Source organism: Mesorhizobium sp. WSM4850, from assembly GCF_055811735.1.
In genome coordinates this window covers 1-55,718 of the sequence record NZ_JBVVPV010000015.1, presented here as the reverse complement: position 1 = coordinate 55,718, position 55,718 = coordinate 1, and the positions used below count along the sequence as shown (strand labels likewise).

At 61.6% G+C, this 55,718-nt stretch carries 55 protein-coding genes and 3 pseudogenes (1 of these 58 running past the window's edge); 17 read left to right on the top strand and 41 right to left on the bottom strand.

Annotated features, from left to right (window positions below):
- The 6 genes from AC0L2Z_RS16640 to ccoN all read right to left on the bottom strand — a co-directional run.
- A protein-coding gene (locus AC0L2Z_RS16640; protein ID WP_473479532.1) for a FixH family protein crosses the window boundary here: on the bottom strand, positions 1 to 363 show its 5' portion. Its footprint begins 135 nt before the window's first position; 363 of the gene's 498 nt are visible here — the first part of the coding sequence; its start codon is at positions 361 to 363; the stop codon falls past the left edge of the window.
- Complete coding sequence (ccoG, locus tag AC0L2Z_RS16635; RefSeq protein WP_473628794.1) at positions 360 to 1,919, bottom strand: cytochrome c oxidase accessory protein CcoG; 1,560 nt, start codon at positions 1,917 to 1,919, stop codon at positions 360 to 362. Before ccoG ends, AC0L2Z_RS16640 begins: the two co-directional genes overlap by 4 nt.
- Positions 1,920 to 2,085: 166 nt before the next feature.
- The gene (gene ccoP / locus AC0L2Z_RS16630; RefSeq protein WP_473518580.1) at positions 2,086 to 2,949 is read right to left on the bottom strand and encodes a cytochrome-c oxidase, cbb3-type subunit III; all 864 of its coding nucleotides are present in this window, start codon (positions 2,947 to 2,949) and stop codon (positions 2,086 to 2,088) included.
- Positions 2,950 to 2,951: 2 nt separating this feature from the next.
- A complete protein-coding gene (locus AC0L2Z_RS16625; RefSeq protein ID WP_473518579.1) occupies positions 2,952 to 3,101 on the bottom strand; it encodes a cbb3-type cytochrome c oxidase subunit 3 in 150 nt (49 codons plus the stop codon).
- 12 nt (positions 3,102 to 3,113) lie between these two features.
- Complete coding sequence (gene ccoO, locus AC0L2Z_RS16620; RefSeq protein WP_473518578.1) at positions 3,114 to 3,845, bottom strand: cytochrome-c oxidase, cbb3-type subunit II; 732 nt, start codon at positions 3,843 to 3,845, stop codon at positions 3,114 to 3,116.
- Positions 3,846 to 3,848: 3 nt separating this feature from the next.
- Positions 3,849 to 5,468: a cytochrome-c oxidase, cbb3-type subunit I gene (gene ccoN, locus AC0L2Z_RS16615; RefSeq protein ID WP_473518577.1), complete on the bottom strand. Its 1,620-nt coding sequence runs from the start codon at positions 5,466 to 5,468 to the stop codon at positions 3,849 to 3,851.
- A gap of 123 nt (positions 5,469 to 5,591) precedes the next feature.
- Between ccoN and AC0L2Z_RS16610 the strand changes: the two are divergent.
- Both AC0L2Z_RS16610 and AC0L2Z_RS16605 read left to right on the top strand, forming a co-directional pair.
- Positions 5,592 to 5,762 (top strand): annotated as a pseudogene (locus tag AC0L2Z_RS16610) (IS481 family transposase); the annotation flags it as partial.
- A gap of 62 nt (positions 5,763 to 5,824) precedes the next feature.
- Positions 5,825 to 6,115, top strand: a pseudogene (locus AC0L2Z_RS16605) (DDE-type integrase/transposase/recombinase); the annotation flags it as partial.
- Here the strand turns inward: AC0L2Z_RS16605 and AC0L2Z_RS16600 are convergent.
- Positions 6,052 to 6,816, bottom strand: coding sequence for a Crp/Fnr family transcriptional regulator (locus AC0L2Z_RS16600; RefSeq protein ID WP_473518589.1), 765 nt, complete (start codon positions 6,814 to 6,816; stop codon positions 6,052 to 6,054). The pseudogene AC0L2Z_RS16605 and the gene AC0L2Z_RS16600 overlap by 64 nt on opposite strands.
- A gap of 157 nt (positions 6,817 to 6,973) precedes the next feature.
- Between AC0L2Z_RS16600 and hemN the strand changes: the two genes are divergently transcribed.
- Positions 6,974 to 8,323, top strand: a complete 1,350-nt coding sequence (gene hemN, locus AC0L2Z_RS16595) for an oxygen-independent coproporphyrinogen III oxidase (protein WP_473518576.1) — start codon at positions 6,974 to 6,976, stop codon at positions 8,321 to 8,323.
- Positions 8,324 to 8,475: 152 nt separating this feature from the next.
- On the opposite strand, the gene AC0L2Z_RS16590 is transcribed toward hemN, so the two are convergent.
- The 13 genes from AC0L2Z_RS16590 to glmS all read right to left on the bottom strand — a co-directional run bounded on the left by AC0L2Z_RS16590 (position 8,476) and on the right by glmS (position 22,446).
- The gene (locus tag AC0L2Z_RS16590) at positions 8,476 to 8,748 is read right to left on the bottom strand and encodes a DUF2274 domain-containing protein (RefSeq protein ID WP_473479515.1); all 273 of its coding nucleotides are present in this window, start codon (positions 8,746 to 8,748) and stop codon (positions 8,476 to 8,478) included.
- 12 nt (positions 8,749 to 8,760) lie between these two features.
- Complete coding sequence (locus AC0L2Z_RS16585; protein ID WP_473518575.1) at positions 8,761 to 9,975, bottom strand: TraB/TrbI/VirB10 family type IV secretion system protein; 1,215 nt, start codon at positions 9,973 to 9,975, stop codon at positions 8,761 to 8,763.
- A 13-nt stretch (positions 9,976 to 9,988) separates the two neighbouring features.
- A complete protein-coding gene (gene trbG, locus AC0L2Z_RS16580) occupies positions 9,989 to 11,014 on the bottom strand; it encodes a P-type conjugative transfer protein TrbG (protein ID WP_473518574.1) in 1,026 nt (341 codons plus the stop codon).
- On the bottom strand, positions 11,004 to 11,735 hold the full coding sequence (trbF, locus tag AC0L2Z_RS16575) for a conjugal transfer protein TrbF (protein WP_473518573.1): 732 nt from the start codon (positions 11,733 to 11,735) through the stop codon (positions 11,004 to 11,006). The genes trbG and trbF overlap by 11 nt, the downstream gene beginning before the upstream one ends.
- The gene (trbL, locus tag AC0L2Z_RS16570; protein WP_473518572.1) at positions 11,736 to 13,058 is read right to left on the bottom strand and encodes a P-type conjugative transfer protein TrbL; all 1,323 of its coding nucleotides are present in this window, start codon (positions 13,056 to 13,058) and stop codon (positions 11,736 to 11,738) included.
- 29 nt (positions 13,059 to 13,087) lie between these two features.
- On the bottom strand, positions 13,088 to 13,813 hold the full coding sequence (gene trbJ, locus AC0L2Z_RS16565; RefSeq protein ID WP_008871925.1) for a P-type conjugative transfer protein TrbJ: 726 nt from the start codon (positions 13,811 to 13,813) through the stop codon (positions 13,088 to 13,090).
- A complete protein-coding gene (gene trbE, locus AC0L2Z_RS16560) occupies positions 13,810 to 16,260 on the bottom strand; it encodes a conjugal transfer protein TrbE (protein WP_473628792.1) in 2,451 nt (816 codons plus the stop codon). The genes trbJ and trbE overlap by 4 nt, the downstream gene beginning before the upstream one ends.
- Positions 16,254 to 16,526, bottom strand: a complete 273-nt coding sequence (locus AC0L2Z_RS16555; protein ID WP_473479500.1) for a VirB3 family type IV secretion system protein — start codon at positions 16,524 to 16,526, stop codon at positions 16,254 to 16,256. The genes trbE and AC0L2Z_RS16555 overlap by 7 nt, the downstream gene beginning before the upstream one ends.
- Positions 16,526 to 16,834 (bottom strand): TrbC/VirB2 family type IV secretion system protein, encoded by a 309-nt coding sequence (locus AC0L2Z_RS16550; protein WP_008871922.1) that lies wholly within the window; start codon positions 16,832 to 16,834, stop codon positions 16,526 to 16,528. The genes AC0L2Z_RS16555 and AC0L2Z_RS16550 overlap by 1 nt, the downstream gene beginning before the upstream one ends.
- 11 nt (positions 16,835 to 16,845) lie before the next feature.
- Positions 16,846 to 17,814, bottom strand: coding sequence for a P-type conjugative transfer ATPase TrbB (gene trbB / locus AC0L2Z_RS16545; RefSeq protein WP_473479497.1), 969 nt, complete (start codon positions 17,812 to 17,814; stop codon positions 16,846 to 16,848).
- Positions 17,811 to 18,224, bottom strand: coding sequence for a CopG family transcriptional regulator (locus tag AC0L2Z_RS16540; protein WP_065010491.1), 414 nt, complete (start codon positions 18,222 to 18,224; stop codon positions 17,811 to 17,813). The genes trbB and AC0L2Z_RS16540 overlap by 4 nt, the downstream gene beginning before the upstream one ends.
- 120 nt (positions 18,225 to 18,344) lie before the next feature.
- Positions 18,345 to 20,375 (bottom strand): conjugal transfer protein TraG, encoded by a 2,031-nt coding sequence (locus AC0L2Z_RS16535; protein WP_473479495.1) that lies wholly within the window; start codon positions 20,373 to 20,375, stop codon positions 18,345 to 18,347.
- Between the two features lie 247 nt (positions 20,376 to 20,622).
- Positions 20,623 to 22,446 carry a glutamine--fructose-6-phosphate transaminase (isomerizing) gene (gene glmS / locus AC0L2Z_RS16530; protein WP_473518570.1) on the bottom strand — a complete coding sequence of 608 codons (1,824 nt, stop codon included), beginning with the start codon at positions 22,444 to 22,446 and terminating at the stop codon, positions 20,623 to 20,625.
- A gap of 326 nt (positions 22,447 to 22,772) precedes the next feature.
- Here glmS and AC0L2Z_RS16525 point away from each other — a divergent pair, with 326 nt between their 5' ends.
- Positions 22,773 to 22,973: a hypothetical protein gene (locus AC0L2Z_RS16525; protein WP_473628791.1), complete on the top strand. Its 201-nt coding sequence runs from the start codon at positions 22,773 to 22,775 to the stop codon at positions 22,971 to 22,973.
- Between the two features lie 434 nt (positions 22,974 to 23,407).
- Here the strand turns inward: AC0L2Z_RS16525 and AC0L2Z_RS16520 are convergent, their stop codons facing one another.
- Positions 23,408 to 23,659, bottom strand: a complete 252-nt coding sequence (locus AC0L2Z_RS16520) for a hypothetical protein (protein WP_473628789.1) — start codon at positions 23,657 to 23,659, stop codon at positions 23,408 to 23,410.
- A 160-nt stretch (positions 23,660 to 23,819) separates the two neighbouring features.
- Here AC0L2Z_RS16520 and AC0L2Z_RS16515 point away from each other — a divergent pair, with 160 nt between their 5' ends.
- Positions 23,820 to 24,194 carry a hypothetical protein gene (locus AC0L2Z_RS16515; protein ID WP_473628787.1) on the top strand — a complete coding sequence of 125 codons (375 nt, stop codon included), beginning with the start codon at positions 23,820 to 23,822 and terminating at the stop codon, positions 24,192 to 24,194.
- Positions 24,195 to 24,342: 148 nt separating this feature from the next.
- Here the strand turns inward: AC0L2Z_RS16515 and rlxS are convergent, their stop codons facing one another.
- The 5 genes from rlxS to AC0L2Z_RS16490 form a co-directional block, all read right to left on the bottom strand.
- Complete coding sequence (rlxS, locus tag AC0L2Z_RS16510; protein ID WP_473628786.1) at positions 24,343 to 26,313, bottom strand: relaxase/mobilization nuclease RlxS; 1,971 nt, start codon at positions 26,311 to 26,313, stop codon at positions 24,343 to 24,345.
- Between the two features lie 207 nt (positions 26,314 to 26,520).
- The gene (locus AC0L2Z_RS16505; RefSeq protein ID WP_473628784.1) at positions 26,521 to 27,204 is read right to left on the bottom strand and encodes a lytic transglycosylase domain-containing protein; all 684 of its coding nucleotides are present in this window, start codon (positions 27,202 to 27,204) and stop codon (positions 26,521 to 26,523) included.
- Positions 27,192 to 27,740, bottom strand: coding sequence for a signal peptidase I (gene lepB / locus AC0L2Z_RS16500; protein ID WP_473628782.1), 549 nt, complete (start codon positions 27,738 to 27,740; stop codon positions 27,192 to 27,194). Before lepB ends, AC0L2Z_RS16505 begins: the two co-directional genes overlap by 13 nt.
- Positions 27,737 to 28,006, bottom strand: a complete 270-nt coding sequence (locus AC0L2Z_RS16495) for a helix-turn-helix transcriptional regulator (RefSeq protein ID WP_473479475.1) — start codon at positions 28,004 to 28,006, stop codon at positions 27,737 to 27,739. Before AC0L2Z_RS16495 ends, lepB begins: the two co-directional genes overlap by 4 nt.
- 176 nt (positions 28,007 to 28,182) lie before the next feature.
- Positions 28,183 to 28,506 (bottom strand): DUF736 domain-containing protein, encoded by a 324-nt coding sequence (locus AC0L2Z_RS16490; protein ID WP_065010508.1) that lies wholly within the window; start codon positions 28,504 to 28,506, stop codon positions 28,183 to 28,185.
- Between the two features lie 262 nt (positions 28,507 to 28,768).
- Between AC0L2Z_RS16490 and AC0L2Z_RS16485 the strand changes: the two genes are divergently transcribed.
- Complete coding sequence (locus tag AC0L2Z_RS16485; RefSeq protein ID WP_473628780.1) at positions 28,769 to 29,077, top strand: hypothetical protein; 309 nt, start codon at positions 28,769 to 28,771, stop codon at positions 29,075 to 29,077.
- Between the two features lie 132 nt (positions 29,078 to 29,209).
- On the opposite strand, the gene AC0L2Z_RS16480 is transcribed toward AC0L2Z_RS16485, so the two are convergent.
- The 11 genes and pseudogenes from AC0L2Z_RS16480 to queC form a co-directional block, all read right to left on the bottom strand.
- Positions 29,210 to 29,599: a hypothetical protein gene (locus AC0L2Z_RS16480; RefSeq protein WP_473628779.1), complete on the bottom strand. Its 390-nt coding sequence runs from the start codon at positions 29,597 to 29,599 to the stop codon at positions 29,210 to 29,212.
- A gap of 8 nt (positions 29,600 to 29,607) precedes the next feature.
- Positions 29,608 to 29,742, bottom strand: a complete 135-nt coding sequence (locus AC0L2Z_RS16475; protein WP_473628777.1) for a hypothetical protein — start codon at positions 29,740 to 29,742, stop codon at positions 29,608 to 29,610.
- Positions 29,743 to 29,781: 39 nt separating this feature from the next.
- A complete protein-coding gene (locus tag AC0L2Z_RS16470) occupies positions 29,782 to 30,021 on the bottom strand; it encodes a hypothetical protein (protein ID WP_473628775.1) in 240 nt (79 codons plus the stop codon).
- Positions 30,022 to 30,149: 128 nt separating this feature from the next.
- Positions 30,150 to 30,570: pseudogene (locus tag AC0L2Z_RS16465) on the bottom strand (DUF2958 domain-containing protein).
- A 144-nt stretch (positions 30,571 to 30,714) separates the two neighbouring features.
- On the bottom strand, positions 30,715 to 31,701 hold the full coding sequence (locus AC0L2Z_RS16460) for an ArdC family protein (protein ID WP_473628773.1): 987 nt from the start codon (positions 31,699 to 31,701) through the stop codon (positions 30,715 to 30,717).
- Between the two features lie 399 nt (positions 31,702 to 32,100).
- Positions 32,101 to 32,817, bottom strand: coding sequence for a DsbA family protein (locus tag AC0L2Z_RS16455; protein WP_473479462.1), 717 nt, complete (start codon positions 32,815 to 32,817; stop codon positions 32,101 to 32,103).
- Positions 32,818 to 33,131: 314 nt separating this feature from the next.
- Positions 33,132 to 34,127, bottom strand: a complete 996-nt coding sequence (locus tag AC0L2Z_RS16450; protein ID WP_473479460.1) for a cation:dicarboxylate symporter family transporter — start codon at positions 34,125 to 34,127, stop codon at positions 33,132 to 33,134.
- 420 nt (positions 34,128 to 34,547) lie between these two features.
- Positions 34,548 to 35,807: a glycosyltransferase family 9 protein gene (locus tag AC0L2Z_RS16445; RefSeq protein ID WP_473628771.1), complete on the bottom strand. Its 1,260-nt coding sequence runs from the start codon at positions 35,805 to 35,807 to the stop codon at positions 34,548 to 34,550.
- 714 nt (positions 35,808 to 36,521) lie between these two features.
- Complete coding sequence (gene queE, locus AC0L2Z_RS16440) at positions 36,522 to 37,256, bottom strand: 7-carboxy-7-deazaguanine synthase QueE (protein ID WP_473628770.1); 735 nt, start codon at positions 37,254 to 37,256, stop codon at positions 36,522 to 36,524.
- The gene (gene queD, locus AC0L2Z_RS16435; RefSeq protein WP_065010611.1) at positions 37,253 to 37,609 is read right to left on the bottom strand and encodes a 6-carboxytetrahydropterin synthase QueD; all 357 of its coding nucleotides are present in this window, start codon (positions 37,607 to 37,609) and stop codon (positions 37,253 to 37,255) included. Before queD ends, queE begins: the two co-directional genes overlap by 4 nt.
- A complete protein-coding gene (gene queC, locus AC0L2Z_RS16430) occupies positions 37,609 to 38,307 on the bottom strand; it encodes a 7-cyano-7-deazaguanine synthase QueC (protein WP_473628768.1) in 699 nt (232 codons plus the stop codon). The genes queD and queC overlap by 1 nt, the downstream gene beginning before the upstream one ends.
- Positions 38,308 to 38,800: 493 nt before the next feature.
- Here queC and AC0L2Z_RS16425 point away from each other — a divergent pair, with 493 nt between their 5' ends.
- On the top strand, positions 38,801 to 39,190 hold the full coding sequence (locus tag AC0L2Z_RS16425) for a hypothetical protein (RefSeq protein WP_473628766.1): 390 nt from the start codon (positions 38,801 to 38,803) through the stop codon (positions 39,188 to 39,190).
- Between the two features lie 977 nt (positions 39,191 to 40,167).
- Here AC0L2Z_RS16425 and AC0L2Z_RS16420 read toward each other — a convergent pair.
- From AC0L2Z_RS16420 to panB, 4 genes are all read right to left on the bottom strand, one after another.
- Positions 40,168 to 40,797 carry an acyl-homoserine-lactone synthase gene (locus AC0L2Z_RS16420; RefSeq protein ID WP_473479450.1) on the bottom strand — a complete coding sequence of 210 codons (630 nt, stop codon included), beginning with the start codon at positions 40,795 to 40,797 and terminating at the stop codon, positions 40,168 to 40,170.
- A 95-nt stretch (positions 40,798 to 40,892) separates the two neighbouring features.
- A complete protein-coding gene (locus tag AC0L2Z_RS16415) occupies positions 40,893 to 41,618 on the bottom strand; it encodes a LuxR family transcriptional regulator (RefSeq protein ID WP_473628764.1) in 726 nt (241 codons plus the stop codon).
- Positions 41,619 to 41,728: 110 nt separating this feature from the next.
- Positions 41,729 to 42,628 (bottom strand): pantoate--beta-alanine ligase, encoded by a 900-nt coding sequence (panC, locus tag AC0L2Z_RS16410; protein ID WP_473628762.1) that lies wholly within the window; start codon positions 42,626 to 42,628, stop codon positions 41,729 to 41,731.
- Entirely contained in the window at positions 42,625 to 43,461 is an 837-nt protein-coding gene (gene panB / locus AC0L2Z_RS16405; protein WP_473628760.1) for a 3-methyl-2-oxobutanoate hydroxymethyltransferase, read from the bottom strand. Before panB ends, panC begins: the two co-directional genes overlap by 4 nt.
- A gap of 173 nt (positions 43,462 to 43,634) precedes the next feature.
- Between panB and AC0L2Z_RS16400 the strand changes: the two genes are divergently transcribed.
- From AC0L2Z_RS16400 to AC0L2Z_RS16355, 10 genes are all read left to right on the top strand, one after another.
- Complete coding sequence (locus AC0L2Z_RS16400; RefSeq protein ID WP_473628758.1) at positions 43,635 to 44,594, top strand: NUDIX hydrolase; 960 nt, start codon at positions 43,635 to 43,637, stop codon at positions 44,592 to 44,594.
- A gap of 65 nt (positions 44,595 to 44,659) precedes the next feature.
- On the top strand, positions 44,660 to 45,634 hold the full coding sequence (gene nadA, locus AC0L2Z_RS16395) for a quinolinate synthase NadA (RefSeq protein ID WP_473491930.1): 975 nt from the start codon (positions 44,660 to 44,662) through the stop codon (positions 45,632 to 45,634).
- Positions 45,631 to 47,178: an L-aspartate oxidase gene (locus tag AC0L2Z_RS16390; RefSeq protein WP_065010604.1), complete on the top strand. Its 1,548-nt coding sequence runs from the start codon at positions 45,631 to 45,633 to the stop codon at positions 47,176 to 47,178. Before nadA ends, AC0L2Z_RS16390 begins: the two co-directional genes overlap by 4 nt.
- Complete coding sequence (gene nadC / locus AC0L2Z_RS16385) at positions 47,175 to 48,062, top strand: carboxylating nicotinate-nucleotide diphosphorylase (protein WP_473628756.1); 888 nt, start codon at positions 47,175 to 47,177, stop codon at positions 48,060 to 48,062. Before AC0L2Z_RS16390 ends, nadC begins: the two co-directional genes overlap by 4 nt.
- Before the next feature lie 183 nt (positions 48,063 to 48,245).
- On the top strand, positions 48,246 to 49,256 hold the full coding sequence (gene bioB, locus AC0L2Z_RS16380; protein ID WP_473479587.1) for a biotin synthase BioB: 1,011 nt from the start codon (positions 48,246 to 48,248) through the stop codon (positions 49,254 to 49,256).
- Positions 49,253 to 50,392: an 8-amino-7-oxononanoate synthase gene (locus AC0L2Z_RS16375; RefSeq protein ID WP_473628754.1), complete on the top strand. Its 1,140-nt coding sequence runs from the start codon at positions 49,253 to 49,255 to the stop codon at positions 50,390 to 50,392. Before bioB ends, AC0L2Z_RS16375 begins: the two co-directional genes overlap by 4 nt.
- Positions 50,389 to 51,024, top strand: coding sequence for a dethiobiotin synthase (gene bioD / locus AC0L2Z_RS16370; RefSeq protein WP_473628752.1), 636 nt, complete (start codon positions 50,389 to 50,391; stop codon positions 51,022 to 51,024). Before AC0L2Z_RS16375 ends, bioD begins: the two co-directional genes overlap by 4 nt.
- Complete coding sequence (locus AC0L2Z_RS16365; RefSeq protein ID WP_473628750.1) at positions 51,024 to 52,289, top strand: adenosylmethionine--8-amino-7-oxononanoate transaminase; 1,266 nt, start codon at positions 51,024 to 51,026, stop codon at positions 52,287 to 52,289. The genes bioD and AC0L2Z_RS16365 overlap by 1 nt, the downstream gene beginning before the upstream one ends.
- Complete coding sequence (locus AC0L2Z_RS16360) at positions 52,286 to 53,269, top strand: beta-ketoacyl-ACP synthase III (protein ID WP_473628749.1); 984 nt, start codon at positions 52,286 to 52,288, stop codon at positions 53,267 to 53,269. Before AC0L2Z_RS16365 ends, AC0L2Z_RS16360 begins: the two co-directional genes overlap by 4 nt.
- A gap of 327 nt (positions 53,270 to 53,596) precedes the next feature.
- Positions 53,597 to 55,243, top strand: coding sequence for an MFS transporter (locus AC0L2Z_RS16355; RefSeq protein WP_473628747.1), 1,647 nt, complete (start codon positions 53,597 to 53,599; stop codon positions 55,241 to 55,243).
- Positions 55,244 to 55,718: the final 475 nt, after the last annotated feature.

The window sequence follows — 55,718 nt, the reverse complement described above, 5'->3', positions numbered from 1 at the left end:
GGCAGTGGCGAGAGTGACGGCTTTGTCCGCGCCCGCGTAGGCGGGATGACGAAACAGCACCTTGACACTGCGCAACGGAACCGGTTTGCCGGCGGCATCGCTGAGACTGTAGCGGACTTCACCCCAAGAGATCGTCAATTTGCCTGTCCAGCCGAGCGCCGCCTGAGCGCGGCCTTCCTCGGCCTTTCGATTGAATTGCTGGCTGGCCACATAGGTGTTTTCGACGACAAGACCGGTCCAGCTCGTGCTGGCGAGCGTTGCCATGGTCAGATTCACACCAACGATCACGCCGAAAAAACTGAGAATGATGAGCAACATATGCCTGCCGGTGAATTCGCGGGTTTTTTGCGTATTGGCGCTCATCTGGCGATCTCCGGGGCGTTGAAGGTGGCGGTGTATTCGTCCGTTTCGAAACTCGCCTTGTCCTCGACTAGGAATTTGAACGTTTGTGTTGCGCTTCCGACCTGGTCCGCCGGCTGACGCACGAAAACCTTCAGCATCTTCAGGCGGTCGGGTTCGACCGCGACGGCGAAGGACCGGTCTGCGGGAAGGTCGATACCAACGACGCTCATTTCGGCTCCCCGCAGGCCCTGCATCGTGACAACGATCGTCCTTGGCTCGGGGATCATGTTGAGCAGCTTGACGGAGTAGCCGTTGCGGATTGAACCGTCGGACAGCGTGACGAACTGCGGGTTGCGGTCGTGCAGAACGTTGACCTCGAGCCGGTCGCGCGTCAGCAGCGAATAGAGCAGCGCAATGCCGACCGCCGACCATGCACCCATGTAGATGAAGGTGCGCGGCCGAAAGATCTTGCGGATATGGAAATGGGCTAACCTGTCGGAGAAAGCGCCGCCGTCGGTCCGGACGAGCGACGGGTTCACCGAGCAGGAGCCGCCTGCAGTCGCTACCGTCATGTTGGCGTTGTAATCGGACAGCGTCGCATAGGAGATCAGCCCGCGCTCCTTGCCGAGCTTGTCCATGACGCTATCGCAGGCATCGATGCACAGCGCGCAAGTGATGCATTCGAGCTGCTGGCCATCGCGAATGTCGATCCCCATCGGGCAGACGGCGACACAGGCATTGCAATCGACGCAGTCTCCGACCGGCTGCCCCGCGGCCTGGACCTTTTTGGCGTGCCGCGAGCGAGGTTCGCCGCGCCAGTCATTGTAGGTCACGGTGAGCGAATTTTCATCGAGCATGGCCGCCTGAATGCGCGGCCACGGGCACATATAGGTGCAGACCTGCTCGCGCATCAGCCCGCCGAATGTGTAGGTGGTTGCCGTCAGCACGCCGATGGTGATGTAGGCGACCGGCGCCGCGGTGCCAACGAAGACCTCGCCAATCAGCATTGGCGCCTCGGCGAAATAGAAGATCCAGGCGCCGCCGGTCGCTGACGCTATGGCCAGCCAGATCGCGTGTTTCGATCCACGCAGCACAAGCTTGCGCGCGGTCCACGGTCCGGCGTCAAGTTTCATGCGGGCATTGCGATCTCCCTCGATCGCGCGCTCCACAACCAGAAACAGATCGACCCATACGGTCTGCGGACAGGTATAGCCGCACCAGGCTCTGCCGACTGTGGATGTGATTAGGAAAAGGCCGATGCCGGCCATCACGAGAAGGCCGGCCACATAGAAGAATTCCTGCGGCCAAATCTCGATGAAGAAGAAATAGAAGCGGCGGTTGGCAAGATCGATCAGCACGGCCTGATCGGGAGCAAACGGACCTCGATCCCAGCGCAGCCAGGGCGTCAGGTAGTAGATGCCCAGGGTGATCGCCATCACTAGCCACTTGAAGCGGCGAAAGCTGCCCGAGATTCGCTTCGGGAAAACCTTCTTGCGTGGGGCATAAAGCGGCTCACGGGTGTTGGGGGAGTCGATCGCTTCTGCTTCGGGCGGTTCTGTCTGCGTTTTATCACGCACTTAGCATCTCCAGTCCCGCTGCCGATGTCAGGGCCGCCCATCGAACAGCCTCGCCGTGGGCGGTCCGCCCCGTGTTGATGCAGGTCGCAGCCGGAATGGTGTCGAGGCCCGGCTCGCGCCGGGCCTCGTCGCTTGGCAGGGGGAGGCCGAGAATAGGCTTCCGTTCCTATTCTCCGCCGCCAAGCGAATGGACATAGACCGCAAGTTCCTTGACCTTGACCTCGCCGAGACGCCCACCCCAGGCCGGCATGACGCCTTGCTTTGGCGCGCGAACCTGCGCGGCAATAGCCGTCTCGCCCGCCCCGTAGAGCCAGATCGCGTCGGTCAGGTCGGGTGCGCCAAGCTCCGTGTTTCCCTTTGCATTATCACCATGACAGGCGGCACAATTCTCGGCGAAAACATTGCCGCCGGGTATGACCATTGCTTGATCGCCAACAGCGCCCGAGAGACTCGAGACATAAGCGCTGACCTGTGTAATCTGCTCGGGCGTAATGATGTCACCAAAGGGCGGCATTTCCGACAGGCGCGTGTCGGGGTCTGAGGCTACGCGGATGCCGTGCGTGATTGTCTGCTGGATCTGCTCGGCCTTGCCGCCCCACAGCCAATCGTCATCATTCAGGTTGGGAAAGCCCTTCGAACCCTGGGCGCCGGAGCCATGGCACTGAACGCAATTGACCTTGAAGGCGGCGCCACCGGCCGCGATAGCGAATCCGCGCAAAACTTCGTCGGCGGCAATCTCGGAGACAGTCTTCGCTTGAAGGGCGGCAACATACTTGCCCTTGGCGACCTCGGCCGCTGCCAGCTCATTCTTGACATCGTTGCGGCTTGAATAGACGAGCACGCCTCGGGTGGCGGAGCTTAGCATAGGCCATGCGGGATAGGCTATGGTGTAGCCGATCGCCCAGACTATGGTGACGTAGAAGGTGATCACCCACCAGCGCGGGAGCGGATTGTTGAGCTCCCTGATACCATCCCACTCGTGGCCGGTGGTGGAGATGCCCGACACTTCGTCGATATGTTCATCGCTCATGATCAGTCGTCCTTCAGAGGAATGCGGGCGGCTTCATCGGCCTGCTTGCCACTCCCGGGACGGAATGCGAAGGACACTACGCCGACGAAGAAGAGTGCCATGGCGAGCAGGGCCCAACTGTCGGCGAACTCTCTCATCCAGTTGTAATCCATGGGTGTTTCTCCTCAGCGGTAGCCGGCGGCTTCGTCATAGGTCTTGAAATCGACCAGCGTGCCGAGCATCTGCAGGTATGCGACCAAGGCATCCATCTCGGTGACCTGTTGCGGATTACCGTCGAAGTCGCCGAGCTTCGCCTTCGGATAGCGGCCTTCCAGGTCGGATGTGTCGGCATTGGGATCGGCCTGCGCAATCAGGTCACCTGCGGCGTGAGCGATCATGTCATCGGAGTAGGGGACACCGACGCGCCTGTTGGCGATAAGGTGCGTCGAGAAGTCCTTCACCTCGATCGCGGTATCCTTCAGGAAGGCATAGCTCGGCATGATCGATTCCGGCACCACCGAACGCGGCTCGACAAGATGCTGAACGTGCCACTCGTTCGAGTAGCGATCTCCGACCCTGGCGAGGTCCGGCCCCGTGCGCTTCGATCCCCACTGGAACGGGTGATCGTACATCGACTCGGCCGCCAGGCTGTAGTGACCATAGCGCTCGACCTCGTCACGGAACGGCCTGATCATCTGGCTGTGACAGAGGTAGCAGCCCTCACGCACATAGATGTTGCGCCCGGCGAGTTCGAGCGGGGAGTAGGGCCGCATGCCTTCGACCTTCTCGATCGTGTTGTCGAGATAGAAGAGCGGTGCGATTTCGACGATGCCACCGATCGTCACCACAAGGAGGGAACCAACGAGAAGAAGCGTGGCGTTCTTCTCGATAAGCGCGTGTTTGTTCATCAAGCCCATTTTTCAGGCTCCAGATCGCGCAGGTCGGACAGCGGCGATCGGACGCGGCATCGGATCCTCATCTCGTTGGTAGCCGAGGATTGTCATGGCGACATTCCATGCCATGATCAGGGCGCCGGACAGGTACATCGCGCCGCCGATGGCACGCATGATGTAGTACGGATGCATGGCGGCGACAGTTTCGGCGAAGGAGAAGACCAGAAAGCCCTGGTCGTCGTATTCGCGCCACATCAGGCCCTGCATGACGCCGGAGACCCACATCACCGCGGCGTAGACGACGATCCCCAGCGTTGCCAACCAGAAGTGCCAGTTCACTAGTCGCAGCGAATAGAGCCGCTCGCGGTTCCACAACTTCGGCACCATGAAATAGACTGCGCCGAACGAGATCATGCCGACCCAACCGAGTGCGCCGGAATGCACGTGCCCGATGGTCCAGTCGGTGTAGTGCGAGAGCGAATTGACCGTCTTGATCGACATCATCGGGCCTTCGAAGGTGGACATGCCATAGAAGGCTATGGCCATGACCATCATGCGGATGATCGGGTCCGTCCGCAGCTTGTCCCAGGCGCCGGACAGCGTCATCAGGCCGTTGATCATGCCGCCCCAGGAGGGCATCCAAAGCATGATCGAGAACGCCATGCCGAGCGTCTGCGCCCAGTCGGGCAAGGCGGTATAGTGGAGGTGGTGCGGGCCGGCCCAGATGTAGAGAAAGATCAGCGCCCAGAAGTGGATGATCGACAGCCGGTAGGAATAGACTGGCCGGTTCGCCTGCTTGGGCACGAAATAGTACATCATGCCAAGGAAGCCGGCGGTGAGAAAGAAGCCCACGGCATTGTGGCCGTACCACCACTGCGTCAAGGCGTCCTGGACGCCGGAGAAGGCTGAATAGCTTTTTGAGCCCACGAACGAGACTGGCATCGACAGGTTGTTGATCACATGCAGCATCGCGATGGTCACGATGAAGGACAGGTAGAACCAGTTGGCGACGTAGATGTGCGGTTCCCTGCGCTTCAGGATGGTGCCGAGGAACAGGACGAGGTAGGCGACCCAGACGATGGTCAGCCAAAGATCCACATACCATTCGGGCTCGGCGTATTCGCGGCTTTCGGTGATGCCGAGCAGGTAGCCCGTCGCAGCCATGACGATGAACAGCTGATAGCCCCAGAACACGAACCAGGCGAGATTGCCGCCGAACAGCCGGGCGCGGCAGGTGCGCTGTACGACATAAAGGGACGTGCAAAGCAGCGCATTGCCGCCGAAGGCAAAAACCACGCCGGATGTATGCAACGGCCGCAAGCGGCCAAAGTTGAACCAGGGCTCGACGCTGAGATCGGGATAGGCAAGCTGCAGCGCGATGACCACACCAACCAGCATGCCTACGACGCCCCAAAACACCGTCGCGAGGGCCCCGTAACGGATTGGACTGTCCATAAAAGCGGCGGGGTCTATCGGAACTGCAGGCTTGAACTCCGTATTGCGCAACAGGATCGCGGTGAAACCAGCTACGGCGAAGAACAACACCCACATATGCTGGCGGAATGGTTCATCTACGCCGAACCCGGCAGCCACCAGGGCCGCAAAAGCAAACAGGCTTAGAAGCACGATCTCTGTGCCGAATTTCATCGCAAATACCCATCTCGAACCCGGCGGACGCCAAATCCGCTGTGCATCAATTGCGCAGCCGCCGCCTGCTCGCCCTGATCCATGTCAGGGGGCCGCACGATTTTTCGGCAGCTAGGTTGACCTTCACGGCGGCCGGTGCGCTACGCCAACCGCCTGCCCGACCAGATCGAGCTGACGATCGTCGCAACCAAGAAGGACAAGCCAACCCACTGGGTGCCAGGAAGATTAGGGAGCTCCTGATTAGGAGGCTCGCCGGCGATGTCCGCATCCCCTCGAAGAGCACGGCGCATGCCTGCTCGATCGTCACGGCCTGTAAAGCGCGCCCGTCAGCGGCAGCGCTTCGGCACGCAACTATCACCAACGCGTTATGGTGCACGGATTTCTAAGGGGAGTTCCGGCGGGCGATGGTCGAATTGTGACGGTCACCGACCAGGCCTCGCGCTACCTGCTCGCCTGCGAAGCGCTCGAATCGAAGAAGGAAGGACCGGTCATCGAGGCCGCCATCCGCCTGTTCAGGGAACGCGGCCTGCCTTCCGCCATCAGGAGCGACAACGGCCTGTACCTTCTCTTCGCCGAACGGCCTCTATAACCTGTCCAGGCTGTCGGTCTTCTGGCTCAGGCTCGGCATCGCCATCGAGCGCAGCCGGCTCATGCTGTCCACCATCACATGGCGTGTGTTCTCGATCCGAATCACGCCGTCAGCCCGCAATTGCGTCAGCTGCCGGCTCACAGTCTCGTTCGTAATTCCAAGAAAATCAGAGATCTCGGCGCGCGTCAGCGGCAGATCGAAGGACGCTGACCTGGCTACCGGGTCAACACCGGAATCCATATTCCGAGCGATCATGAGGAGAAAACTCGCCACCTTTTCCGATGCGGTCTTGCGCCCCAACGTCACCAGCCACTCGCGTGCTTCATCGAGCTCATTCAGCGTCTGCTTGAGCAGGCGATGCTCGAATTCCGGCGACCCCTTCATCATCCGTTCGACGGCTGCCCTTGGAAACGAGCACAGCGTGACAGCTGTCACCGCTTCCGCATTGATCGAGCTTTCCACCTTAAAAGGACGTCCCAGAAAATGCGGAGCAAACTGGAGACCGACGATCTGCTGGCGACCATCGGAAAGGCTCTTTGTCAGCTTAACCACGCCTGAAACCAGGTTCGAATAGCTGTCGACCGCCTGTGCGTCGCCGATCAGTTCCACTCCTGACTCGATCTGGCGCCGCGAGCAAGTCTTGGCGAGCCCAACCAAATCGTCTGGACGAAGCGAACCGCAGACGCCGCGATGCCGTGCTTCGCAATGGACGCAAAGAACGGGGATACCGGAAGTGTAAATGTCTCGCCGTACTGACATGCGCTCGCTCAACCCGATCCCAAGCGCCGGCAGGATACCAATCTAAGGTAGAAAAATCCTTGCGGCAGTTTGTCCGAGTTGCTGATTGACCGAAATCAGAGCTTTGGCTTGCCAATAAGCCCAGAGTTCCAGCGATGCAAACATGGTGGACCACGACATGCAGTCCGAATTAGCTGCCCGGGTTGGCGAGAACGTCCCGCGTTATACCAGTTATCCGACTGCACCGCATTTCCACACGGGCGTCAATCCTGCGGTTTATCGTGGCTGGCTGGAGGCGCTCAAAAGTGGCGGCGAGATCTCGCTCTATCTGCACATCCCCTATTGCGACAGACTCTGCTGGTTCTGTGCGTGTCATACCAAACAGACGCGCCACTATGAGCCGGTGACGGCCTATCTGCGCTCGCTACACGCGGAGATCGCGACGGTTGCGGGACTCGTCAGCGGCAAGGGCCATGTCCGCGCAGTCCACTTCGGCGGCGGTTCGCCCACCATGCTGAAGCCCGGGGACATGGTGGCGCTTGGCGCGTTCTTGCGGGACAGCTTCGATTTTGTCCCGGACACAAAAATCAGCGTCGAGATCGATCCAAACGACATGGATGAGGCGCGCCTTGATGCGCTGGCCGAAATCGGCATGACCAGGGCGAGTCTCGGCGTCCAGGATTTCGAGCCAAAAGTGCAAAAGGCAATCAACCGCGAGCAAAGCCTTTTGCGAACGAAAGCTGTCGTCGACGGAGTTCGCTCCCGCGGCGTCGGTTCCGTCAATCTGGACCTGCTTTACGGATTGCCTCACCAGAGCAGGGAGAGCGTCTGTTCCACCGTAGCGCAGGCGCTGACCCTGGAACCGGACAGGATGGCGCTGTTCGGCTACGCGCATGTGCCCTGGTTCAAGAAGCATCAGACGATAATCAAAGAGGCGTGGCTGCCTGGCCCCACGGAGCGCTTGGCGCAATCGCAACTTGCCGCGCGAGCGATTGTGGACAAGGGGTATGAAGCAATAGGGCTCGATCATTTCGCCAAGCCAGGCGATGCCTTGGCGATAGCGGCCCGCGCAGGGGCTTTGCATCGCAATTTTCAGGGCTACACGGAGGATCGCTGCGAGACACTGATCGGGCTTGGCCCTTCGTCCATCGGCCGTTTTCGCCAGGGCTACGTGCAGAACAATATTTCAACCGCCGAGTACGGAAGTATGGTCGCGCATGGCGGGCTGGCGGTTGTCCGCGGTATCGCGCTTTCCGACGACGACCGCGTTCGCGGCTGGATCATCGAGAGGCTAATGTGTGATTTCGCCTTCTCGGCAGTCGACATGGTGGAACGCTTCGGCAAAGCCGGCCAGAAGCTCCTTCTTGAGTCGAGTACCATGGCCCTCCACGATCCCGTTCGATTGCTCGAACTGGATGGCGACCGTTTCGTCGTGCCGGCTGAAAGTCGCCCATTCGTCCGAAGCATCGCGGCCAGGTTCGACAAATATTTCCAAAGCGGAAGGGCCAGGCACTCGGTTGCAGTTTGAGCCAAAGAGTGCGGTCGCGGTGACGTGCTCCCCTGTTTGCCTCCATTTGTGAGTGAGCCTGTTCACGTGTGATCCTTGACGGATCGGGTTACATATTCAAGCGGAGTTAGCCCATCGAGGCTCGTGTGCGGGCGGTTCACTCATTGCCTCGGTTACTCGGAATCTGAGCGTGCCAGACGCCGCGACTTCTCCGGCATGCTGGACGTCGGCAAACCTTCTTTTCTGGCCTTGGCAAACGCTCGGTCGCCTTCCAGAAACCCCGCCAGCATGAAAGGGATGAGTTCTGCCACCGTTTCAGACTCGCCATAGGCCTGACGATAAAGGGCAGCATACTCCTTGAGCGCTTGGCCCAACTCCGCGCTGACGGTGATGGTAATCTTCGAAGGTGTTCGGTCTGGAAGCTTTCCAAGTTTCAAGTTGGCCATATTCACTCCCGCTCAACTTGCGTATGGCCGCAGCACCAGATCCTTGTGCACGATGACGCGCAGTGGCCAACCTGGGCGGATGGTGATGGTGGGCTGAACATTGAGGTTCTTCTCGGTGATGCGCTGGCCGGCTTGACTGACGTTCTGCTGAGTGGATTCCCGGATCGCTTTGACCAGATCGCTTTCGTTTTCTCCAAAACTTAACTCGGTGCCGACGCCCAGCAATGTGGCCAGCGCGACTCCCTTGATCAGCTGCCAGGTGTGGAAATCGATCTTGTCCTCGAGCCCGGCATAGCCGGCAGTGTCTGTCGCCGGCAGATTGTCGATTTCGATCGAAGAACCGTCTGGCAGTATTATTCGCTGCCAAACCAGAAGCGCCCGTTTTTGCCCAAAAGCGACGACGCTGTCATAGGTCCCGATCAGCCGCGAGCCTTGCGGGATAAGCAGGATGCTGCCGGTGAGCGTATCGTGCACGTTCTCGGTGACCTGCGCGACGACAAACCCGGGCAAGTCGGAATTTATGCCGGTGATGAGACTTGCGGCGATCACGCTGCCGGCCATGAGCTGATTTGGCGAAGCTGGCGTCTGCAATGCATGCGGGTTGTAGATCCCGCTGGTGTTGCGCTGGCTGACAAAATCGAGCTTGCGTTGTTGATTGTTCTGATCGCCCTCAGCCGGGGCAACGGAATCTGACGGCCGAGCGGCATCAGATTGCGGAGGCGCCCCGAACGGCTGCTGGGCACTTTTCGCGTTACCGCCGATGCCCGCCTCCATGGGTCGATTTTCAATGCGGAAGAAGACTTGTGATTCGCGCGCCTCAATCGCCTGCTGGGCAACGCGCTGCTCCTCGGCGGAGTTGTCCTGCCCTGGCGCGATGCCGAGCTGTCGCCGCCGCTCAAGGATGGGGCGACCGAGGTCGCCCGGCAGTGGTGGTCCAAGCACAGGAGGGTTCGGCTTCACTCCGGAATAGTCCTTGGGAAGTGTTTCAAGTCCTTCAGGGGTTGGCTTGCGGTCAGTGTTGTAGAGATCTTCCGCCTGTTCTTTGAAGCGAAGCGCCGGTCCCTGCAGCGCCATCATCGTGACGCCCAGGATGGCACCGGACCCAACGGCAGCGATGGCGATGATCACGCCGCGCCTGAACCGCACGGCGCGGCGGGGCGAGGCCCGTAACTGCAGCTGCTCGGGATCGAGTTTTGGCGGAGCATTGGATGGGGAAGTGTCGGTCATAAGGCCCCTCTCCTCACCTGCTGGAGCGCGCAAAGAGAGATACGCGACGCGACGGTTGCCGGCCGTCCGTCCTTGTGATGCGCACCACTTGCTGCTGCTTGGTGCCGAGGCGTAGTTCGGCCGCGGCGAAGAGCCGATCGACAATGTAGTAGTTGCCGCGCATGCGGTAGTTGACGAGCTGGTTGTCCCCGTCAGAGCCGACGATGAAGAGTGGCGGGGCCTCTCCCTGATCTATGCGGCGCGGGAACTCGATATAGACCTTGCTGCCATCATCGAAGGCTCGCGTCGGTCTCCAGGGCGGTGTGTCGCCCCTAATCGAGTAGCGAAAGCGAATGTTTTCGAGCGCCACGTTCGACGCCACCGGCATGGTAGCCTCGGCCTGAGCGTTACGCTGGCGGAGCGCGACGATCTGGTCCTCGCTGTACGTCCAGGAGATCGCCGCCATAGCGGTCTTATCCGTGCTTTGAAGCTGCAAATGGTAGGTGCGTCGTTCCGTGGTGATCACCAGATTGGTGCTAAGCCCCGGCGCGAAGGGTTTTACCAGCACATGGGTGCGCTGGTCGTCGCCGGTGCCGCTGACGGTATCGCCGATGACCCAGCGCACCGTGTCCCCGGCTGACACGGCTGTCAGTTTCTCGCCCGGCTGTAGGGCGATGTCGGTGACGCGCTCCGGCGCGGCATAGAGCTGATAAAGCGCGCCATCGGTGAAGGGATAGACCTGCACCGCATTGACGTAGCCGTACCGGGTGGGTTGCTGCGTCGCCGCCTTGTTGGCGTCGGCGACGCGTTCTTCAGGAGAGCGCTTGTCGTCGGCGATTTTGCCCGGTTCTGGCTGCAACTGGCCGGGGAGCGGCAACGGCTTTGGCACCTCGACTATCTTGACCGGTGTCTCTGGCGCCTTCTCGATTGCCGCTGCTTTGAAGTCGGCAGCATCATACGAAATCTCAGGCGGCACCGGCTTCGATGCGCAGGCCGAGAGAACTGCTGCCGATGCGGATAGGATCAGCGCGGCACGGAACGATTGGGCTCTATTTGTCATCGGCGGGCTCCTTCGGGGAAACGGATGTCGGTGCGGCACTGTCGAGCTCGCGCGACCAGTCGATGGCGTTGATGAATACACCGAGCGGATTGTTGCGCAGCTGATCCGTATTGCTTGGCGGGCGGATCACGATGGTGAGGATCGCGGTCCAGCGCGTGGTGCTGGCAAGGCTGCCGCGATCAAAGACCTGCTCAGTCCATTTGACCTGGAACGAGCTGTCGGAAGCCCTGACCACGCTGGTCACCTGGACGGACACGCTGCGCGTTCCGATCTGACCGAAGGGATCGTTTGCCTTGGCGTACTCATTGAGGAAGAGTGCCGCACGGTCGGTGGCAAGGTCGTAAGCCGCCAGCCAGTTCTGCCGCACCAGCACCGGATCAGTGGAGACGGAACGGACATTCTGGATGAAGCGGCCGAGGTGCCAGGCTATCTCGGCGTCGGAGGGCTCGTAGTCTTGGATAGCCGGCGCGACGGCGCGTGCCTCGCCGAAGCGGTCGACCTCGACGACGTAAGGCACAACACGGCTCTGCATCGACTGCCATACGAGTCCGCCAGAGAGCCCGGTCGCCAAGGCCAGACAGCCGAGGGCCATGAGCCGCCAGTTCCTAGCCTGTACTCGAGATGAGCCGATGCGCTCGTCCCATAGCTGGGCGGCCTTTTGATACGGCGTGACCGGTTCGGGTGTCTTGCCGTAACGTTGAACGGGTCGCTTGAACAGCATCTAGTCATCCTTGTCGTTGAGAGAGGGATTGGCGCTGCCTCCCGGCCTGTCGCCTTCACGGACAGCCTGCATGGCGGCGTGGCGGTGGGCACGGGCGGTCTGTTCGGAACGCAAGCGCCTTGCCCACGTCGGAGCGGCATTAGGATCTGCAGCGGTTGGGTTTCCAGTCATGGACGCGGTGGGCGCACCACCGGTCGCGGTCCATGCCGCTTCCCGGCCGGCATCGGCGCTGCGCCCGAACGTTCCGGCGGCAGCTCTTGCTGCTCGCATCGCGGAGCCGCCGGCGGCACTGGTCACGCCCTGCAATCCAGCAGCCACACCGGACAGGCCGGTGTGGGGCGAGGTTGCTCGCCCGATCTGCCAGGCCGTTAAAGCAGCCGATCCCATCGTTGTGCCGGCCCGAATTGCGGCGAGACTGCCGCCGGCTGCCATGCGCGCGCCAGCAAATGCCGTGCCTCCGGCAACGAGCGATGCACCAGCAGCCGCCGCAGTCGTGCCAAGTGCGGCGCCCGCGCCAAGCTGCGGCGCGCCGGACACTAGACCCGACGCGATGCCGGGCCCAAAGATGCCGAGCCCAAGCAACGCCAGCGCGCCCAGCACCTGTGACATCGCGGCGGCCAGGTCCGGCTCCTTGCCTTGCAGCGCGGAAGCAAACTCGCCGAAGAGTGTGGAGCCGATGCCGACGATGACGGCAAGTACCATCACCTTGATGCCTGAAGAGATGACATTGCCGAGCACGCGTTCGGCCAGAAACGCCGATCGATTCCAGAGTGCGAAGGGAACCAGAACAAAGCCGGCAAGCGTGGTTAGCTTGAACTCAAGGATTGTGATGAACAGCTGAATGGAAAGGATGAAGAAGGCGATGATGACCAAGAACCAGGCCATGAGCAGCACGAAGATGGTCAGCGCGTTGACGAAGATTTCTGGAAAGCCGAGCAGCTGACTTGCCTGATCAAGCAGCGGCCAAGCGCCTTCGAAACCGGTCGCGGCGATGCGGCCCGGGCGCAGGAGATTGTCTGGGGAGAGATTGCCGGAGGACGCGTTGATGCCGAGCCCGGCAAAGGAGCGATAGATGATGTCGGCGAGGTTCTTAAAATTATTCAAGATGAAGGCGAAGACGCCGACATAGAGCACCTTGCGGGTAAGCCGGCCGAGAATGTTGGGCTCGTCGCCGAGCGCCCAGGCCAGCCCGGCCAGCGTGATGTCGATGCCGATCAGGATGGTGGTGAGGAAGGCGACGTCGCCCGAAAGCAGACCGAACCCGCTATCAATGTAGCGGATGAAGGTCTCCATGAAGCGATCGATGACGCCAAGGTCGTTCATGCCGCCGCCTTCCTCGTCAGAGTTGGTGATCAGTTGCCGGGATAGGCCGAGCCGGTACCCAGGAAGCGCTTGGTTGTCTCGCGGGCGGCTTCCTCGGACTGCGCCTTGCGCGCGGCATCCTCGGCCTCAGCTCGAAACTGAGTCGCGAGCAGCGTTTGGATCTGCATCTGCTGCTTAGTTGAAAGCGCGATCAGCTGGTTGGTGGCCTGGCTTGCCTGAAGCGCACCGGCTGCCCCTTGGCTGCGGTTGACGAGATCGGCAAGCAGGTCGCCGTCGGCGCGGACGTTCTCGACGATCTGCGACTGGGCCCGCATGGTCTGGCGGAACGCCTGCATGGCGCTCTGCCAGCGCTCGCGCGCAGCGGTTGCCACATCGCTGACCTTGATCGTGGCCTCGTAGCTTTCTGGATATTGGCTGCGCCACTGGTCTTGAAGCTTGCCCAGATCAAAACTGAGGCCACTCGCCTGGTCCATCAAACCGTCAATGCGATGGAGCGAACCGGTGAGTTGGCCCACGGAAGAGAAATCCAGACGCTGAAGATTGCGCGCCATGTTCTGCAGCATGGTTGCCTGGTTCTGCAGCGACTGGATCTGGTTGTTGATCTGCTCCAGCGCGCGCGCCGCCGTCAGCACGTTCTGCGCATAATTGGATGGGTCGAACACGATAAGGGCGTAGGCCGGCTGCACATAGTCGGCCATTGGCTTGGCGATCAGGGAAACGGTGATCAGGCTGGTGAAAAGACGGCGTCCAATCATGAGGATTGCTCCATGTCTGGTTGAGGGAATTGCTGGAGAAGCTCGGCAGCCCAATCGAGGCCGCGCGCGCTCAGAAAGCGGGAGGCAAAGCTGTCTTGCCCGTCTTCGGACTGGATTTTGTCGATCAGGGTCTGCGTCGCCGGATCGGAAGCGCCGCAAAGCGCAAGAGTGATGGGGCCAAGCCCGAGCTCGAAGAGACGGTTTCCGCTACGTGACTGAAGATAGTAGTGGCGCTTGGGCGTGGCGCGGGCGATCAATTCGATCTGCCGCTCGTTCAAGCCGAAGCGCTCGTAGGCTGCCCGCGCTTGCGGTTCCACAGCACGATCATTGGGAAGGAAAATGCGCTGGGGGCAGCTCTCGATGATCGCCGGCGCGATTGAAGAGCCCGCGATATCAGCCAGCGATTGCGTAGCGAAGATCACCGAGACATTCCGCTTTCGGAGCACCTTCAGCCATTCGCGGATACGGGCGGCAAAGAGCGGATTGTCGAGATAGACCCAAGCCTCGTCGAGCATCAGCAGCGTCGGCCGTCCATCGAACCGCTCTTCAAGACGATGGAAGACGTAAGTGAGCACAGGCAGCACAGCGCCTTGGCTCTGCATCAGCTCTTCCGTCTCGAAACACTGCACATTCGATAAGGCCAGCCGATCATCATCGGCGTCGAGCAGGCGGCCGAAAGGACCGTCGAGCGTGTAGGGCATCAACACGGACTTCAGCCCGTTGGACTGAAGCAGGACCGAAAGGCCGGTCAGCGTGCGTTCCTGCGCCGGCGCGGTGGCAAGGTTGGTGAGTGCCGACCAGATTGCCTCCTTCACCTCCGGCGTGACGGTGACATTCTCATGCGCAATGAGGCCGGCAATCCACTCGGCTGCCCAACTGCGGGCAGCCTGGTCGCCGATATTGCGCAGGGGCTGGAAGGCGAGCGCACCGTCAGCACCCAGCGCGTGGTGTTCTCCACCCGTGGCAAGGACTGCCGCGCGCGCCGAATTGCCTTTGTCGAAGACATAGACCTGCGCGCCGGCATAGCGCCGGAACTGCAGCGCAATCAGGGCAAGCAGCACCGATTTGCCGGCGCCGGTCGGGCCAACGATCAGCATGTGGCCGACATCGTCGACATGGGTGGATAGCCGGAATGGTGTCGACCCGTTGGTCTCTGCGAACAGAAGTGGCGAGGCCTCTCGCTGGGTGACCTTGGCGAGATGCTCGTTCGCCGCAGGACCTGCCCAGACCGACGACAACGGCATGAGATGCGCAAGGTTCAATGTGTGAACGAGCGGCTGGCGAACATTGGCATAGATATGACCAGGCAGCGAGCCGAGCCACGCCTCGACCGCATTGACGCCTTCGCGGATGGTGGTGAAGCCGAGCCCATTGATGATGCGCTCGACCGCGCGAAGTTTCTCCGCGGCGGCTTGATGGTCCTCATCCCACACTGTCACCGTTGTGGTGAGATAACCGAAGCCGACATGGTCGCCGCCCAACGCCTGAAGGGCTGCGTCGGCATCGAGCGCCTTGTTGTCGGCATCGCTGTCGACCAGCGGGACAGGTTCGTTGGTCACGACCTCGCGCAGGATGGCCGCGATCGACTTGCGCTTGGCAAACCACTGGCGGCGCAACCGTGTCAGCGTCTTCGTGGCTTCCGTCTTGTCGAGCGGGATGAAACGCGTCACCCAGCGATAGGCGAAATCCTGATGATTCAACGCGTCGAGAATCCCGGGCCGGGTGAGATTCGGGAATCCGAGGACGGTAAGGGTGCGAAGATGGTGTTCGCCGAGCATAGGCTCCAAGCCGCCGGTAAGCGGCGCGTCGACCAGGATGCCGTCGAGATACATCGGCGTTTCCGGGACAGCGAGTGGATGGCGGCGGGTCGAGATTGTGCCGTGCAGGTAAGTCAGGGTCTCGGCATCGTCGAGCACGCGCACCTCGGGCATGAAGCCGGACAAAAGATCGAGGACCCGGTCGGTCTCGTCGCGAAACCGCGCCAGCTCCTGGGGCCAGTCTCTCCCGCCGCCAGATTGGTGTGCGTCAACGAGCGCGCTTTCAGCCCTCGCCCGTGCGTCCGGGGGCGGCATGAACAGCAAAGTCAGATGATAGCGGCTCTCGTAATGCGCGACCTTGCCCTCGAAGGCCGCGCGTCGTTCTTCATCGACCAGCCAAGACGCGGCGTCGGGAAAGGTTGAGTTAGGATAGTCGAGCGCCTCTATGCGCTCGGCTTCGAAGAACAATGCCCAGCCGGAGCCGAGCCTTCTCAACGCGTTGTTTGCCCGGGCGCAGATGCCGACAAGTTCTGCTTCCGTCGCGCTTTCGAGATCGGGCCCGCGGAACCGTAAGGTCCGCTGAAAGCTGCCGTCCTTATTGAGCACGATGCTGGGCGCGACGAGCGCTGCCCAGGGCAGATGGTCCGCAAGTTTGTCGGCTTTGCTGCGGTATTCTGACAGGTTCAGCATCCCAACCATCCCTTCAGACGAAGGTGACGAACGAGCACGCTGGCGAAGTCTGGATCGCGTCTTGTGGCAAAGACCGCCAGCGTGTGGCCGGCAATCCACAGCACCAGCCCTGCGATCCACTGCTGCAAACCGAGGCCGATAGCTGCGGCCACCGTGCCGTTGAGGATCGCCACCGCTCGCGGTGCACCGCCCAGCAGGATGGCTTCGGTCAATGCCCGGTGAACGGGAACCGCGAAGCCCTCAATATGCTGCTCTCCAGCGGCCATCAGACGAGTGCTCCGCCGCCAAAGGAGAAGAAGGAGAGAAAGAAGCTCGATGCCGCGAAGGCGATCGACAGCCCGAAGACGATCTGGATCAGCCGGCGGAAACCGCCTGCGGTGTCACCGAAGGCAAGGGTTAAGCCCGTGGTGATGATGATGATCACGGCGATAATCTTGGCGACCGGTCCCTGTACAGACTCCAGGATCTGTTGCAGCGGCTGTTCCCAAGGCATGCCGGAGCCTGCTGCGCGGGCTGAGACCGTGAGAACAAGCACGAGCGCGGTGGACGAAAGAAAGCGAAGCTTCTTGCACATGAATTGGCCTTTCAAAACTGCTGAAGTTGCGGGAGCGTCAGTTGGGTGACGGCGTAATCGCCGCTGCCGTCGAGACCGATGACCTCGGCGATGGCGTCAATGCGGCGCGAGGATCCGCGCCCGGCGATGAAGACAATCAGATCGATGGCATCGGCGATCAGACGGCGTGGTACAGTGACGACGGCTTCCTGCGCGAGTTGCTCGATCCGGTAGAGGGCGGAGCGCGCCGAATTGGCGTGAACCGTTGCGATGCCGCCGGGGTGGCCAGTGTTCCATGCCTTCAGCATATCGAGGGCTTCCGCACCCCGGACTTCGCCGACGACGATGCGGTCGGGCCTGAGCCGCAGCGTCGAGCGTACGAGATCGGCAAGCGTCACCGAGCCCCGTCTTGTCCTGAGTGCAACGCAGTCCTTGGCAGCGCACTGCAGCTCGCGTGTGTCTTCGATCAAGATCACCCGCTCGTCGCATTCCGCGACTTCGACCAGCAGCGCATTGGCGAGCGTGGTTTTACCCGACGACGTGCCGCCTGCGACCAATATGTTGCGCCGCTCGCGCACGGCCTTCCTCAGCGCATCGGCCTGCAGCGGCAGCATGATTTGGTCGGCGACATAGTTGGCCAACGTGTAGAGTTTTGCGGCCGGTTTACGGATGGCGAAGCATGGCGCCAGAACGACTGGCGGCAACAGCCCCTCGAAGCGCTCGCCCGAGGGCAGTTCGGCGCTGACGATCGGACTACCCGCATGCGCCTCGGCACGCACATGGGAAGCGACCAGGCGAACGATGCGTTCCGCCTCGGATGGGTGCATATGCACGCCGGTACCGACCCGACCTTCTCCCAGCCGGTCGAGCCGCAGTGCACCGTCGGGATTGACCATCACCTCGACAACAGATGAATCGGCAAGGGCCTCAGCGATTGCCGGGCCCATGGCGGTGCGCAACATGGCACGATGGCGATGGTCGACCTCCGGATGAGAACTCATCCTTCCCCTCCCCCGCCATTATCCGTCCCAAGCGACCGTTTGCCGGAGGCGATCTGGCGGCCCACTTGCTCGACGAATTTGTCGAAGCGCTCCTGGGCAATCGCCTGCGTCGCCCTGTCCGGGACTGGCGTGTGAGCATGAAGCGTGATGGAAAAGCGAATGAAGAGCGCCAGGCTCTCTAGGATCATCTCGACGTCGCGTCTGAGATGACCGAGGTCACGAGAAAGACGGTCGAGCCTTACGCCGTAGCGCCGGTCGAGCTCGTTCTCGCCACGCCGCTCGATAAAGGCCTCGACTGCCTTCGCCACGATCGCTGATTTGGTCGTCGATGGATCGCGGTTGAGGTCGTCCAGTTTCTTGCTCAGGTCGGGTTCGAGCAGAAACTGATGACGAATGCGCTGAGGGCTCATGTGGCTCGTTCCAACTGTCCCAGCGCTGTTGCGCGGGCGGGAACGAGCATCGGCGACTTCCTCGAAATTGCTTATGGCCGTTATCTACGCTGATTTGCGCTCTGCCTTCGGCAGCTTCTTTCAGAAGCCGGGCACAATGTCCTTGTTGTCGCCCGTCCCCTCGTTGATGCCATAGGCGCGTGCGGCAGTGGAAATTCGGTCCATCACGCGCCTGTCGGCAACTGCCTCGCTATCATCGTCCGCGGGCTTGAGCAGGTCGTCCCGGTCGGGCTCCAGAGTGACGGCTGTATGCTCTTCAGGCAGACCCGGATGTCGCTGTTGCTGGACACCTCCTTCATCTTCAATTGCCTCGCCCGCGCTTTCGCCGCGGCCAGCAAGACGGCGGTCAACGCCCCGCACCTGCCCGATCCAACAGTCCGGACGCGGTACTGGCCGATCCGCGTAGGCGCCGTCGCACAATACCGGCGCAGAAAGCACGCGCTCGGTGAAATTTCGATCCTGGTAGTAGCGCAGCTTTTTCGCCCGGATCGGCGGCAGCCCTGAAACCAACACCAGTTCATCGGCTTGCGGCAACTGCATCACCTCGCCCGGTGTCAATAGTGGGCGGGCGGTCTCCTGGCGGCTAACCATCACGTGCGACAGCCAGGGCGCCAAGCGATGGCCGGCATAGTTGCGCATGGACCTCAGCTCCGTCGCCGTGCCGAGCGCGTCCGAAATGCGTTTGGCCGTGCGCTCGTCATTGGAGGAAAAGGCAATCCGCACATGGCAGTTGTCGAGAATGGCATTGTTGTCCCCATACGCCTTGGAGATCTGGTTCAAGGATTGCGCGATCAGATATGCACGGATGCCATAGCCGGCCATGAAAGCGAGCGCGGTTTCGAAGAAATCAAGGCGACCGAGCGCCGGGAATTCGTCCAGCATCATGAGCAGTTGATGGTTCCTGCTCTTCTTAGGATCCCCCTCCAGCCGCTCCGTCAGACGCCTGCCGATCTGATTGAGCACAAGTCGCACCAGCGGCTTCGTGCGCGAGATGTCCGATGGCGGCACGACCAGATAGAGTGACATCGGTCGCTCAGCATCCAGGAGATCGGCAATGCGCCAGTCGCAGGCTGATGTCGCTGCCGCCACCGTAGGATCGCGATAGAGGCCGAGAAACGACATGGCGGTCGAAAGAACGCCCGAACGCTCGTTCTCCGACTTGTTCAACACCTCGCGAGCTGCCGAGGCCACGACAGGATGGACCTGGGGCTTATCCGCCGCGCCGAGATGGTTGGTCGTCATCATCCGCCGTAGTGTCGCGGCAAACGAGCGTTGCGGGTCCGACAGGAAGGTGGCGACGCGAGCGAGCGTCTTTTCCTCTTCGGCGTAAAGCACGTGCAAAATGGCACCGACCAACAGTGAGTGACTGGTTTTCTCCCAGTGGTTCCGCCGGTCCAGCGCGCCTTCCGGATCTACCAGGATGTCGGCGATGTTCTGGACGTCGCGGACCTCGTCTGGACCTTTTCGTACCTCCAGCAGCGGGTTATAGCGCGCCGACCTCGGATCGGTCGGATTGAACAGGAGACAGTAGGAGAACTTCGAGCGCCAGCCGGAGGTCAACTGCCAGTTCTCGCCTTTGATATCGTGAATGACGGCCGAGCCGGTCCAGGACAGAAGAGTTGGAACAACCAGTCCGATGCCCTTGCCTGATCGTGTTGGGGCAAAGGCCATGACGTGCTCGGGCCCGTCATGGCGAAGATAGCGATCCTTCAGCTTGCCTAGGAAAACGCCGGCCGGCCGAAACAGCCCTGCCGTGTCGATCTCGTGAGTCGCGGCCCACCTTGACGACCCATATGTGGTGACCGACCCGAGCTGTCGCGCCCGCCAGAGCGAGCCGGCGATCGCGGCGGCACAGCCCACGAACCCACTGGCGCCGGCAAGCGCACCGGCCTTATCGAAGACCTCGGGCGCATAAGCGTCGAAGTGGAACCACCATTCGAACAGTTTCCACGGCTTGTAGATCTGCCAGCCAGCCGCGACTAACCATGGCGCGCCGAGTGGCGGTTGATGGCCGAGCATGTGGGCGCACCACTGCGTGGCCGCCCATACGCCGAGTATCACGATTGCGAACACGACGGCGATCTGCCCAATCAGCAACTTCGTAGGCGTCATTGGCTTGCTCCGCAGTTCTGTACATGCGGGGCCAAGCATCGCGCGGCGCGATGTGAACTGAAATGCGCACTACGCACGACCAGGTGCGATGAGGGAATGGGCAGAATCGCTCAGACTGAAAACTTGCGGTGGAGCAAATATGCCCACTTGGTCGCAGACCTGATCTGCGTCTCGTCGACATCCAAATGCCGGTGACGCTTTGAAGTGTATTTCCGATGGACGCATGCCAGCTATGAGGGCGTCACAATCATTCGACGGTGACCGATTTTGCGAGATTGCGCGGCTGATCGACATCTTTGCCCATGGAGACCGCCGTATGATAGGCAAGAAGCTGTATCGGCAGCGAGAAAATCATAGGTGCGATAATCTCGTCGACGGCCGGCAGCACGATCGTATGCATCGTGTTGAGTTTCGACGCAGCGGCCCCATTTTCATCGGTGATGAGGATAATCCGCCCTCCACGGGCGGCCGCTTCCTCCATATTGGAGACGGTCTTGTTGAAAAAGCGATCATGTGGCGCGATGACGATCACTGGCATGTTCTCGTCTATCAATGCGATCGGACCATGCTTCAATTCGCCAGCCGCATAGCCCTCAGCATGGATGTAGGAAATCTCCTTGAGCTTCAGCGCACCTTCCATCGCCAGTGGGAAACTGGTGCCGCGGCCAATATACAGGACACCATGACACTTTGACAGTTCGCGCGACAGGAGCTCGATATCTGGCTGGATGCTGTTCAGTACCCGGCCCATGACGCCCGGCATTTCGGCAAGGCTCCGGACGAGCGCCTTCACCTCATATTCAGTTAGCGTTCCACGGTCCTTGGCAGCGCCGATGGCGAGTGTGGCCAGAACCGCAAGCTGGCACGTGAAAGCCTTGGTGGAGGCGACGCCGATCTCCGGGCCGGCAAGGATCGGGAAGATCGCGTCGGCCTCCCGAGCGATGGTCGATTCGCGGGAATTGACGACAGCGCCGGTTTTCAGCCCACGCCCCTTGCAGTACCTCAGGGACGCGAGCGTATCGGCGGTTTCGCCGGATTGCGAAATGAAAAGAGCCGCCGATTCCGGCGGCAACGGGATCTCCCGGTAGCGGAATTCGGACGCAACGTCGATTTCGACCGGCAGGCGCGCATAGCGCTCGAACCAGTATTTTGCGATCAGTCCGGCCAGATAGGCGGTGCCGCAAGCCGAGATCGCCAGGCTCGGGATGCTGGCGAAATCTATGCTCGAAACCGTATCGACGCGATTCCCTTCGAAGTTGATGTAATGACCGAGCGCACGGGCGATGACCTCGGGCTGCTCGTAAATTTCCTTCTCCATGAAGTGGCGACGGTTGCCCTTATTGGCCAGGTATGCCCCGGCCGTGGAAGTCTGGCGCGGACGTTCGACGGGATGGCCATCGAAATCGAAGATATCGGCGCCTGCCTTGCCGATAACGGCCCAGTCGCCGTCGACGAGATATGTGATTGCATTTGTGAAGGGAGCTAGCGCCATGGCGTCGGAGCCCAGGAACATCTCGCCGTCGCCGTGACCGATCGCCAGCGGTGGTCCATTGCGCGCCGCCATGATGGTCGACGGATCATCCTCGAAGAGAATGGCAAGCGCGTAGGCGCCCCTGACGCGCTTCAGCATGGCGTGCATTGCCTCACCCCGCCCCATGCCCTCCCGGCGGTGTCTTGCCAAGAGATGCACGACGACCTCGGTGTCGGTGTCGGTCTGGAACTCGGCGCCCGCCGCCACCAGTTCGTCCTTCAACTCGGCGAAATTCTCGATAATGCCGTTGTGAACGACGGCCACACCGTCCGTAAAGTGCGGGTGCGCGTTGCGCTCAGTCGGTGCCCCATGCGTTGCCCAGCGCGTGTGTGCGATGCCGATGGTGCCACTCAGCGGCTCTTCCTTCAACCTCGTCTCGAGATTGATGAGCTTGCCCTTGGCGCGCCGGCAGTGCAACGAGCCCTCGGTGATGGTGGCAACGCCGGCTGAGTCATATCCTCGATATTCGAGACGCTTCAAAGCGTCGACCAACCGATCAGACACCGGCTGATGCCCAACGATGCCAACAATCCCGCACATGATCGTCTCCGAATTCTTCCCGGTAGCCTCAGCCGACCCGAAGGACACCGCCCGGCGCTGAGCCTCCTAGTAGAATTCGGTAAAACAGGTAAAATCGATTGTTGGGATGGCTGCCATCCAGCCAATGGATAGAAGAGGACGTGTTGACCAGCGAGAAACGGTACGCGCGGTGCCGGCTTGCGTCCACCAACCGCCAGTTGGGACGAGTTTCCGTAGTCGGCTGAGGCGTAACGATCATCGCAATGTCCGCTTTTTACATGCTGTTGACTCGCCCAGTTAACGGCCCTTAGATCCATTGACTGCTACAATGCTTAGGGGTTTTCAAAATGCCGTTCAAACGGGCCGGTCTATGCCAACGGGTATTCGACCAGATATGCAGTGACGAGCATATCGCCCGCTCATCGTTGGAGGCCGACAACCTCGCCCTGGATATTTTGGTCGCGTTGGAAGAAGAGGCTGACGCGGATGAGGCTGAGCTGCTTGAACTCATCAGATCGAAGCGGCGGGCTACTCGTCATCTCCGCTGAGGGATGCAGTCACCCGGACCTTCCCTTTGCCTGTTCGACTGCCTTGCTGGCCGCCTTGGCAAACTCCTGCATGTTTGCTCACGCGCACTGTCGGCCGTCTGGAACTTGCGCCAAACTCATCAGTTCTGGACAATGCCAAACAGCGCGTGGCAACGACCCTGACTTCCATCGGCACGCTGACATCCCGGCCGGCGGCTCAACGCCCCTCAAGGCGTGGCCTGGAAGCGTCGCAGCCGGCGCCCGCGGTAGCGCGGCGGCCAACCTTGACTGCGTCTCGACACGAGGTCGGCGCTTCACCGGAAACGACGCAAGGGCAGCGACAAGCACATGCGCAGGAGCCTGCCGCGGCAGTCACCTGAACCAGCAAGCGGCCCCGGGTGTTCTTCCGCTTTCATCCGGGCTTCGCCGTCAACCCAAAGCGGACAGCTGATGTGCTACAAAAGTCGGACTACTTGAAAAGCTATCGACACACCCATGATCAACGCCGAGCCGGTCATGCCCTCGAAACCGATGACGACAACTTCGGCGTCGAGCTCCGGCCGGAGTTTCGCCACCACCGGGCCGATCCCCATCTCAAAGAAGTAGACAGCCTCTATAGGAGCGTTTGCGGTTTCGAGTTGCGTTCTCAATGGCAGATAGCTGCGGTGAAGGTGTGGGCTGAGCAATTGCGGGTCGGCCGGAGACATGCGCAGCAGCAGTTCGTTTTTGTGTGCCGTTGCTGGGTTATGAATCGGCTGCGCACGGTCCGGTCTTTTGAGTAGGCGAGGCCAATTTTCGAGGTGTTGGGGCTGCTCATGGCTCCCTCCCGAATTGGGACGGAAGCATGATGCTCGCCTACAGCCGACGATGCTCGTAACGTTTATCGCCGATGTCGACATTGTTACACCCATCGGTGCGACGAGCCTCGCCTTTTCGGAGCATAATAGCGGTTCACCTCGTCCACCGATCAGCTTGGAAAGCGGCGATACTCTGATGCTCGAAGCGCATGGCCAAATTGCTCGACCTCGTCAGATTGTTCGCGAGCCATTGAAGCGGAGGCGGACTCGTTGCTCGGAATACCCTTATGCTCATGCCATGTGGAAGGGCATCCACAGCGACAGCAGCCGGGAGGAGCTCGATCCCTTGTTTTTTGTCGAGCTGGTTCAGCAAATGTCCTCGACGTTTGCGCGAGCTCCGGCAAGCTTAACGGCGATCTGGCGCGAGCCCGAGCATCTTGGTTAGAATGGGATCGCAATTGGCCACGGGCGCGCTGTCGTTGGTCCGATAGACCTACCAGAGCTGGTGGCACTCACGCTCTCGGAGCGCCTTGGTCGAACTCTTGCCGGGCCAGTCCAAGGCACACCGCACTCACGCATGGCTGCCACACAAGTTATGAAACGCTAGGCCCACTCCTTTGCCGACCGATGTTCCAGGAGATACCGTCTCGCTGCACTATGCCAGAAATCTCTTTGCCGATATGCCGCTCGAGCACCGGCCGCCACGGGACGAGCACAAACTCGCGCGATTTCTCGATAAGGGCGTATTTGCCGCTGGCGAGCTCAACTGAGCGGCGGAGAGTGCCTTGTACCCGGTCTCCGGGTCGCACTTCAGCATAGGACAGACCGAGCTCTTCCGAGAGCTGACCGGCAACACGGTTCAGTTCACGCTGGCGGAGGATCGAAATCATGTTGGCGCGATAGACGGTGCGGTCCTGCTCTTCATGCGCGAGACCCTGAGCAATCAGCCATTGCCGCCTGCGGGCTTGCGCCTCCCGCACGTCATGGCCAAAGCCGGAGTTGCGCAGGGTCTCCGGTGAATCGGAAACCATTTCCCGGTCGATCCAGGTGGCACCGTCGAACCCGATTTGCTGATCCAGCGGCATTGATGAGAGCTTGTCGACGACAACAGGCACAGCCATGGCTCGCTTGCGCTCGTAGTCGGCGACTTGGTCGAGATGGTTCGGCGCGATAATCCATGTGCCGTCGGCTTCGCGCCTGACAGTGCCGGTTCCGCGGCGAATGGCTTCCAGACGACGCACATGGGTTTCGGCGAAGCGTTCGCTGGCAGACGGATCATGCTTCAGGTGGATATCAACATTGTAGCGCCCCCCGTGGACGGCAGCGATCTCGGCGACGGTGCGGTCAACCTGCCTCGGCCCGGTGTTTCTCGGCGTGACACGGACGATGCAGCCGTCGGGCGTCGGTTCGGTGGCCTCGCCTTTGCCGACATCGATGTAGTGGCTTTTCCCGTCCACCCCATCCACTATGAGGTAGTGGCGGTCGTTGATCTCGTCGGCAAGCCCGCGCGCCACAAGGCGGCCAACGAAAGGTTGCGCGAGCTGCCCGGATTGATCGTGGATCACACAGTCGGCTGCACTTCGGGATAGTCCTTTACCCGCAATGTCTCGGTGCATCGTCTTGATTATGTCACCGCGCTCGCCGATGCGCTGCAGTGTCGCTTCGAGCTCATCGTCGAGGCGCCAGCGGCCGGAGCTGATCTCCTCGGCCAGACCCATCCGTCCGAGTTTGCGCAGGCGGCCCTGGTGCAGGGTCTGTCGAAAGGCGTCGCGGCCGACCGGAGAAACCAGTCCATCGCTGTCGCGCATGCTGAGCAGCTGCCGGTCGATGCTGGTGAAGCGCTCCTGCTCCATTTCCTGCCGCAGGCGGTGCTCGATCTCGCGATCGGTTCGTGGACCGAGATCGAGGCTGACCAGCTCGGCGGTCCGTTCGCGGATTCCGCTTGAGATATATTCCCGCGCAATGACGAGGTTCTCGCCGCGGTCGTCCTTGCCACGGACGATGATATGGGTGTGCGGGTGGCCGGTGTTGAAATGATCGACGGCAACCCAGTCGAGCTTCGTGCCGAGATCCTCCTCCATCTGCGCCATGAGCCGGCGCGTGAGTAGCTTCAGGTCGTCATACTGGATGCCGTCTTCGGGTGCGACGATGAAGCGGAATTGATGCCGATCGCCATCGGCACGATCAAGGAAGGCCTTGCTGTCGACGCGATCACTGTCGGCGCCGTAGAGCTCGCCAGGCGCGCCTTCCCGGGTAACGCCGTCGCGTTGGATGTAGCGCAGATGCGCAAGCGCCCCACCCTGGCCTTTGCCGGCCAGCTTGACGACGCGCGCCTTGACCACCACCCGCCGCTGCCGGAAGGCAGCATACCTGTCGCGTGAGTTCAGCAGCGCGGCGGCCGCTCCGCCGCGCCCTGCCCGGCTGCCGTTAAAGCGGCCGCCGCGCTGGGGCCGGCCGCCGGCTCTGTTGATCGCCGCCTGGACCTGGCTGGCGAAGCGTTTGCCTGCCTTCGAGCCGCGCGAGCCTATTCTGCCGAGCTTCGGCCTGAATTCGTCATCCTGCATCGTGGCCTCCCAGAAATCTCAAGCAGTGTCAGATACTTGCGTGTCCCACACTCCCGGCTCTGCCAGCAGCCTCCAGGAAAAACGATGTGCAGACAAAGACTTCGCCGCCTCCTGGAGGCAATGCCTTTATCTTGCCTTACGCCGCCCTTCCGCTTTCCGGCTTCCGCACCCGCCCTTCCCGCCCCGCAAAACCGCCCGCTCGCCGAGTCACCCGCCATTCGGTTTCGTCCGAGCGCGATCGACGCGCAGCGGCACAAAGAGATCGCCTTTCGCTTCGCCGGCGCGAACGCCGTTACGAAGGAAGAAGAGCGAGCGGCCGGAGGGAGCGTTTTGGCTGTTTGGCGCCTTGGAGTCCCCTTCGAATTGATCAATGTCGTCCGCCGAAGTCCCCTTCCCCCTGAGCTGTTTAAGATAGGCAGCTGTCTCCTTGGGCAGCGGCTTCCCACGCTTCAAATGCTCTTCGTAGCGCTCGGGTCCTGCGTTATAGGCGGCAAACAGGCCGGGGAATCCGAAGCGGTCAAACATGGCGCTGAGATAGGCGGTTCCGGCGAGAATATTGTCACGCGGATCGTGCGGATCGGCTCCCAGACCGTATTTGGCACGCATGTCCTCATACGTTTCCGGCATCACCTGCATGAGGCCCATTGCGCCCGCGCGTGAGGTAATTGGGAGGCCGTCGAGCATGGTCTTGCCGCCGCTTTCTGCATCCATGACGGCGTAAATCCAGGCCTGAGGAATACGGAAGCGTCTGCTTGCTTCGCCTGTGAACTCGTGCCACCTTTGAAGCTGCGGAATTTGGGAGATGGCGACCGGCTCAGCGCCGGTCGAGGCGGAACAGGCGCCTGGCGCAAAGGCGATCATGCCGAACATCAGCAGGGTCACTCGGTCCATAGCGGCACGAGCCTCCCAATGACATTTGCGCGCGGCACCGGCCCGAAATAGCGGCTGTCGAATGACCGAATATCGTCGCTGCCGAGCAGGAAGATTTCGTTGTCGGCGAGCGTGCGGCACCCGTTCCACCATGGCAGCGGGCGGCCTCTGGTATCCTTCGCCAGCCGTCGCGCGACGATCTCGCCTTCGATGATGATCGCGTCATTGAAGGCGCAGACATCGTCACCCGGAACCGCGGCAAGACGTTTTACCAGTGGCACGTTGGGGGGCAGATAGCCGCGTTCGGCGGCGAGTTCGGCGAGCGATTCTGGCGGGCGGACGAGCACCAGATCGCCCCGAGCCGGTGCTGCAAACCCGAGGCGATAGAGGCCGACGGGCGCGCTGGCAGAGGCGTTCCAGACCAGCCAGGGCCTTGGTTTGACGGTGCCGGCGAAGCCGATCACGGTCAGTCCAATCACGGCAGCGGCGATGGTTTTGCGTGCCTGGAGGCGCCGCAGGCGGCTGCCGATCAGACGGATGGAAGGGCGCCGACTCATGCTCGGCCTCCCTGGCCGGCTTGGCCGGAACCGGCCTCACCACCCTCGTTACCGGCGTACTGCGGGTGTCCTTTCGACCATCCATCGAGTTCGTCGATGTGGTAGCGGACATAGCGGCCGTGCTTGCGGAATTTCGGGCCGCCGCCCGTGAGCCGCATCTTTTCCAGGGTGCGCTGGGAGAGCCCGATATAGAAGGCTGCTTGGGCTGTGCTGAGAAAGGGACTGCCCTTTTTGGCGCGGGCCGCGCGTTCGTTTTCGTCGTCCATGGTGATCCTCGTTTCGCTCCGGACAAGCGAAGGCGAGGATGGGCGAGCGAGATCGCCTCCGGGACGGGCGAAGAGTCCGGGGAGAGTTTTCGCCGCCTTTTCGGGCGGACGGGTTTGGCTGGAGCGCCTGGGAATGAGCCCCGCGCCGGCTGGGGCGCGAGGCTCGGGTCGGCCGATCAGTCGGCCGGGTTCCAGATGATGGCGTAGGTGTCGTCATCGTCCTGGCCGGCGGCGCGGCCGAGATTGGCGTAGAGCTTGCGCGGTCCGAACTCCGGCGCCGCAATCGACAGGCTCACATAGTCCTTGCCGGAGGTTTCGCCGGTGCGGATCCAGCCGGCGCCAACTTCGACCCCTTGCGTCAGCACCCGGAAGTCGGGATGGTTGTCGGCGCTCTTGGCCTGGTTGGGGACGATGTCGATGTCGGCGCGGACGCTGAGCGTCTTGAGCTGGCCCTTGTAGCCGCCGTTTTCCTGCTTGTTGACGTAACCGATCGCAGTCATTTCGAAGTCTCCTTTTGCTGTCGCCGGGGACCATCCCCTGCGATGGCGGACCGTAATGGGCGCGTCCGGACCGCCTGAACCCGACAGGGCCGAAGCGATAGCGGAGGACCCGAGCGGGCAGCTTTTTTGAAGCGAAGCGGCGCGAGGAAGCCGCCGCAGGCGGCGGGGAAAAAAGCTGATCGGCGAGGGTTTCGGGCGGCCGGATCCGCCCATAGGTCACAAGCCAGCCGCAGGGGATGGTCCTTGAAGAGAGCAGGAGAGCATGGGAAACGCGGTCGCTACAGCCAGGCAGGAGGGGCGGGAATTTACAAGGCCTGCGGCTGATAAGGTGCCCACGCCGATCGAGATCGTGACCGTAGGTTGGGCGCAGATCAGGCATCGGGCGGGCGGACCGATCCATGGGGATCAGGAGTTTGCCGGCCTGGTTTTGGTGCGCGATGCGGGGCAAAGGAAGCTCGAACATGCAGCCACTGCGACCGGGGTACATTGCCGAAGGGCGGCTGCCGAGAAGCCGCGGCCGGCCGTGACAGGCTATTCGCAGACGAACAGCGACCTGACCCGTGCCCATTGATCGGCGGTGCGGAAGCCGCCTCAATCAGTGTAGCTTTCGACCGGGAATTTCATCCAGCACGGCAGCCAGGTCTCGACTTGTCTGCGGCGTTATCGCCCGAAAGAAAGTCGCGGATGATCTTCTTTTGCGTCTTCACCTTTTCGGCGACATTGCCGTCCGCGACATGTTTGCCGCCGACTTCGGCAAGTATGGAATTGGCAATTTCCTTGTCGCGCAACAAATCGAGAATGCGTCGTCCGGTTGCCAGCAAGCGCCGATGTCGACATTCAGATGCTTGCCGAGCGCCTCGATGACGGCGCTGCCGGCTTCAAGTGTCTCGGCCATGACGATGCTGAGAACGCGCACGACATGATCGTCGCGGAGCGCCAGGAGCCGCGCGAAGATGCTTGCCGTGCCGAGGTCGTCGCCATTGCCGCCAGCGATTGTGCCATCCTCATCCGGTTGCCCAAGCAGCGCCAAGACCTCGCGCCGTTTTTCGGCGAACGCGGCTTCCGCCCTGCTTCCGGCGAGGCTTGCGGCCACGTAGCGCGCTACGGTTCGCGGCGAACCTGCCACAGGCCGGAACCGGCTATCGCATGCGCCACCATCAGGCGAAGTGCTTCGCTCGGATGGTCGAGCAGCCCCAAGCGCACGCCTCTCTGATCAGCCGTGAGAACGTCTCCCATTGCGACACTTCGTCGGAGTCGAGGCGGGCACGTTCTCGATCAACGAGGCTTCGAGGGCATCGGCGTCCTCGCCAGCCTCCATGATGGCGCAGGGCAAGGGATCGGCTTTACCTCGCTCGTCGGCGAGCGATTTTGCGGCGAAATAGCGCGCCGTCCGGCGACGATCTCGAAGCTTTCCGGCGAGCCGTTGGGCCGCGCCAGAAGCGGCACGAGGACGCCGCGCGCGCGGACGGACGGCAGAATGTCGGACAGGTCGGGCGCGCGTTTTCCGTGGCGCATGTTGAGGGCGGAAATATTCAGTCGGTCGAGCGGAATATGGGCAAGTTTCGTGTCTTTATCCTTCGTTTGGGGTGCGATTGTCCCCGCCGGGGAGACCGAAGGCCGATGCGGCGGGGACGGGTTTGCGCCTAGCGGCGCTCTGGCTCCGCCGCGTCTGGCGGAAGCTCGGAATGGGATTTGGCGAGTGCTTCCGCTGCCTCCCGCAGAAGCCGCTCGGCTTCGGTGATCTGGCCGGCGCTGCGCGCGGCCTCCGCATAAACGGACAGCGGACAACGCGCTATGAAATAAAGGTCGCGCTCGATGCCCAGTCCGAGCGGACCCTTGATGGATTCGAGTTCGGCAAGGCTGACGCTGCCGAGTTCAGGAAAGCCGAAGCCGAGGTCGCAAAGGCCGAACAGCGTGTCGTCGTCTGCATCGAGTTCGGTAAGAAGCCAGATCGCAGGACCGGCCGGATCGAACAGTTTCAACGACCGGTGCGTGGTCGGTTTCGGTGTCGGCAGCGCCGTTGGCGAGGAGCCGGGCGCGCAGTTCATCGGTGATCAGGATCATTGCGGAATTCCTTCAAGACGGTTCGGGCTGATTGAGTGCGGCTTTTTGAAACAGGCGGATACGAGCGGCTGGTGCGCCGCGCGCGGGCGCGCATCGGCGCGCCGTCAGAAGCGCAAGGCGGTCGCGCATGGCGATGGAGCGCGCTCACGCGGCGATCTCGGCATTCGCCTCACCTTCGATCTCGGCATGCGCCTCGCTTTCGACGTCGGCATTGAGGCCAAGCAGGAAATCGGCGGCTTTCGAGGCATGGCTGGCGGCACGGAAAATGGCGCGATTGTCCTCGCGCAGCACCTTCAGCCATGAGCCGATATAGTCGGCGTGGCGCACCGTCGGCTCAATGCCGAGACTGCTGCAGACGAAAGCCGCTGCGATTTCGGCGACCAGTTCCTCGCGCGCATAGGGCTTGGAACCGAACGAGCCGGAGAGGTCGCGCGCAAGCCGCGTCGGGTGGCCGGTCCAGTGGCCAAGTTCATGAAAGCAGGTCCGGTAGTAGTCGATCTGGTGGAAGAAAGCCGGCTGTGGCGGCACCTGGATGGTGTCGCTGCCGGGCATGTAGAAGGCGCGATCGCCACCGATACGGAAATCAGCACCACTTGCATGAATGAGCGCCTCGGCTTGCGGGACGATCTGGCGCGCGGGCAGCGGTTCGGCGGCGGCATAGAGATGTTCGGGCAGGTTATCGCACTGCGCGACATTGAAGACGGTGAAGCGCTTCAAAAAAGGCACGGCCTGCGGCTCATCGCCATCGGCCTTGGCCCGTTCCTTCTCGTCCTTTGGGACAAAGCGATCGGCATGCACGATGGTGGTGCCGTGTTCGCCCTTCCTGACATTGCCGCCAAGGGCAAGCGCCTGCCGGAAGGTGAGCCAGTTCTGGCTGGGGTATGAGCGCTCGATGACGGCGCCCCACAGGATCAGGATATTGATGCCGGAATAGCGGCGCTGGGTGGCTGCATTCCTGGGAAGGCCAAGGGCTGCCTTTGCCCTGCCCCAGGGCTTGACCCATGGCACGGTGCCGCGCTCCAGTTCGGCAACGATGCGGTCTGTGATCTCCTGATAGAGGCTGGCGACTGAGCGCCCGCCCTTGCCCGCGCCAGCCTGTCGGCTGCCCGAATGCTTGTTGTTTGCACGCATTGTCTGTTCCTCCGTTCGCCAATTGCGCCCTCCCGGGAAGCGGGGTGGGCGGCGAAAGCGACCGGAAAGGCCCGCCGTAGAAGGCAGACCGCATCCGAAGGACCGGAACGAAGAGGAGGACCCGGAGCGGCAAGCGGAGGGTTGCGGGATGCCGCGGCTGGCCTAGAAGGGAGTGCCGCCCACCGCGCGCCACCGGGGAAGGCCACCACAAAATCGACGCCGGCCAGCTGGCCGGCGACCGTCAGCAGCCGACAGGCTGCCGGCGTCAGGGGGGCGAAGCCGGATGGCCGAGACCGCCTGAGCCTGTCGAAGAAAAGCGGGCTCGGTGCACGAGCACCCGGGGCGCGCCTTCAGGCGCGCGGGCGCTCAGGACTCTGGTCCCGAGAGCAGTTGATGCGGTCAAAATGCCCATTTTGCAGCTGTGGAAGACTGAACCTTGGCGTTTGCGCGCACATCGGCGATGCAGCTTCGCAGCCCGGCCGTCTCTACCACCCCGGCTATCACTTCGTCGCCGACCACCAACGCCGGCGTGCCGGTGATGTACAGCTCATTCGCGAGCGCGCGATCGCGTGCGATGGCTTCGGTGATGGCTGGGCCTTCCATATCCCGCTTGAGCTGCTCAACATCGAGGCCGACACGTGCCGCAATGACTAGGGTGGTTCTTTGGTTCACCAAGCCAGGAAAAGCAAAAAGGGCGCGATTAAACGCCTCATATTTTCCCTGTTTGTGGGAGGCGAGCGCCGCACGCGCGGCGAATTCGGAAGCAGGTCCCAGGACCGGGAGCTGTTTACGCACAATCCTCAGATTGGGATCATGCTTGAGGGCTTGCTGGAGAATGAGGTCCATTTCCTTGCACAGCGGGCAGTTGTAATCGAGGAATGAGGCCAGGGGGACGTCGCCCTGCGGATTGCCGGCGACTGGCGAGGCGAGGTCGTTGAGGAGTGCGTCGCGATGCTGCGGAATGAGTATCCTCAAGTCCGCCGCGAGCAAGGCGTTCATCTCCGAGCCGTTGCAGGTCGTCAACCTATCTGGCTGTCGCCTTAGCGTTCCCAGCACGGACAGGGCGAGGACTAAAAAACCGATTACGGCGACAAGGACGGCGTTTTGCTTTGACATGGGTCGGGCTCCAATCAGCCGTTAACGGGGCAGCAACGGCTGGCCTTTTGGCGTGAAAGTTGGTCGTCGCTTTGGATCGCTTGCCCGGCACTTCCCGCAGTATCGGCAGTCGTGGGGGAGGCTCACAATGTCGATGCCGGCGCCATCTGGCGGTTGCTTTATGACGGCTTCGCTCCAATGGGCTGACTGCAATAGCTGAGCGGCGTTCGCGAGTTGCCAGCCGAGACCACCGGTCATCACGCCGGGCGATCTGCCCTTCAACGAACGCCCGAGCGCCGAAGCACCCGCTCGTGAGAGCCTTTGCCAATCGTCCATCATCCGGCTCGCCTGCTCCGGGCGACAACGAGCCTTCCCACTGCGTTGCCGAGAAAAATGGTCAGCACACGGCACTCCGACACAAAGTGGTCGACGCGAAGAATAAGCGTCGCGCCGGCAGCTGGGGCGGTCGGAACGACAAAGAGCGCCGCAGCCAACGTGAGGAGGCCCGCACCGGTAATGCGAGTTGTTCCCTTCGAAGAGAGCAAGGCGACGAACAGCAGCAGGATCCGACAGCCGATCGACAGATCCGTGTTCGTCGCCTGGGCGAGGAAGAGGGGGGCCAGCGTCATGTAGATATTGGTGCCGTGCAGATTGAATGAATATCCGGCCGGGATGCCGAGGCTCACGACCGAACGCCTGGCGCTCGACCCTTCGACGGGCGCGGCCCTCATCAGAATGCCGACCAGCTTGAACACCGGCGCGAGGAGCGCCTGAAGCAAAGAAAGCACAGGCTTGCCCGTGTCGCCGACCATCGCCAGGGCGATGCCGAACAGCACCGAGAAGAACAGGACCTGCAGGATATCGCCTTCGGCGAAGGCACCAACGATTGACGGCATCAGCAAGCCGGTCACGAACTGCTCGTGGACCTTGGCGGCATAGCCCTTCACGGCCTGAGCATCGAGCGAGGCTGGATCGATGTTGACGCCGGCACCTGGCTGAACGACATTTGCGACAATGAGACCGACAATCAATGCGAGGCTCGAGAAGGTGAGGAAATAGATCATTGCCTTGCCGGCGACCCGGCCGACCTTCTTGAGATCGTTCATGCCGCCGATGCCGGTCGCAATTGTCAGGAAGATGACAGGCGCGATGATGATCTTCACGAGCCTGATGAAAGCATCGCCGAGCGGCTTCAGAGCCTCTCCGGTCGCCGGATAGAAAAAGCCAACAGCGACGCCAAGGGCGACGGCGGCAAGCACCTGAACGTAAAGCCGCGCAATATGGGGCTTACGAGGCCCGGCGTTCGCGCTGTGGACTTGTGGAGCTAACACCGTTTCTCTCCCTGCCGGATCGGGTCGGGCTCTTCCTGCTTCAAGGCCTCTCATGGCGGCGCTCCGGTCGAACGCTGCTGCCATCTCGGGCGCAAGTGCCGTGCCAAGCAGCGGCGGCGCGATAACGCGCAGGACCTCTCACGCAGTGCCGCATTCGCCGCAGCCGCGTGCCCTCTTAAAAACAAGGGCAGACCGTCGGCGGACATGCGGCCTGGCAGCGGCCGAAAGGTCGTCGAGGCAACCTGTTTGCCTTGGTGGCTGCGATCGGGATCTAGATGGTCGACATCTGGCTATGGCTATGTCCAAGCCATCGCCCAGTCGGCTGAGCTTGTCGGATATCAAACACCGCTGTCGACAGGGGATCGCTACCGCGATCCGTACAGTCTGGCGCTCCACAGATGGAGTAATCGACCGGCCGGGTTACGGCATGGGCCCTGAGCTGCCTCTTCGCGCGCGATCGTCGTTCTGGCCGCACCGCCCGCGAGCCACAATAAGTTTGTCCCGCCCCTTACAATAATTCATCAAGGCGTCTACCTCGGCAATCACCAGATCGGGCGTGATGTCGAACTTGCAGCGGACTTTGACCGGACAGCGCCGCACTTTGTCCAGACCACATCCCCGACATTCAATAACGCTCATAAGCATGCTGACCAGGGGACCACGGAAACCCCAAATTTCCGGTAGATGTGACGCGGTGAAAATTCCGACAGTAGGGCGGCCAAGCTGGGCAGCGACATGCCCAGTGCCTGAATTGTTCGACACCACGAGCGCGGCCGAATTCATGAGATGATTGAATTCCAATTCTGACAAGTCGACAGCCGTTCGAATCTCCGCGGCCCCACGGTCGCGAGCTGTCATCGCGACCTCCTCAAGCGCTTCCCGGCTTTCGCCACGGCCGACGAGGATCACCTCACTACGGGTAGAAAGAGCAGCGACAAGTTTGCCAAAGTTTTCGATCGGCCAATCGCGCAGGCTGGAATTCGAAAACGGAGCCACGACAATCGGGGACTTGCCTTCTGTCGAACTCTGTCGGCGGCCCGCTTCACTTTCTGCGTCGAAACAGGCCGCTGCCTTTGCGACCAGAAAGAGGAGGATTTCCGACACATGCTGGAGACGTACCTGCTTACGGTCAACGAACCAATCAAGCCATGTGCGAGGGAATTTGTCGGCGATCCCTATTTTTTGGGCCAGCTTGTAGAAGATGGTTCTGCGCAATTTCAGATCGAATGGCGCTATCGCAATATCGATCTGATGCATTCCGTAAGGATCAACTATCGCCGCACGATGCCTGGCGGGGACTTCGAGCAAAATGGGCCGTGTCTCATCCGGGACACGCATATCAATGGCAAGATCAAACTCGCCGGTCAGCAGCGGCCGTATGTCGGCCGCTTTCTTGCGGGTATCGACCTTCGGGTTGCGAGGAAAGAAGTCAAAAGCAACGTAATCGTCGGCGAGGTTGAACTGTTTTGCAGTGTCGATGTTCCAGCTTCCGACCACCAGCGTAATGTGGGCTTGCGCAAAGCGCTGACGCAGGTCCATCAGGGGCGCTAGAGACATCCAAAAGTCCCCGACACGATCAAGCTTAAGCGCCAAAATTCTCATCTTGGCGCTTGACTGTTCCGACTCCTCCCAGCTGCGGTATATAATTTGATTGGTGTCGCGCTTTGTAAAGTATCCCATTGCCATTCCGAAGGTTATACGTACAACATTGCTTGCCTAGTCTGTGTAGGTTGTATTGCTTCCAGTCTTATCCGCGTTGACAAATTAACGCGGCAAACGACTCTGAGAAGACTGGTGGTTTGCAGTGTTCGCGGCTGCGAGTGAAAGAGGAGTTCCGGCGTCAGCCCCGGTCAGTCCGGAAGCTTTGCCGACCAGCGACGGCAATGACGGGCGCAAAGATGGGCTGTCGAATTTCTTTGCGGGAAGAGGCAGGTGCGGACTGGCCTGAATGAGTTAGGCCTAGGTGACGCCGGCCGTTCAACGGTTCTGAGAGGGGAAAGACTCCGCTAACAAAGAGAGGTCGGACAATTCGAAATCGTCGGCCTGCTGCAACTCATTCCCAGGACAATTTCCAGCGCACGTCTGAGCTCATGCAAAGATTTTCCCCTTTCGGGTTCCTTTTCACGCGACAGAGGCAGGGACGGTCGATGCGTGTCCGGTGCTGAGGTCAATGCGAGATTCCGGAAGGTTGAGAAAATCGTTTGTTTCGATGAAGCCCATCCACGCCATGGATGGATGGCTGCCAAAGGTTGCGGCCACAATACAGCGTAGCGGTAGCTAGCCGCTCCGGTGCGCGCTCACTTTCGAAGCGCCCAGCACCCTCTCGGCATCGAGCACCTCAGGAAGTACCCGGCAGCGCCGCCAAATGGCGGCGCATTTCCCGCACAGGCGCGACTAGACGCCTCTCCTGTTTCCCCAGAGCAAAACGTGCAACTGCGGCAACACGCGTGCTTCGAACCACCTGTCGTGTGTCACCTTTTCCACAAGCCACTCCATGCGTTTTATTATTCCGTCCAGGTCGACAGGTGCGTCTTCACTGCCAGGGCGCGGTGGCGTGTGATTGCCGGGTTGCAGATAGACCGGAAGGTGCGGAAATCGCGCCGCGGCGTCTTTGGCGTAGGCGTAGTCATTCTCGTCGAAAACAACGAGCTTGAGCACGATTTGCGGCTTCTGCTGCGCCGCTTCTATGCACGCCTGGAATGCAGCCCAATCGGTCCTCATTTCGCTTGACGGCGGCTTTGGGCTGAGAACCAGCACATCAAGATCCGCAAACCAGTCACTGACCACCGAACCCTGGGTTTCCAGCGCAAAACGGTAACCTTCACCATGGCCTCGCTCGATCAGCGCACCGAAGGGCTGAATGGCCGGATTACCGCCTGACAGCGACACCATCACTGGCCGGCCACCGGAAAGCCCAACGACGCTTTGCCACACCGCATCGATTGGCATCATCTCCCATTCGTGGCGGAATTGACTGTCCACCGCATGGAGGCTGTCGCACCAGGAGCACCGGTAGTCACACCCGCCGGTTCTGATGAAGACTGTAGGCAAACCGATGAGCACTCCCTCGCCCTGGATCGTGGGCCCAAATATCTCGCTCACACGGATTGCGGGACACGTGTCCGTCACGGCCGGTATTCCGCCCAGGTTTTCGGGGTTTCGCTCACCCGCACTGCCGCGGTTTCCGGCAGACGTGCCTTGCACCATTCATAGAAATGTCTGGCCAAGTATTCCGCCGTGACTTGCTCATGTCCCAGCACCTCGTTGAGGTGCCGATGGTCGAGGCTCTCGTCGATATAGCGTTTGAGCGGCGCCAGATCGTGATAATCGCGCACGAAGCCGTGCGCGTCCAGGTCCTTCGCCGAAAGTTCCACTTCGACGATGTAGTTATGCCCGTGCAGGCGCGCGCACTGATGATCCGGCGGCAAAGAGGTGAGCTGGTGCGAGGCCGAGAAGTGGAATTCCTTGGTGATGCGGAACATCAGGCGCTTCTCCTCCGCAGCGCCTCGAGCCAGAAGACAGGGTCTTCGTAGTCGGTAGGATCAGCGTGCCCCGCGAGATGAAACGCCTCGCGCCGCTCCACGCAGGTCCCGCACCGTCCGCAGTGACGCTCGCCGCCCTTGTAACACGACCAGGTCTCCGCAAATGGCGTTCCGTGTCTTGCTCCATCCCGGACGATGTCGCCCTTCGTGAGGTTGACGTAAGGCGTGTAAAGGCGAATCTCTGCGTAGCCTTCCAGCGCGCGGTCTTGCATCATCTGGAAAGCTTCGATGAAGGCCGGACGGCAATCTGGATAGATGAAATGGTCCCCACCATGGACGGCCATCGCCACCGCTTCGGCCTTGCGCGCGGTGGCGAGACCGAAGGCAATTGCCAACATGATGGCGTTCCGGTTCGGCACTACCGTGATCTTCATCGTGTCTTCGGCGTAGTGGCCGGCCGGCACGTCGAAATTATCGGTGAGCGCTGAGCCGGAAAGGCCGCGGCCGATTTCGGGGATGTTGATGATCTGGTGCGTAGTGTTCAGTCGCTCCGCGCAGAGAGCGGCGAAGCCCAATTCTTTCCTGTGCCGTTGGCCGTAATCGAAAGACAGGAGGCCGGCGAGCTCGTGCTCCGCTGCCACGCTGTGAGCAAGGGCAACGGAGTCCAATCCGCCGGAGCAGATGACGAGAGTCTTCATCGTGGTATCCTTGTTTTGACCGGGTAAGGCTGCGACCGGAGATTTCTCTGCGGTCCCCCTACCCCAGCGAGTCAACTTTGTGAACCCGGTGGAGTCTGATCGCTGACGTGCCGTGGCGCACCGGGCGCCAACAGCGGGCTCTTTCATGGATGTCCAAACCCAAGCATATGCTCAGAAGGACAGATGCGAAGCGACCTCGAGGCATTGCTGGGAAAGAAGCTGACCTGTCCAAATCTGCGTTACGGGTGCTTGCATAGGCCACACGCGAATTGGCGAAGTAACGAGGAAGGTACGGAGTTCGTTAACGGCGGGAGTGCAGAAGCCCAAGTTCAAGGACAGTGCGCGCGCCCCGCTTCAGGATCAGTTCGATCTGGAACACGAATCCGTCGGTGGCCGAGTGGCAAAACCAGTTGAAGGATTGGTCGTGAGCCGGCACCTGTGAACAAGCCGTGTGCGTCGTTGCAATCACTCCTATATTGCGCGCAATAGCTACATGGCGTTGGATGAACTGGATTTGGCGATTTTCCAGATGGCGGTCGAAAGCGTCCGCTCACTCGCCCTAAGTTTCAACCAAAAAGCCGCAGAGATAGCCACGAGGAGCCACGGTGTCCTGGTTTTCGACGTGCGGGTCGATGGTGACTCGGAGGTCCAGCGGATCGCAGCCATCCGATATCGAGCCGACCAGACGGGCGTGGTCGCGTTGGACAGACAAGGCCTTGTTACCCGCTCTTGCATGGTCAATGGCACTTTCTCACATTTCATTTCGCCATTGGAGAACTGGGCCAGCATGCCCCTGTCAATGCAGGCCAAGATCGATGTCACCGTCCATGCCGGTCTCTTCCTAGGCGCTTTGCGAAATGCCGGTCATATGCTTGGCAGCTAGCATGACCGGAATGCATCTGTGGATTTCTGGATCCGGATCCGCCTGCGCGTCCGAGCGGCCGGCCACCGAGGTTCCGTGACGCGCGGATGTGTCCGGGGAGAGCGCGACGATCTGCTGCACACGTTCGGATATACCTCACGCGCAGGAGCCGCGCTCCTTAGTTACCTTCTCCTTCACGTTACAGGATTGCGCGAAAATATTCCGCCGGTGCGCCTGCTTGGCGGTTACGCCGCGCTTCTGCAGTTAATTGAGCAGGAAAAGCGCGCAATCAGTGGAGATCCACGAGAACTGGCTTGAGGCGACCCGCTACCTCAACATGGATCATCTGCGCGAGCACAAGAAAGAGAACCTGAGGGCATTGGCCGCCTGAGACGCGGCCCGCCATGTCCGCCGCTCCGCTAAACACAGGGGCTGCGCGGCGGCCACGCCAACGTCACCGCTGAATGCCACGCCATTTTGCAGAACTTGACACACACACACAACTGCAACACTTCTTACATGGGAGCATGAATACGAACCACGTTCGGCGAGCTATTGCGCGATTCACCATTCGTTCATTTTATTAGCGCACGTTCATAAGCGGACATGTTGGTGTAGCTCGTACGTGCCCAAAGCCCCGGCGCATCGACCCAGCGCCGGGGCTTTTTTGGTACCAGAAGGCACCGCTGAGAGGAGCAATCGTCCAGCGGTGCAGGCCTTGGCTGCTCTGTGAACGATTCCGGGGTTGCTGCTTTTTTGCGGCGTAAAGAAATCCGGGCTTTTACGGCTCCAAAAACTCGGGTGTCTGCGGCGGGGCGCGCCATTTGGCGTGGTAACGCCGGAATTGCGGATTGCACCTAAAAACTTCCTGGGCCCAGGTCGTGCGGGGGAATCGACCGGAATAGTCGTAAGCTTCGCACTACGCCGTCCGGCCAGCATATCAACCGTACGGAGCGCCCGCGGGCAGGAGCATTGGTCAGGCTGAGCATCGTCAAGCGCTAGGCCGGCAGGCCGAGAACCGGTTGCCATAATACAGGTCCGTTCAGACGTCCCCTCCAGCGGATGCGCTTGAGGCTAGCGTGGGAAATCTCGAGAAAACCGGCGACCGCCTCCGTGTTACCAACCGGCTTCGGCTGTCCGATGCGCGTCAACGGCCACGTTGCGAGACGCAGGATCCGTTCCATGCGCGTATCGGTCACTGTCACAATCCGAGTGAGATTATTCGCCAAGCCGAATTCGATCATGCCGGCGAAGAGCTCGTATGTTGCTTGCGCCAGTCCGCCGGACTTAGGCGCTGATGGAGGGAGATCGAGTGCGAAACGACTGCTCTCCCAAATGCGGGCACTCGCGGGCGCCGCAGTCTCACCCAGCAGCATCGGAAACGTGTCGCGCAACATTGTCGGTCCGGTAGTCGGTAAAAGACGAACGCAACCGCAAATTCGCCAGTCGGATCCCTTGAGAAGCAGATAGACGGGGTTCAGGCTGTCAAATGCGTCTGTTTCCATCTCGCTTTCGGTCTGAACTTCCCAATCCAGCCTTTCCTTGAAGACCCGATGCCTGAGCCCGTGCATTTCGTTGAGCTCGTTTGGAAACTCGCCGTAGAGTTCAGGTGTTATCAGCTGCATCATCTGTCGCCTCCGTGCAGGATGTGTTCCCGCCATCGAAGAGCAAAGCCGACATTGATGCAGCCTGTAGACCTTTACAGCTTTCCAACAAAAGGAGGTCAGGATCTCCACTGACGGGAAGCAGTCAGCCGTGCTATGCCCTGGTTTATGGTTCGCACGCCAAGCTTTGCCTTGGCGTTTTCCAGATGGAAGGTCACGGTGCGTTTCGAGACGCCGAGGATCTGGCTGATATCCCAGGCGGACTTACCGCGCGCCGCCCATTTCAGGGATTCGAACTCGCGCGGGGTCAGCGTTATGCCGTCCACCACGCAATCTTCGGCGAGCTGGCGCCGGGCATGTATATGAAAGTTGATTGCGACCAGCTGCAATGCTTTTTCGTAGCGAGTGAGTGACCGCAAGAGAGGCGGACGGGACTGGTCGGAAGCGAAGGTCAGCGCCGCAAACCGGCCGCGATGGTCATGCATGGACATGGTCAATCCGCCGCGAATGCCAAAGTGAGCTGCTTTTTCCAGAATTTCTTGCTGCGAGGCCGGCAGACACTGGCGGGGTCGATCCACGCCCCAATCAAAAGTATCCCAGCCTTGCAGCCCGCGCAGGATCACCGGATCATGGCTGTGGTAGCGCAGTTGCAGATAGTGCGATGTCCAGGATGAAGGGTAATTTGAAATCAATCGCGGCGTCTGGCCGGAGACCGACGGGTAACTGAAATAGGCGAAGAGCGGAAAGTCGAAGCCGGCTGCGGCGGACGCCATCGCCTCATGGAGGTCGACCGCATCGATGCTTGCAGAGAGTTGCTCGACGAAGTTTTCGAATACGCGATACATCAGCCCTTTGCGCGACCTCCTCGAATGTTGCTCGATGCCAGGGGAAATCTGGGTCTAAACGACCCCGCATGGATGCGACGCGGACGATTTGGTCGCCATCATCGCCGGCATTACTTTGCTGCTTCCCGGTGAAGCGAACGCCGCGCGCCTGGCCACTTACCAACCGGGGATGTTGAGACGTTATCGATGAGCCGCGTGTCGCCGAGCCAAGCCGCGACAAGCAAGCGTGCTGGTCGGTCAAGCCTTGCTAGCGGCTGCAGGTCTGTTTCGCCGCGAAGTTCCAGGTACTCGACCTCGCGATAGCCTGTCGCCAGAATTGTTGCACGCGCTTCATCAAGCATGGGCAAGACAGGAGAGCCACGCGCAAGCCGCTCAGCCGTGTCGAGCAAGACCGAAGCCAGCTTTGGGGCAATGGCGCGTTCTGCTGGCGAGAGCCGGCTATTGCGCGACGATAGTGCAAGACCATCGGTTTCGCGGACTGTCGGACATGCGACCACCGTGATCGGGATGTCAAGGTCCCGGACCAAGCGCTTGACAAGCTGAAGCTGCTGGAAATCCTTTTCGCCAAAGAAGGCGAAGTCTGCGCCGGTCTGCAGGAAGAGCTTGGCCACGACCGTCGCCACGCCATCGAAATGGCCGGGCCGGAAGGCGCCGCACAGGCCCTCGCTGAGAGTGGACACCGAAACGGCCGTGGCGAAGCCCGTTGGATACATCTCGTCTGCATCCGGTACATAGAGCAGATGTGCGCCTGTCGGCACGAGCTTGGCAGCATCTTCGTTTTCCGTCCGAGGATAGGCGGCAAGGTCGGCGGCACTGTTGAACTGCTTGGGATTGACGAACAGCGTCACGACTACCCGCTCGGCCTTCTGAAGCGCGGCCCGCACGAGGCTCAGATGGCCTTCATGCAAGGCTCCCATGGTCGGCAGAACGGCGACACGGGCGCCTGAGCGACGCCATCCCGCGGCAACAGCGCGGAGTTCGGCAACGGATCGAACGATCGGCACGCTCATGTGACGTCTCCGGCCTTCGTCTCGTTGGCGTAGAGATGTTCGGCCGCCGGAAAGCGCCGTTCCCTCACGTCGGCGGCATAAGCCGCGATCGCCGCATCGGCCTGCTTGCCTAGTTCGGCGTAGCGTTTGACGAATTTCGGCCGGAAAGAGCCGAAAAGCCCAAGCATATCATCGCTGACCAAAATCTGGCCGTCGCAGGCCGGCGAGGCGCCGATGCCGATTGTGGGGACGGTGATCTCCGCAGTGATGCGCCGTGCGAGCGGCTCGGGCACTTTCTCCAGCACCACCGAGAAAGCGCCGGCTTCCGTGACCGCACCGGCGTCACGCCTGATGCGCTCGGCATCGTCTCCCCGCCCCTGGACGCGGTAGCCGCCGAGAGTGTTGACCGCCTGCGGCGTCAAGCCGATATGGGCCATGACAGGCACGCCGCGCGCGGCGAGGAAGCGGATCGTCTCGGCCATGGTCTGCCCCCCCTCGAGCTTCACCGCTGCACAACCGGTCTCCGCCATCAGGCGCGCAGCGTTGCGGAAGGCCTGCTCGGGGCTTTCTTCATAGGAACCGAATGGAAGGTCTACGACCATCAATGCTCGCACCAGACCGCGGCGCACCGCCTGGCCGTGCATGATCATCATGTCGAGAGTGACGCTCAGCGTCGACGAGAGGCCGTGCAGGACCATGCCGACGCTGTCGCCGACGAGAACGATGTCGCAGTGTCGATCGGCCAAACTGGCGATTGGCGTGGTATATGCCGTCAGGCAGACGAGTGGAGTCTGGCCTTTCCGCATCCGAACATCCAGCGGTGCAATCCCCTTTCGATCACCAGCTGCGCTCAACCCATCCCTCCTTCCCTCGCGTTACCCGCCGCGGGTGTCGCGTTTGGCACATTTTTGTGCAAGTGCGAAGAGCTAAAAATGGGGATGCAGCTGTGCGGTGTTGACGTGCGGACAGCCTCGCTTACATTAAATCGATTAAGGCTCCCGGGCTCGGGTCAACCACTTTCACGAACATGGACGATCAGGCAACAGGAACCAGGAAAGACAAAGCCGGCAAGGCGGACCAAGTCAAAGTGGACCTGATCGCCGTCGTCGTGGCCGTAAATGAAAGTGACCCCTGTCTCCTAACCATCGGCCAGGCTGACACCCTGCCGTCCGGACCTTTTGCGCTTGAGCACCGGTCGCCGCAATCCGGTTTGAGGGGGTGGGTCGAGCAGCAGACCGGCCAGCCCTTGGGGTACATCGAGCAGCTTTACACCTTCGCCGATCGGGACCGAATCGGCGCCGAACGCCAGCAGCGCGTCATCTCCATCAGCTATCTCGCTTTGACCAGCAAAGAACAGGCAACGGGCTCATCCAAGTGCGGCTGGCAAAGCTGGTACGACTATTTTCCATGGGAGGACCACCGCTCCGGCACGCCGGTGGTGCTGGATGTTGTGCGACCACGCTTGATCGGTTGGGCAGACGGAGCGAGCGACGCGGCCACGCGACGCGAACGCCGGCAGCGGGCGGCGATCGCCTTTGGCTTCGACGACCGTTATTGGAATGAGGAGCTCGTGCTTCAGCGATATGAGTTACTTTATGAAGCAGGCCTGGTCCAAGAGGCCGGAAGAGGACGGGAGACGCCGCTTCCCCTGGTGCCGAGCAAATCCATGGTCGCTGATCATCGCCGTATCGTGGCAACGGGCATTGCGCGGCTACGCTCCAAGATCAAATACCGGCCCGTCGTCTTTGAGCTTATGCGACCGACCTTTACGCTACTGCAGCTGCAGCGAACCGTGGAGGCGCTCGCCGGCAGGCTCATCCACAAGCCGAACTTTCGCCGCCTGATCGAGCAACAGGAACTGGTCGAGGAGACCGGCGAGACCACTGCGGAGACCGGTGGTCGGCCGGCGAAGCTCTACCGCTTCCGCCACGCCGTTCTCGACGAAAGGGCCGTCGCCGGGACAAAATTGCCGCTGGCGCGGGGTTGACATCCCTTATACTCACGGCAAGTATATGCCGGTTATCTTCAACTAGAGTATAAGCGGGGGCATCAATGAGCGCCGTGCTGCCTACGGCCGCGTTCCTCTACGAGCGCGTCCGGCGCGTGATCCCGCCGATTGAATGGCCGTCTTTCGTGGACGATATCGAAGCCATCCTTGCGCTCAAGCGCGAGCGCAATGCCATCATCCTGGCGCACAACTATCAGACGCCCGAGATCTACCATTGCGTCGCAGACATTGTCGGCGACAGCCTGGCGCTGGCCCGCAAGGCTGTGACAGTCGAGGCGCAAGTCATCGTCGTTGCCGGCGTGCATTTCATGGCCGAGACGGCCAAGCTGCTTAATCCGAAAAAGACCGTGCTTATCCCCGACCTCGGCGCTGGTTGCTCGCTGGCCGATTCGATCACGGCACAAGACGTGCGGCTGATGCGGCAGAGTTATCCCGGCGTGCCCATTGTCACCTATGTCAACACCTCCGCCGCTGTGAAAGCCGAGTCCGACATCTGCTGCACCTCGGGCAACGCAAAGGCGGTGGTGGAATCGCTCGGCGCGCCGCGTGTGATCATGCTGCCCGACGAATATCTCGCCAAGAACGTCGCCGCCGAGACGAAGGTCGGGATCATCGCCTGGAAGGGTCGTTGCGAGGTGCATGAGCGCTTCACCCCGGCCGATATTCGCGAACTGCGCGCCGCACATCCGGGTGTCATCGTGCTGGCCCATCCCGAATGCCCCCCGGACGTTGTCACAGAGGCGGATTTTTCGGGTTCCACCGCGGCCATGTCGGATTATGTCGAGCGGGAAAAACCACCCCGCGTAGTGTTGATGACGGAATGTTCGATGAGCGACAATATCGCGATCGCGCATCCCGACGTCGAGTTCGTCCGCCCCTGCAATCTCTGTCCGCACATGAAGCGCATCACGCTGGCTAACATTCGCGTCGCACTCGAGGAGAACCGGCATGAGGTTCGGATCGATCCCGGGATTGCAGGGCGCGCGCGCCGCTCGGTCGAGCGTATGCTTTCCATATGAGCCTCGACGTTCATGACATCGGCGGGGCGCCGGTCATCATCGGCGCCGGTGTGGCAGGCCTGATGACGGCGCTTCATCTGGCGCCGGAACCGGTTGTGCTTCTGTCCAATGCGGGGCTGGGAACCGGAGCCTGCAGCGAGCTCGCCCAAGGCGGTCTTGCGGCAAGTGTCGGCGGCGAGGACAGTCCCGAACTTCATCTTTGTGACACCGTCGCGGCCGGCGACGGTCTCTGCGACGTGACGACGGTGCGGCGAACGGTCCGAGCTGCACCTGAAGCGATCAGGACTCTAGAGCGCTTCGGTGTCGCATTCGACCGACGCGCTGACGGCGCGTTGCGGCTCGGGCTTGAGGCGGCGCACTCGCAGCGGCGGATCGTGCATGCGGCGGGCGATGCCACCGGTCGCGAGCTGGTCCGCGCGCTGATCGCCGCGGCACGGCGCACAGCCTCCATCACTATTCTGGAAAACGTGGAGGCCCGCCGGCTTGTCGTGGAAGACGGGGCGATTATCGCCGTGGTCGCGGCCGGGTGCACGGGCGCAATCGCCTTGCCAACGCGCCGCGCGGTCCTGGCGACCGGCGGCATCGGCGGCTTGTTTAGCGATACGACAAACCCGCCTGGCTCATGTGGACAGGGGCTCGCGCTCGCCGCCTGTGCCGGGGCGGAGTTCGCCGACCTGGAATTCGTGCAGTTCCACCCGACCGCCCTCGAGGGTCCGCGGCGGCCGATGCCGCTGGTGAGCGAAGCGGTGCGCGGCGAGGGTGCTGTGCTCATCGACGAGCAAGGAGAGCGTTTCCTCGCTGAAACCCCCGGGGGCGAGCTTGCGCCTCGCGACGTGGTTGCGCGCGCGGTTTGGCATCAGCTCGCTGTCGGACGCCGTGTGTTCCTGGACGCAAGGCAATGTCTCGGCCTCAGATTTGACAAGCGCTTTCCGGCGATCGCCGATTTGTGCCACCAGGCCGGCATCGATCCCGCGACCGACCCGATCCCGGTGCGTCCGGCGGCACATTATCACATGGGCGGTGTCGCTGTAGACGCTGCCGGCCGCAGCTCCATCGAGGGATTGTGGGCATGTGGCGAGGTCGCATGCACCGGTCTGCACGGCGCGAACCGACTCGCCAGCAACTCGCTTATCGAAGCGGCGGTCACAGCGAGCTGGGTTGCTGAAAGCGTCGCCGACGTATCACACACCCGGCGTCCGCGCGTGTGTTCCGCATTCGTGCCTCGACGGCCAGACGCCTCCGGCATCCGCCCAATCGTCTCGGCCGCGCTCGGCATCATCCGCGATAGCGAGACGCTACGCGACGGGGTGGCGGCCCTGTTGCCGATCGCAGCTCACGACAGCGCTGCCTCCGGCCCCGCCTTGGTCGCGCTGATGATCGCCATTGCGGCCCTGCGGCGCGAAGAGAGCCGCGGCTCGCACTGTCGTTCCGATTTCCCCGGACGCGATGCAGATGCGCGCCAGTCACGGCTGACACTGCGCAGCGCAATACAGACCGCCGTCGCACTCAGCTGGCGGGCGCCGATACGGAGCACCCTGACATGAATTCGTTCTCACCCCTTCCCTCAACCCTGATCGAGCCGATCGTGCGCGGTGCTCTTCTCGAAGACCTGGGCAGATGCGGTGATCTGACCAGCGACGCCGTGATCCCGCGTGATCGCACGGCCACCTTGGTGCTCAAGTCGCGACAGATGGGCATCGTTGCCGGTCTCGATCTGGCCGCCTTCGCCTTCATGCTCGTCGAGCCTGCGATCGACATGCACATCTGGCGAGCTGACGGCAGCGATGTCGCGGCGGGCGAGACTATCGCCAAGTTGTGCGGACCGGCGCGAGGCCTGCTCACGGCCGAGCGCACGGCGCTCAATTTTCTGTGCCGCCTGAGCGGCATCGCCACTGCCACAGCGACGATGGTCGAGGCCGTGCGTGGCCACAAGGCGAAGATCGTGTGCACGCGAAAGACGACGCCCGGCCTGCGCGCGCTGGAGAAATATGCGGTACGCGTCGGCGGCGGCGCCAATCACCGCTTCGGGCTCGACGACGCCGTGCTGATCAAGGACAACCACATCGCGATCGCCGGCGACATTCGCACGGCAATAGAGCGGGCGCGCGCCACCGCAGGCCACATGGTGAAGATCGAGGTCGAGGTCGAGACCCTTGAGCAGCTCGATACAGCGCTCACGCTGGGAGTCGACGCAGTGCTGCTCGACAATATGTCGGTTGAGGACCTTGCCCGCGCCGTGGCAATCGTCGGTGGCCGCGCCATCACCGAGGCTTCCGGTCGGGTGACGCCGAAAACGGCTCCGTCGATTGCTGCGACGGGGGTCGACCTCATCTCAGTCGGATGGCTGACACACAGCGCGCCTATCCTCGACATCGGCCTGGATATGCCGGCGCATCGGCGCGCGCTTGAACTGATGGAGATGGAATGAAAAGCATTCCCACCTCCGCTGGAGCGCGCCGACGCAGGAACTGCTCCATGCGAGCCTGCATCTTCGTGCGGCGCACCCTCCAACTGGTTCAGGCTCATCGGGCTGATCGACGATCATAGCGAACCCGAGGAGGGTCGACAGCCTCCTGCACGTGCTGTTGGACCAGCGACAAAGCTTTTGATGATGACGATTGGAACGAACTCGGAGTGCGACGTGAAGCAAGCCATGCAATCGATCGAGGGGGCACTATCCCGATGGAACCGCAAAGAGGCCGAGGCTATCCACGGGATGCCGTTCAATGACCTGCTCTTCCTGGCTCAGACAATCCACCGCCAGAACTTCGATCGCAACCGGGTGCAGCTGTCGCGGCTGCTCAGCATCAAGACCGGCGGATGCCCGGAGGATTGCGGCTATTGCAGCCAGTCTACACATTACGAAACCGGCCTGAAGGCGTCCAAGCTGATGGAGGTGGAGCGTGTCATTGCCGAAGCGATCAAGGCGCGGGACGCCGGCGCCACCCGCTATTGCATGGGCGCCGCATGGCGCAGTCCGAAGGAACGCGACATGGGCTCCGTGGTCGCCATGATCGAGGGCGTGAAGGCGCTCGGCATGGAGACCTGCATGACGCTCGGTATGCTGGACCTCAGTCAGGCGCAGCGCCTGAAGGCGGCCGGTCTCGACTACTACAACCACAACATCGACACGTCCGAGCGCTATTACGGCGAGGTTGTTTCAACCAGGACCTTTGCCGACCGGCTGGAAACACTTGGGCACGTGCGCGAGGTTGGCATGAAGGTCTGCTGCGGCGGCATTGTCGGGATGGGAGAGGAAAAGGCCGATCGCATCGACATGCTGGTCACACTCGCGAACCTGCCCGAGCCGCCGGAAAGCGTGCCGATCAACATGCTCATCCCCATCGAAGGCACGCCGCTTGCCGAGGCCGAGCCCATCGATCCGATCGATTTCGTCCGCACCATTGCGCTCGCCCGCATCATGATGCCGAAGTCCTATGTAAGGCTCTCCGCCGGCAGGACGGCGATGAGCGACGAAACGCAGGCGCTGTGCTTCTTTGCCGGCGCCAATTCGATCTTTGTCGGCGACATGCTGCTGACGGCGGACAATCCCGGCGAGGACAAGGATAATCGTCTATTCAGGCGTCTCGGCATTGAGCCGATGCCACGCGAGGCAAGATGAACGAGCCGCCGCTTGCCCGCTATGAAGCAACCCTGCAGGGTCTGGCACGCAAGGGCCGGCTGCGGACGCTGGCGCCGCGCGCCGGGCTCGACTTCTCGTCCAACGATTATCTCGGGCTTGCTGCCTCGAAGAGACTTGGCGATGCAGTCGGGGCGGCAATCGAGGGGGGCACCCCGGTCGGCGCTACCGGATCGCGGCTCCTGCGCGGCAACGCGCCGGAACATGAGGCGTTGGAGGCAGATGCGGCGGCGTTCTTCGGGGCCGAACGGGCGCTGTTCTTCGGCAGCGGCTACATCGCCAACTTCGCCCTGCTGAGCGCCCTGCCGCAGAAGGGCGACCTGCTGATCCTCGACGAACTCGCGCATGCCAGCATGCATGAAGGGGCGCGGGCTGGACGCGCCGAGTTCAGGCCGGCCACGCACAACGACATGAATGCTTTTGAGGACGCGATCAGGCGCTGGCGCGCCGAAGGTGGCATGGGGCATATCTGGATCGCAGTCGAAAGCCTGTATAGCATGGATGGCGACTGGGCGCCGATGGAGAGCCTGGTCGGGCTTGCCGATCGGTACGAGGCATTCATAGTGGTCGACGAGGCACATGCCACCGGCGTCTGGGGACCGGACGGCCGGGGGCTGGCCGCCGCTTTCGAGGGCCGCGACAACATTGTCGCGCTCCACACATGCGGCAAGGCGCTCGGCGCATCCGGCGCACTCGTCACTGGGCCGGGAGTGCTGTGCGACTATATTGTCAACCGCTGCCGGCCCTTTATCTACGCCACCGCGCCATCGCCGCTAATGGCGGTGGCGGCGCGCGAAGCGCTCGCAATCCTGGTCGATGAGCCGATGCGCCGCGTTCAGCTGCATGAGTACATTGCCTTCGCGGGCCGCCAACTGGCCGAGCGCTGTGGCGTGGCGCGCAGCGGCTCGCAGATCCAGCCACTTGTCATTGGTGACGTCAGCCGCACCATGGTGATGGCGGCGGCACTGCAGGCCCGCGGCTTCGACATACGCGGCATTCGCCCGCCGACCGTGCCGGAGGGCACGTCGCGGCTGCGCATTTCGCTGACGCTGAATGTCGGCAAGCCTGACATTTCGGCCATGGTCGAGACGCTCGTCGAGGTGTTGGGCACGGCATGACCACGCGTATCGTCGTCACCGGAACAGACACCGGAATAGGGAAGACCGTGTTTTCGGCTGGGCTCGCCGGGCTGCTCGACGGCTTTTACTGGAAGCCGGTGCAATCGGGTCTCGATGAGGAGACCGATAGTGAGGCGGTTGAACGGCTCGCCGGCCTGCCGTCAGGGCGCGTGCTGCCGGAAGCTCACCGCTTGAAGAGCCCGCTGTCACCGCATCGTTCAGCCGAAATTGACGGCGTCTCGATTGAGGCTGCCGATCTTGCATTTCCGGTCCTGCCGACACCGCTCGTCATCGAAGGCGCTGGCGGACTGATGGTGCCGATCAACCGACAGACAAGATTTATTGACATCTTCGCTGAATGGCGGCTGCCGGTCATTCTGTGCGCCCGCACCGAGCTCGGCACGATCAACCACACTCTGCTGTCGATCGAAGCCCTGCGGGTTCGCTCCATCCCGCTGATCGGCATCGCCTTCATCGGCGAAGAGGTAGCCGATACGCAAAGGACAATCACCGAATTCGGCGCGGTGCGTCAGCTCGGCAGGCTGCCACACCTCGTTCCGTTGACGCGCGAAACTCTGCGGAAGGCGATGTTTGCCGGCTTCGACCTCGCCAAGATTGCCGGAGGCGAATGATGTCGCGGTCGCCGGTCTGGCATCCATTCACCCAGCACGCGATCGAGCCGGCCATGCCGTCCGTTATCCGCACGGAAGGGGCTTGGCTAGAGACGAATGACGGAAGGCATATCCTCGATGCAATCTCCTCCTGGTGGGTGGTCACCCACGGGCACCGCCATCCACGGATCATGGAAGCAATCCGGAATGCGACTGAGATGCTCGACCAGGTGATCTTCGCCGGTCTCACCCATCAGCCGGCAGAGCAATTGGCCTCGGCGCTGATCGAAATAGTGCCGGCAGGCCTCGACTGGGTCTTCTATTCCGACAGTGGATCCACGTCCGTCGAAGTCGCGCTGAAGATGGCGCTCGGCTATTACCGCAATATCGGCGCGCCGCGTTCGCGCATCGTCGTCATGGAACACAGCTATCATGGCGACACGATCGGCACGATGAGCGTCGGAGCCCGCGGCGTGTTCAACGCCGCCTACGAACCCCTGCTGTTCGAGGTCGACACCATTCCGTTTCCGGCCGCAGGGCGCGAGCAGGAAACGCTGGATGGATTCGAGGCTTTCTCGCGCGACCGCCGCGCCGCCGCGCTGATCGTCGAGCCGCTGGTGCTCGGCGCCGGCGGCATGTTGATGTATCCGGCCTGGGTTCTGGCCGAATTGAAAAAGATCACTGAGGCCTTCGGCACGCTCCTGATCGCCGACGAGGTGATGACCGGCTGGGGGCGCACCGGAAGCACGTTCGCCTGCGAGCAGGCGCTGATCTCTCCGGACATACTATGCACCTCGAAGGGCTTGAGCGGAGGCGCAATCCCACTCGCGGCCACACTCGCGACCGATGCCATCTTCCAGGCCCATTACTCCCAAGATCGGCAGAAGACCTTTTTCCACTCGAGCTCCTACACCGCCAATCCGATCGCTTGCGCGGCAGCACTCGCCAATGTCGAGATCTGGCGGGACGAGCCGGTGGCCGAGCGGATTGCGGCCTTGAGCGCCGGGCAAGCCGTCGGGCTTCGACGCTTTCGCAACAATGCCAACTTCACAGATTGCCGGGCGACCGGCACGATCGCAGCTCTCGATCTGCGCGCCGGCTCGGCCGGCTATCTGGCCGAGATCGGACCAAAGCTGCGCGCTTTTTTCCTCGAGCGCGGCCTGCTCGTGCGCCCGCTCGGTAATGTGCTCTATGTTCTGCCGCCCTATTGCATCACCGGAGAGGAACTCGACGGATTGTATGACGCCTTCGAAGAGGCCGGCGAACGCTTCGGTCCGAGCGCATGAGCAGATCGTCGCGCTTTCTCGGGTTTGGCGATCATGCGCCGGCCCGAAAGGTGGAGAACCAGGAAATCGAAATCCGTCTCGGGCTTGAGCCCGGCTGGATCGAGCAGCGGACCGGGATACGCTCGCGCTTCTGGGCAACGGACCAAGACACGCTGTCGGGTCTTGCCGCGCACGCCGGCGACATGGCGCTGGCGAATGCCGGCATCGACCGTGGCGACATCGGTCTTCTGCTGCTTGCCACCTCGACACCCGATCACCTTCTGCCGCCCAGCGCGCCGCTGGTAGCACATCGCCTGGGCTTAGGCCGCGCCGGTGCGGTCGACCTCACAGGCGCCTGCGCCGGCTTCATCTATGCCCTGATGTTTGCCGACGGATTCACCCGCCTCCATGGCAAAGCGACCTTGGTCATCGCCGCCAACATCCTCAGTCGCCGCATCAATCCAGTCGAGCGCGCAAGCGCGGTGCTGTTTGCCGATGCCGCCGGCGCCGTGGTGATTGCCCCGTGCGAAGAGCCGGATCGGGGCATTCTCGGCGCCGCGTTGGCTTCGGACGGCTCGCGCTACGGGCTGATCCAGATTCCCGCCGGAGGAAGCGACACACCGTTCCACGGCGGCATGGACCTCGGGCAGACCCGCATGACGATCGCCAACGGCCGCGAAGTGTTCGCGAAGGCCGTGGAGATGATGTCTCGCTGCTCGCAGGAGGCCCTCTCTGCTGCCCGAATGCGGTCGCAAGACATCGATCGGTTCGTGCCACACCAGGCCAATGTCCGCATTTTCGATGTGGTCGGGAGGAACCTCGGAATAGCGGATCAAGCAATCGTCAAGACGATTGCCGAGTACGGCAACTCTTCCGCCGCGACCATCCCGCTTTCGCTCTCGCTATCGCATCGGGCGCAGCCGTTTCGGCCGGGCGAAAAGATTCTCCTTGCGGCGGCGGGTGCCGGTCTCACTGGAGGCGCCCTCATCCTCGGAATTTAGCGGTACGACGGCCATGCACAGGATTTGTCACGAATGACACTAGCAAAACGGGCCCAATGCGAAAAAATAGTCGCCGGCAAGCTGCATGGGCGCCGGTTCGGTGACGCGAGAGCTAAAACCCTGCAGACGATTTTCTCGAGCAGGACGATCGGCAACGCTACTTTGCTGGGCGAGGAGTGGTTGGCGCCAGTCCAGGAGAGCGGAGGTATCCAACTCCTCATTGCGATGAAGTCATCCTCGATATGTCGGCCCTTATTGGTCAACATCGTAACGGCAGTAGTGGCAGCCGTGAATTGAATAAGCGGCCCCTCGAAGGCATCAAACGTCATGCAGTCCGAAAAAAATGCTCATCTGCCTGTCTCAACAACGCTGGCTCCATTTCGGAACCCGGTGTTTCGCTCGATCTGGACGGCCACGCAAATATCCAGCCTCGGGTGGCTCGTGCAAACGGTCGCCATCAGTTGGCTGATGGCCACGATTTCCGCTTCGGATCTGATGGTTGCACTCGTGCAGGCCGCATCCACGTTGCCGGTATTCTTCCTCTCAATTCTTGCCGGAGCCATCGCCGACAACTTCAGCCGCCGATGGGTGATGTTTGTGGGGCACTGCCTGATAGCATTGGCATCAACTACGCTGATGATTTCGGTGGGCCTGGGATTTGTCGATCCCTGGCTCCTACTTGGATTGGGCTTTCTGGCTGGCTGCGGCTTCGCTCTGAATGATCCGGCCTGGCATGCCTCGGTCGGCGATATCCTGGACAAGCGCGACATTCCGGCCGCAGTGACGCTGATGTCTGTCGGATACAACATCATACGCAGCATAGGACCCGCTTTGGGTGGGACGATGCTGGCCTTCTTTGGGCCGCTCGCCGCTTTCGCCCTGGCCGCGCTGAGCGATCTGGTCCCTCTCGGCGCGATATGGCGCACCAAATGGAAGGTTCGCACTTCGCCTCTCCCTCGTGAGCGAATGACGATGGCAATTCATGACGGAGTGCGCTTCACGGTATTGTCCTTGGAGATCAGGGCAGCGATTGCCCGTGCGACCTTTTTTGGGCTAGCAAGCATCTCCATCCTTGCGCTACTCCCACTAGTCGTCCGGGATCAGCTGAAAAGCGGCCCAATCGTCTACGGCATCTTGCTGGCCGGCTTCGGCATGGGTGCTTTCGTCGCGGGCATGAGCAATAGCTTTCTAAGGCGGATCACGTCTCAAAACAGGCTGGTATCGTTCGCCTCTGTTGCTTGTGCAGCATGTTGCCTTTCCCTTGCACTCACATCATCGGTCGCCGTGGCGGCCATTTCGCTGGCACTTGGTGGCGCGGGTTGGCTTATCACCTGGACGGGCATCGACGTGTCGGTGCAGCTGGCAAGCCCAAGGTGGGTCGTCGGCCGCACACTGTCGATATATTACGCCCTGAGCGCAGGGGGTATGGCGGCCGGCAGCTGGATCTGGGGTACTGTCGCACAGGACTACTCCTTAGCCTGGGCTCTGGAGGGCGCCGCAGGGGCTCTGTTGCTGGTTGCAGCTGCGGGGATACTGTTGCCGGTCCGTCCATGGGAAGAAACGGATCAGGAAAGTTCGGATTTTCACCCGCCGGAGCTGGCACTCGAGTTGAAGCCCAGGAGTGGCCCCATAGTCGTCAAGGTCGAGTATCTTATAGCCGAAGAGAATATCGAGACCTTTCTGGGCTACATGCGCGCAAGGCGCCATGTTCAGAGCCGTGCCGGTGCGCGAAACTGGACACTCCAGCGAAATCTTCAAACGCCTTCGATTTGGACAGAGACATTCCGCACGCCAACCTGGATGGACTTTCTTCGCCTGAATCATCGGCTCACGGCAGCGGACAAGGAAGTCGGCCAGCTTCTCCTGGCGCTGCATGATGGAGAGCGTCCTCCGCACACAGTGCTTTCGATCGAACGAACGACTGAGGCAGCTCGTACCCGTGCCTCAACAATCTTTTCTCGTCCTCCCAGGTGACGTGATCACGAAAGCGATCGCATTCTGCCGCGCCGGTCGATTTCAAGCAGCGCGAAGGCCGCATCGCCAGTACGCGGAGCCTATGGGTCCGGCGCTCTCTCGCGAATACCCATGCCGCCGCGGGGCTCGAGGCCGGGGGCAGGAACGGTCCGTTCTGGGCCATCTTCGATGCGGCGCGCGACGGCAAGAAGGAGGGCATGGGCTTCGAGCGCTGGTGGTCGCGCCTGCGCACAAGCCGATCAGCATCACGTTCGACGTGCGCTTCAGCAGCGCTGTGCGGCTCAGAGACTGGCAGAAGAGTATCTGACTCGCTAGCGGCTGGCGCTGGGCCAGCCGGAACCAGGCCTGTTCGAAGACGGCGCTGGCGCTCGACCTTTCGGCGCCGGACATGGAGTGAGGTATGCGCCGCCTACATCCCATTGATTTCGCGTGTTTCTGAACATTGAGGTTTCTGCCAGAAGATTTTCGGCAAGAG

Coding starts and splice junctions, on each gene's coding strand:
- ccoP (WP_473518580.1), bottom strand. CDS start 2,949: ATGAGCGATGAACATATCGACGAAGTGTCGGGCATCTCCACCACCGGC.
- AC0L2Z_RS16625 (WP_473518579.1), bottom strand. CDS start 3,101: ATGGATTACAACTGGATGAGAGAGTTCGCCGACAGTTGGGCCCTGCTC.
- ccoO (WP_473518578.1), bottom strand. CDS start 3,845: ATGGGCTTGATGAACAAACACGCGCTTATCGAGAAGAACGCCACGCTT.
- ccoN (WP_473518577.1), bottom strand. CDS start 5,468: ATGAAATTCGGCACAGAGATCGTGCTTCTAAGCCTGTTTGCTTTTGCG.
- AC0L2Z_RS16600 (WP_473518589.1), bottom strand. CDS start 6,816: ATGTCAGTACGGCGAGACATTTACACTTCCGGTATCCCCGTTCTTTGC.
- hemN (WP_473518576.1), top strand. CDS start 6,974: ATGCAGTCCGAATTAGCTGCCCGGGTTGGCGAGAACGTCCCGCGTTAT.
- AC0L2Z_RS16590 (WP_473479515.1), bottom strand. CDS start 8,748: ATGGCCAACTTGAAACTTGGAAAGCTTCCAGACCGAACACCTTCGAAG.
- AC0L2Z_RS16585 (WP_473518575.1), bottom strand. CDS start 9,975: ATGACCGACACTTCCCCATCCAATGCTCCGCCAAAACTCGATCCCGAG.
- trbG (WP_473518574.1), bottom strand. CDS start 11,014: ATGACAAATAGAGCCCAATCGTTCCGTGCCGCGCTGATCCTATCCGCA.
- trbF (WP_473518573.1), bottom strand. CDS start 11,735: ATGCTGTTCAAGCGACCCGTTCAACGTTACGGCAAGACACCCGAACCG.
- trbL (WP_473518572.1), bottom strand. CDS start 13,058: ATGAACGACCTTGGCGTCATCGATCGCTTCATGGAGACCTTCATCCGC.
- trbJ (WP_008871925.1), bottom strand. CDS start 13,813: ATGATTGGACGCCGTCTTTTCACCAGCCTGATCACCGTTTCCCTGATC.
- trbE (WP_473628792.1), bottom strand. CDS start 16,260: ATGCTGAACCTGTCAGAATACCGCAGCAAAGCCGACAAACTTGCGGAC.
- AC0L2Z_RS16555 (WP_473479500.1), bottom strand. CDS start 16,526: ATGGCCGCTGGAGAGCAGCATATTGAGGGCTTCGCGGTTCCCGTTCAC.
- AC0L2Z_RS16550 (WP_008871922.1), bottom strand. CDS start 16,834: ATGTGCAAGAAGCTTCGCTTTCTTTCGTCCACCGCGCTCGTGCTTGTT.
- trbB (WP_473479497.1), bottom strand. CDS start 17,814: ATGAGTTCTCATCCGGAGGTCGACCATCGCCATCGTGCCATGTTGCGC.
- AC0L2Z_RS16540 (WP_065010491.1), bottom strand. CDS start 18,224: ATGAGCCCTCAGCGCATTCGTCATCAGTTTCTGCTCGAACCCGACCTG.
- AC0L2Z_RS16535 (WP_473479495.1), bottom strand. CDS start 20,375: ATGACGCCTACGAAGTTGCTGATTGGGCAGATCGCCGTCGTGTTCGCA.
- glmS (WP_473518570.1), bottom strand. CDS start 22,446: ATGTGCGGGATTGTTGGCATCGTTGGGCATCAGCCGGTGTCTGATCGG.
- AC0L2Z_RS16525 (WP_473628791.1), top strand. CDS start 22,773: ATGCCGTTCAAACGGGCCGGTCTATGCCAACGGGTATTCGACCAGATA.
- AC0L2Z_RS16520 (WP_473628789.1), bottom strand. CDS start 23,659: ATGTCTCCGGCCGACCCGCAATTGCTCAGCCCACACCTTCACCGCAGC.
- AC0L2Z_RS16515 (WP_473628787.1), top strand. CDS start 23,820: ATGCTCGTAACGTTTATCGCCGATGTCGACATTGTTACACCCATCGGT.
- rlxS (WP_473628786.1), bottom strand. CDS start 26,313: ATGCAGGATGACGAATTCAGGCCGAAGCTCGGCAGAATAGGCTCGCGC.
- AC0L2Z_RS16505 (WP_473628784.1), bottom strand. CDS start 27,204: ATGGACCGAGTGACCCTGCTGATGTTCGGCATGATCGCCTTTGCGCCA.
- lepB (WP_473628782.1), bottom strand. CDS start 27,740: ATGAGTCGGCGCCCTTCCATCCGTCTGATCGGCAGCCGCCTGCGGCGC.
- AC0L2Z_RS16495 (WP_473479475.1), bottom strand. CDS start 28,006: ATGGACGACGAAAACGAACGCGCGGCCCGCGCCAAAAAGGGCAGTCCC.
- AC0L2Z_RS16490 (WP_065010508.1), bottom strand. CDS start 28,506: ATGACTGCGATCGGTTACGTCAACAAGCAGGAAAACGGCGGCTACAAG.
- AC0L2Z_RS16485 (WP_473628780.1), top strand. CDS start 28,769: ATGGGAAACGCGGTCGCTACAGCCAGGCAGGAGGGGCGGGAATTTACA.
- AC0L2Z_RS16475 (WP_473628777.1), bottom strand. CDS start 29,742: ATGGGAGACGTTCTCACGGCTGATCAGAGAGGCGTGCGCTTGGGGCTG.
- AC0L2Z_RS16470 (WP_473628775.1), bottom strand. CDS start 30,021: ATGCGCCACGGAAAACGCGCGCCCGACCTGTCCGACATTCTGCCGTCC.
- AC0L2Z_RS16460 (WP_473628773.1), bottom strand. CDS start 31,701: ATGCGTGCAAACAACAAGCATTCGGGCAGCCGACAGGCTGGCGCGGGC.
- AC0L2Z_RS16455 (WP_473479462.1), bottom strand. CDS start 32,817: ATGTCAAAGCAAAACGCCGTCCTTGTCGCCGTAATCGGTTTTTTAGTC.
- AC0L2Z_RS16445 (WP_473628771.1), bottom strand. CDS start 35,807: ATGGGATACTTTACAAAGCGCGACACCAATCAAATTATATACCGCAGC.
- queD (WP_065010611.1), bottom strand. CDS start 37,609: ATGTTCCGCATCACCAAGGAATTCCACTTCTCGGCCTCGCACCAGCTC.
- queC (WP_473628768.1), bottom strand. CDS start 38,307: ATGAAGACTCTCGTCATCTGCTCCGGCGGATTGGACTCCGTTGCCCTT.
- AC0L2Z_RS16425 (WP_473628766.1), top strand. CDS start 38,801: ATGGCGTTGGATGAACTGGATTTGGCGATTTTCCAGATGGCGGTCGAA.
- AC0L2Z_RS16420 (WP_473479450.1), bottom strand. CDS start 40,797: ATGATGCAGCTGATAACACCTGAACTCTACGGCGAGTTTCCAAACGAG.
- AC0L2Z_RS16415 (WP_473628764.1), bottom strand. CDS start 41,618: ATGTATCGCGTATTCGAAAACTTCGTCGAGCAACTCTCTGCAAGCATC.
- panC (WP_473628762.1), bottom strand. CDS start 42,628: ATGAGCGTGCCGATCGTTCGATCCGTTGCCGAACTCCGCGCTGTTGCC.
- AC0L2Z_RS16400 (WP_473628758.1), top strand. CDS start 43,635: ATGGACGATCAGGCAACAGGAACCAGGAAAGACAAAGCCGGCAAGGCG.
- nadA (WP_473491930.1), top strand. CDS start 44,660: ATGAGCGCCGTGCTGCCTACGGCCGCGTTCCTCTACGAGCGCGTCCGG.
- AC0L2Z_RS16390 (WP_065010604.1), top strand. CDS start 45,631: ATGAGCCTCGACGTTCATGACATCGGCGGGGCGCCGGTCATCATCGGC.
- nadC (WP_473628756.1), top strand. CDS start 47,175: ATGAATTCGTTCTCACCCCTTCCCTCAACCCTGATCGAGCCGATCGTG.
- bioB (WP_473479587.1), top strand. CDS start 48,246: ATGACGATTGGAACGAACTCGGAGTGCGACGTGAAGCAAGCCATGCAA.
- AC0L2Z_RS16375 (WP_473628754.1), top strand. CDS start 49,253: ATGAACGAGCCGCCGCTTGCCCGCTATGAAGCAACCCTGCAGGGTCTG.
- bioD (WP_473628752.1), top strand. CDS start 50,389: ATGACCACGCGTATCGTCGTCACCGGAACAGACACCGGAATAGGGAAG.
- AC0L2Z_RS16365 (WP_473628750.1), top strand. CDS start 51,024: ATGTCGCGGTCGCCGGTCTGGCATCCATTCACCCAGCACGCGATCGAG.
- AC0L2Z_RS16360 (WP_473628749.1), top strand. CDS start 52,286: ATGAGCAGATCGTCGCGCTTTCTCGGGTTTGGCGATCATGCGCCGGCC.
- AC0L2Z_RS16355 (WP_473628747.1), top strand. CDS start 53,597: ATGCAGTCCGAAAAAAATGCTCATCTGCCTGTCTCAACAACGCTGGCT.